The sequence below is a fragment of the Streptomyces sp. NPDC048337 genome (assembly GCF_043201175.1).
Taxonomy (GTDB): domain Bacteria; phylum Actinomycetota; class Actinomycetes; order Streptomycetales; family Streptomycetaceae; genus Streptomyces.
On the sequence record NZ_JBICYR010000020.1, the window covers coordinates 1 to 54,426 of the forward strand.

Below are 54,426 nucleotides of genomic sequence, written 5' to 3' on the forward strand. Positions count from 1 at the left end.
TGTACGACGGCGACGCAGACGACACGAACCCCCACCCCTCCCGGACACCGACAACCCGAAGATCATCCCAGACGCCCGGACAACGTGACAGTGCCTCGCGGACGGTCCGCCGCTCTCCCACCTGCGGAGCCAGATCGCTACGGCCGCGTCCCGGTTCGCGGAACTGGCGCTGGCCGCCGACCCCGTGGTGTGGCGGGGGAAGCGTTTCGGCAAGGCCGTGCTGGTGGCCGCCGACCGGGAGCTCCCGGTCGCGGAGTTCACCCGCCGGGTGGCGAGCGACCCGCACCCCGGCCGGGTCGAACACGGCCGCGCCCTCATCGACTTCGCGGGCGGAGCAGTCCCGGTCTCGGACGCCTCGGCGGTGGCCTCGCCGGCGCCCCCGCCGTCGGTCTTCCGCTGATCCGGGGCTACTCCTGCGAAGCCGCCGCCAGCTCCCGCAGGCGCCGCTTGTCCGGCTTGCCGCGGTCCGTCAGCGGGAGCGCCGGCAGCCAGAACACCGCCGCCGGCCGCTGCCCCGGCGCCAGCTCCGCTGCGACCAGTGCGCACGCCTCGGCCGCCGCCTCCTCCGTCGGGGCGTGCCCGGGCGCGGCGACGAGGAAGGCGCACACGGCCTCCCCGGTGAGCGGGTCCGTCCGCCCGACGACGGCCGCCCGGGCCACGGCGGGGTGCCGGGTCAGGGCCGTCTCGATCGGGCCGCAGTAGATGTTCGCCCCGTGCACCATGACCACGTCCTTGACCCGGTCGTCGAGGTACAGGTACCCGTCGGCGTCGAAATGCCCGACGTCACCCGTGCGCAGCCAGCCGTCGTGTAGGACCTCGGCGGTCAGGGCGGGCTGGTTGCGGTAGCCGGCCATCACCATCGGGGAGCGCACCCACACCTCCCCGGTGGCCCCCGGTGCGGGGCCCCGCACCTCGACCTCCACCCCGGGCGCCGGGCGGCCTACGGAGCCGAGCAGGTGGGGGCGGTCGGTGGCCGCCGCGTCGTGGTCGGCCGGGGAGAGCCGGCTGAGCACCCCGGCCTCGTTCATCCCGTAGCCCTGGGTCCAGCGCACCCCCGGACCCCACCGGGTCAGGGCCCGCCGCAGCCGTTCCGGGTGGACGGGGGAGTCGCCGTAGGAGACCCGCACCAGGCCGGGTACGCCGTCGGCGGTCTCCGGGTCGTCGAGCAGCCGGTACAGCATCGAGGGCGTCAGGTACGTGGCCGCGGGCCCGAGCCGCCGGCAGGCCTCGGCGAACTCCCGGGTGCCGAAGGGGTGCAGGATCTCCGAGCGGCCGCCGATGCGCAGCTGCTCCAGGCACCGGCCGCCGGAGCGCTGGGAGAGCGAGTCGGTCGACACGAAGGTGAGCGGGGCGGAGCCCGGGGCGTCCGTGCGGGTGGCCGTACGGGCCGCCATCGCGGCGAAGGTGGAGGCCACCCCCTTCGGCCGGCCCGTCGTACCGCCCGTGTAGGTCACCCGGGCCACGTCCTCGTCGCGCGCCGCCACCTCGACGGGCAGGGGCTCGCGGGCGGAGGCCGACTCCAGCAGTGCGGGCAGGCCGATGCGGGCCCCTGGGCCCGGCGGGACCGGGGTGTCGTGGACCACCAGGGCGGGCGCACAGTCCCGTAGCAGGTGGTCGAGTCCGTGGGTCGTGGGGCCGACGCACACGTGGGTCAGCCGGGCCCCCAGCACGTGCGCGGCCAGCCGTACGAGCAGGCTCTCGGGCGGGTTGCCCGCCGTTACGCAGGCCAGCCCGGAGCCGCGCCGGATCCCCAGGCCGGCCAGGGCACCCGCCAGCCGGTACGTCCGGTCCAGCACCTCGGAGTAGGTCAGGACCCAGGACCCCGACCCGAAGGCGGGGCGGTCCGCGTACCGCTCGCAGGCGTCGATCAGGTCGGTGACGTAGCGCGCGCCGGTGCTCATGGCGCCACGGTATCCGGCGGTCCCGATCCGCAGGACGGGCCCTCGGGAGGCGGCTGACCCCGGAGGCGTCTGACCCGGGGGGCGGCCGTCTAGTCCCAATGCCGCTGTTTTAAGCCGTGGCCTTGGGTTTTCGCTTGGTCGGGGCGGTGCGTGAAGCCACTGCGTGCCCGCGCGCAGTTCCGCCGGACACCGAGTTCGGCTGCGATCGGCGGCGGATAGGCCTGTGCGTGTCCGACGACCGGGAGGGAACGCAGTGAGCGAGAACGAGCGGCTCAAGTCGCTGATCATCAGCGCAGCGCAGGAGCTGTGGGACGACAAGGCGGCACTCGGGAAGTTCCTCGGCGTGGTGCGGCGCGGCGAGGGGTGGACGCAGCCGGCCGACGAGCTGGAGAAGAACCGGCCGGCGAACGCCACGTTCCACGGCGTGAAGAGCGCCGAGTTCCAGGCGTAGCCCGGACCAGCCGGCACTCACATGGACACCAGGCGGACCCGGGCCGGGACGGCCGGCGCCCAAGGCCGGGCAGCGGGGTGAATCCCGGCTGTGGACGGGCTCACCCGATGGAGTGATCACCGGTGTGGACCAGCCGGCACGGGCGTGCTTCGTGGTCGACTGGCCGCACTGTCAGCACCGTTGCCGACGCAGGGAGAACCACTCATGGCCACCGCGTACTTCGCCTTCCACTGCCCGCCCAGGCAGGGGAAGGAGTTCGTCTTCGAGACCAGCGACGACGAGATCATCGCCCACGCCCGCCGGGTGCTCTCCGGCGAGGAGATGCTCCACCGCGGCGTGGTCCAGCTCGGCGGTCTCACGCGCCGACAGCCGTGCTGCCAGCGACTTCACCGCCTCCATCGAGCAGGCAAACGGGTCGGGGCCATCGCTGGTGCCGTAGCGTTCCATCCGGGCTCTTCTTCCTGATGTTCGTTTCGGTTCGCACCTACGAATGTAGGGAGAAGAGCCCCTTGAACACCGGGAGTTGGCCTACCTCACCGAGCCGGCCGCCGCCCGGTGGGCTGAGATGGTGAACTGTCCCGGCGTCTGTTCGGCCAGCCAGCCCCGCTCGACCAGCCGCTTCAGCTTCGACCGTGTCGCCTCGATCTTCGAGGTCTGGGCGGGCAGTCCGATCCTGGGCACGATCTGCTTCGCCTGCACCGCTCCCGGCGCGTCGTCGATCACGTCCACGATGTCGCGGTAGACCGGCGGGAGGTCCACGCTGGTCATCCCCTCCCGCCAGGCGGTCACGGTCTGCACCCCCATCACCCGGCCCCCGCCCACCGGCTCGGTCTCCGCCGGCGGCCGGGCCGCTTCGAGCGCCACTCCCTCGGCCGCGAGTTCCTCCAGCGTCTCCCGCGTCACCGTCAGCCGATCCAGCCGGCCCCGCTCAACCTCCAGCCGAACGGTCAACCCGGCGATCTCCCGCTCGAGTTCCTCCACCCGCAACTGCACCGCCGCCTGACGTTCCTCCAGCTCACCGAACAACGAGCCCATCCAGCACCACCTCCTCTACCGCCACGGGAGAGAAACCGCCACCCCGCCCACACCCGGATCAGCGAAACCCCAGCTCAACCGTCCCTGGAAAGGATCCGCACCCACCGGCGATGAACCTTCAACGAGCCGACCGGAAGGATCACGAAACCGCACTGGAGTAGTAGCGGCCACTCGGGACTCACCCAGTGGGAGCCAATTGCCGTGTCCAGGGGGAGGAATGCCGCAAAATCATCTAGGAAGTGAGGGAGCGGCGGACCAGCAAAGGAGAAACAGTATGTCAGTCGAAGGCTCCATTGAAATCGATGCACCCGTGGACAAGGTGTACGCGCTTTACATGGACCTTGAGGGGCTGCCGCGGTTGATCGAGCCTCTCAGGAAGGTGGAGCGAATCTCGGACACACTGACCGTGTGGACCTGGAATCGCGTTCCAGAGCCCGTGCGGGTGGAAGTCGTTCTGGTGTCCGCTCGGCGCAATCAGCGTGTGGAGTGGAAGATTGAACGGGACGCGTTCCCGTGCAAGGCCGTCACGGAGTTCCATGCCCTGGACGGCAACCGCACGCGCGTCGTACACCGCAGCGAGCACGACTTCGGGGTGTTCCTCTGTGTTAGCCAGCAGTTCATTCTGCTCGCGAAGAGGGTTACTGATGAGGCCCTGCGAGCCATGGCGAAGTGGGCGGAGGCGACCGCTGACGAGCCCCTCCAGAGGAGCAGGGAGCTGACGGGAGCTGCCGCGGGCTAGCCTCTCCACCACAGCCGTCGCGGTGTGGCTGCAACTCGTGAGCTGCAGCCACACCGTACGGATGCCCACTATGGCCGCCACCACCAACCTCGGCGAACGGAAAGGCTCAGCCCGCGGTGGACTCCGCCAACTCCTTGCCCTTCCGGAGAGTTTCTTGGGTCATGTGCTCGAACAGTTTCACCGCATCAAGCAGGTGCGCCTCAAGGGCGCTCCCTGCCCAGTTGGTGACCCCCACACCGAGACGTGAAGTCCCCAGACCCAAGTCCACGGTGTACTCGGTCCGATGATCGATGCGCGTGCGGTTGCCGTCCAGGGAATGGAAGACGGTGACCGCCCTGCACACGAGCGGCTTCTCAACGGCCCGCCACTCCGCACGCTTGTTGGGGCTCGTGGCCACGAGAGTCACTTCCACCTTCGCGGTGCCCCTCGGCAGGTTCGGATGCCGGAAGGTCCACATGCTCCGCTCGTCCGACAGTCGTTCCACCTCCTCGACGTCGTCGACGAGTTTCGGCACATTATCGAGATCCATGTAAATTGCGTACACGTGTTCCACAGGTGCATTGATCTCGACGGAGCCCTCGACGGTGGGCAGCTGCACCATGCTGTCTCTCCTTTACTGGTTCGGGTTCTTTCCGTTCACTTTCTAGACGATTTGTCGGCATTCTGCCCCCTGGACACGGCGGATGACCCCCACGGGGTGCGCCAGGGTGCCAGCCATGTCGAAGCCTGTCGTGAATGAATCGCGTTTAACGATAATCTGTAAGCCATGATCACCTCGAAGCTCTCCGTGTTCGGCGAGTAAAGGCGGAGCGGAAGCAGCTAAAAGCAATCCACGCGGAGGGTCGTGCTCGCCAGGACAGAGCCGCAGTGGTAACACAGATGCGCCCGCTTTTACGGACCGTCGTTCGCGTTCAACTCCCCTGAAAGCAAAGGGCGGCGAAATAATCCGACAAGCCGTTCAGGAGCTCTTTTGACCGCCCCTCCTCTCAGAGCTGTTGCCGGCCCGGCCGGGCTACCGGTGCTGAACTGCCTGCCCTCGTTTCGGCGCGATCCGCTGGGGTTCATGACCGGGCTGAGTGACAATGCGGGCGACTCGGTGACCGTCTCCCTGGCGCAGAAGCGGTGCCTGTTCATCTTCCATCCCGCTCATATCGCTGAACTGCTCGCCGCCAAGGAACGCACCTTCGGCATCCAACAGCCGGGCTGGGCGTTCCGGCGAGCGGCCGGGCAGAGCGTGCTGCTCAGCACGGGTGCCGAATGGCGCCGCAAGCGTGCGCTGGTGCAACCCGTCGTACGTCCACGAAGGACACGTGCCAACGCTCCGGTCATGGTCGACTGCGCGCAGGCCCTGGCGGACACCTGGCGCGACGGCATGCGAATCGATGTGTACGCGCACATGGTCCTGCTGACGCGCCGTGTCCTCCTGCGCACGCTGTTCGGCGACGACATCCGCGGGGCCATGGGCGGACTCGACGAAGCCCTGGCGACGGCAGAGAGGATCGTGGGTGCGGAGATCCGCAGCCTCGGCCAGTTCCTGCCGGGATGGGTGCCCGCACCCGGCCGCATCGGCCTGCGTCGGGCCGTATCCGTCATCGACGCCGAGGTAGGGCGTCTGATCCGAAATCGGCAGGCAGCGGGCGGCACTCACCAACGGGAGGATCTGCTCTGCCGTTTGTTGGAGGCTCGCGACCATTGCGGCCGTCCGCTGTCTGCGCAGGAGGTCCGCGACGAGGCCGTCACGCTCCTGGTCACCGGGCAGGCGACGGTCGCTACCGCGCTGACATGGTGCTGGCACCTGCTGTCGGGCCATCCGCACGCCGTTGAGCTGCTGGAAGCCGAACTGGTCCAGGTGTTGGCCGGGCGCGCCCCGTCCGTCGACGACTACCAGGACCTGATCGTCACCCGGCAGATCCTCCGAGAGGCCCTCCGGCTCTATCCGCCGCTGTGGCTGAGTCTCGCAGTGGCCCAGGACGGCGCTGTCCTGGGAAACGCAGCGATCCCTGCCGGAACAACGGTGCTTCACAGTCCGTGGATCACACAGCGCGACCCGCGGTGGTTTTCCGACCCTGCCGAGTTCCGCCCCGAGCGCTGGCATCCCCACCGCCACGATCCCCTCGGCGACCGTGCCTGGCTCCCCTTCGGCAGCGGTGCACGAGCCTGTCTGGGGGCCCATTTCGCCCAGACCATGGCGGTCTTGCTGCTGGCTACGCTCGCCCAGCGGTTTCGGCTCGATGTCCTCGAAGCGCCTCGTGGCCTGTACACCGGGCTGCTCCTCCAGCCCGATCCCCCGCTGACCGCGACCGTACGGGACAGGCGTACTTCCGCACGGCGGAGTCCCGGAGACGGCAGCCTCTGCGGACCACCGGACGATCGTCGTGGCACAGCGCACTTCACTCACGCCACGCCCTGACACCGAAGCGGTGCTTCGGATCGATGAGCACGGAGCCGACAGAAGGCGAATCTCCCGCCCGCTTGTCTGCCCACACCACCCCTCAGGAGTCACAGCACATGCATCTCAGTTTGATGGACGCCAAGCTGCATGCCGACAGCAGCGCGCAGATCGGAGCCGTACTCCACCTCATCGGTGACCCACCGCACGTCGACGAGCTGCGTACGCATGTGGCTGCGCGCATCAAATCCGTCCCCGCCTGGGGCATGACGATCGCAGGCCGGGGCGACCAAGCCCGATGGGCCGCAGTTCCCCTTGACCTGGAGCACCACGTCCGCAGCCGTTGCCTGCCGCCCGGACGTACGCTGGAGGACGGTCTCGTACACGAGCTGCAGCACAAGCCGTTCTCTGCTGAAAGACCCCAGTGGGACCTCACCCTTCTGACCGGCCATGCCCCGGGCAGGTACGCGATCATGTACCGCGTCAATCACGGGCTCATGGACGGGGCAGCCGTCATTCGCGCAGCCGAAGTACTCTTCGGGCCCTCCCAAATTTCCCCGGCTCAGTCCGCCGCTCTCGCTCCCGGGCTGTCCAAGGCTCCGAAGCCTTCCCGGCTCCTTGTGGCTGCCACCCTCGCGCGCGAGGTCCGTGCATTCGCACAGTCCGGACCGTGGAGGCACGAGAGCCTCACCTACTCCGACGAGCGGGTCAGCAAACGCACCACGGTGCCGGCGGACTTGCTCCGCCTGACCGCGCGTCCCCACGGCGGCACGTCCAACGATGTGTTCCTGGCAGCACTCGCACTCACCCTGTCCCGCTGGATCAACGAGCATGTGCCAGGGCAGAGCGCCGGACACGTTCAGATCGCCGCGGCGGTGAACGTGCGCCGACCCGACGAGATCGATCACCCTGGCAACCGCATCGGACTGGCGAACATCCAGCTGCCCTGCTCCGACACCGCCACGCCGGAACATCTCCGCCTGGTCTCCGAGGCCACTGGGGTGCTGAGGAGTCCCACCCATCGCGCTGCGATGTACCAGATCACCCGACACGCCCCCCGTTTCGCCGTGAAACCCGCCACCCGCTGGTTCACCAGCGCGAAGCGCCCCAACGTCATGACCTCGTACATGGCCCTCCGCCACCCGATGAGCTTTCGCGGTGCCCCGGTACATGCGGTGGACCCGGTGACGGTCCTGCCTGCGGGCTGCCCCCTTTCCGTCGTGCTGCTGCGCTATCAGGACCAGGCAACCGCGCACTTCGTCTCGGACAAGGCCCTGCCCGACCTGGACACCCTGAACGACGCATGGGGAAAGGCCGTGCACGCACTCGCCGACGGCCTTGCACACACCGACGACACCGCGCTCGCCGACACGGTCGCCCGCGACCCGTCGCTGCGGTGCTGACCAATCCGTCACGTCGTCTCACCGACAGACGGCCCCAGGCACACGAGGGCGCATCCGCCAACTCGGCACAGCGCCACGGTCCATCCTTGGTACGCCATGGGGCGCGCCGGAGTATGCGCGGACCTGTGCCCATGGCCGGACAACCATGTGGCCACCACCGCACGACGGCCTGTCGGCGCCGGGACGGCCGGCTGCTCTGCCTCTTATCCGCCGAGAAAGGACAAGCGAGGTGTTGTTCACACCATGCGTGACCACCGACGCCGAAACCCGCGACAAAGCCCGGTCCGAGGGTGCCCGGAGCGACTACTTCGCCGTGGGCGCCGGTGCAGAGCCTGACCACTGCCTGCGCGGGTTCGCATCCCCGGTCACCCGCAAACTCCTGAGCAGCAAAGGCCTGACCGTCACCTTGCTGGAAACCCTCAATGGGACTCCTGTGCATCTCAGCGACGTCCGCATCCAACAGGTTCCGGCTTCCCAAGCCTCACCCGTCGCCGCCACCTTGCTGGGTGCCGACGACAGCTGCGTCCTGCTCGTACGCCACTCCAGGCTGACGGACCCGAAAGGACAGCTGTTGTCGGTCAACCATGTCGTGGCACGCACGGACCTGGATTGCGACGTCCAGCGTTGCCTGAACGACCTGGCCGCGCCCCTGGGGGCGGCCCTGCGGTCCGTCCGGGGGACGACCCTCCACCGGGCAGTGCGGTACGTCGGCCGCACCGGCTGGCCGCCCAACCCCACACAGTCAGCCGCTTTCAGAATCTACCTGCTGTCGGACAATGAAGGGCCACTCGCTGCCATCCGCGAGGTGTTCGACCCCACGCGCTTTCCCGCCACTGCCGCTCACCCGGCGCCGGCTCGTGGACGGAACCTGTGATGTCAGCCCGCCGACGGCTGCGCACCCAGGTCGCGGTCATCGGTGCCGGTCCCGCCGGGCTGGTTCTGAGCAACGTGCTGCGCCGGGCCGGCATCGACACTCATGTGGTGGAACGGTGCAGCCAGGATGCCGTCGAACGGCGTGCGCGCGCCGGACTGCTGGAGCACCGTACGGTGGCCTATCTCGACAGCCACGGCCTGGCCGACCGGCTCATCGCGGACGGCGCCCGGCACGGCAGCTGCGACTTCCTGTGCCAAGGACGCCGACTGCGCCTGGACTATTGCGCGCTCACCGGCGGCGCGCACCACTGGGTCTATCCGCAGCAGTTCTTGGCTCGCGATCTGATCGCATCGCTGGCACAGACGAGCCAACCCCCGTTCTTCGGCCAGCCGGTGACCGACATTTCGCTACGGGGAGCCACGGCGCGCGTGACGTGCCCAGCAGCCACGATCGACTGCGACTACGTCGTCGGGTGCGATGGGCATCAGGGCATCACACGTACCACCGTCCCCGCCCACAGCCGCAGGGAAATCACCCGTAGCTGCCCCTACGACTGGCTCACCCTGCTGGCCGAAGTCGACCGTCCCGTGGAGCGTGTGGTCTACGGGGTACACCCGCGCGGTTTCGCCGGCATGATGCCGCGCACCCAGAATCTCGCCCGCCTCTACCTCCAGGTCCCCGCCGGTGAGACTCCGGACAACTGGCCAACTGCCCGGGTACGCGCCGAGTTGTTCGCCCGACTGGACAGCCCGAAGGCTCACCTCCCCCGCGTCCTCCACGTCTCCGACGCCGGTGCACTGCGCATACGCAGCACGCTCAGCCAGCAGTTCCGGCACGGCCGCCTGTTCCTCGCCGGTGACGCGGCGCACGTCCTCACCCCCGCGGGCGCGAAGGGTATGAACCTCGCCATCGGTGACGCCGCCGACCTCGCGTTCTCCCTCATCCGCCGCTACCACGACGGTGATCCGGACGGTCTGGCCGCCTACTCCACGCGACGCCTCAAGCAGGCCCGGCACGCCCAGGAGTTCTCCGACCACCTGCTGTGCCTGCTACACCTGCCTGAGTCGCACTCCGCCGCCCCGGAACTGGCCTGGCGGTCTGCGTACCTGCGCGGACTGACGGAGCCGAATCCCAAGGCCACGGCCTTCGCCCATCAATACGTCGGCTCAGGCGACGCACTGGCAGGCCTCCTTCCCCGCCTCCCGCACTTCCCGACCCCCCGAGGAACTTCCGTATGTCCCTCGTAATCCCGCAGGTCAAGGCCCTGTATGCGCTCTCCCGTGGTACCCAGGCCACGCTGAGCGTCGCTCAGCCGCTCGTCGCAGTGCTGCTCGCCACAGACCGGCCCCCGCCACTTCGACTCGCCATGGTGACCGCGTTCGCCCTCACCGGCTTCTTCGCCGTGTTCGCCGCCAACGACCTGTTCGACGCACCCCTGGACCGCGCCCGCGAACCGGACCACCAAGACGGCGTACGGGACATCGACAGCATCGGCGGACTCCACCCACTGGCTCGGGGACGACTGCGTCACCGTCACGCCCTGGCCTGGGTACTCGGGCTCAGCACCTTCGCTCTCGTCCTGGGGATGCTGCTGAGCCTCATCGCCGCAGCACTGTTCGTCACCGCGGCCCTGCTGCAGGTGCTCTACTGCAAGCTCGCCACCGTCACCGCAGCCAAGACGCTGGTCAGCGGCGTCATGGTCGCGGTGGGAACATCGGCTGGATGGTTCGTGTCCACCCCCGTCGTCGACCTTGTTCCGCTAGGGCTGTTCGCACTGTGGATGGCCGCGTGGGAGATCGGCGGGCGCAACATCCCCAACGACCTCGCGGACGTCGTCGAGGACGCCCGCATGGGCATCAGGACCGTCCCCGTTGCCTTCGGCCCACTGCGCAGCGCCCAGACCGCGTGTGTCTTCCTCACCATCACCGCTGTCGCCAGCATCTCCCTGGCTGTGACCAGCTGGACGTCCTTCGGCCCCATCGGCCTCGTCGGAACCGTGCTCACCGCAGGGCTGACACTCCTCATCCCCGCGCGGCGCCTCATCCAAAACCCCACGCCGCCGACCGCACTGGCCGTCTTCAACATCACCAGCTTGCACCCCGCATGCGTGCTCGCCGCCTTCGTGACTGGTCTCGTAACCCGATGAGTGCAGCCGCGTAGGGGAAGGAAGGCGTCGTCGACCGACCAGTCGACCCACTGGTCTTGTGTCCAGTCGGGGAGTCCGGGGCGGTCCGCGAAGGATGCGCGGTAGGCCTCGTAGAAGGCGCCCTGCGTGGCGTGAGTCCATTCTTCTGCATGAACGGCTGATGGAAGGGGGCATGACGGAAGCGGAGTCGTTAGGTCGCGGCGGTGGATGTCTTCGGCGAATGTCTGCCGGAAGCCTCGCGAACGGAAGAGCGCGGAGGCCTGCGGGGTCAACGACTCGGTCTCCAATTGCAGGCGCCCCAAGCCGCTGTCGGCCGCCAGGTCGAGGAGGTGGTCGAGGAGTCGGGCCCCGAGGCCGCGGCCGCGGTGGGCGGGATCGACGAGCCCCGTCACCACGCAGGCATCCGGCGAGGTACCCACCGCTCCGCAGGCGAGAAGACGGCCGTCGGCGAAGGCGCCGACGGCCCTCACGCCGGTACCAGTGTATCGGCGCGCCAGGAAGGACGGGCTTGTGGTCGCCTGGAGGCCGCCATCGGATCCGAGGCACCTCTTGGCGAGATCGACGATCGCGGACATGTCCTGCTGGGACAGCGGGGTCCAGTCGGTCCGTTCGACCATCACCATCGCCTCCTCCACGTTAGGGGATCGTACGTGCGCGCAGACTGCGCGGACACGCGTTCGTCGCCTCGGCGTCAATCCCACGCTCCGTCGCGACCGAGCTGACGGCCTGTCCACTGGACCGTGTCCTACCTGGACTCCTCCGATGACCGTCACCACCCCTGAACGCGTCAGGCAATGGGCCGGCCACCGGCGCTCCTGCCGTATCTGCCGCCCGGCGCCGGATCAGGCCACAGGGGCGTGCGGGCCGTTGGGGAGGCCGATGTCCGGCAGATAGTGGCGGAAGAACACGTGGCCCATGAGCTCTCTGCGGGAGCGCACGCCTGTCTTGTCGAAAATTGCCTTCAGGTGGTCCTGGACGGTGTACTCGGAGAGCCTCAACCGGTGGGAGATCTCCTTGGTGGAGGCACCGCGCAGGACCTGGGTGAGCACCGCGCATTCCCGAGGCGTCAGGGCGTATGCCTTGATCAGTGCCTCGACCTGGTCCGACGGGGCCGCGGGCCCGATGGACAGGGCCACGCGGGGCTCTTCGTGCGCTTCGAGCCGCCAGCCTTCGAGGGCGGCCCACCCGCCCGTACGGGTGCGCACGCAGGCGCGGCTGCCGCCCGATTCGCTGCGCCGCGCGGCGGCGGCCACGCTGTAGGCGGAGGCTGGCAAACCCCCGCCGCGAGCGGGTTCCTCGGCCAACTCGGCGAACCACGCTGCGGCCGTGGAGGATGTCGAGATGACCGAGTAGTCGGCGGCCAGGAGGGCGATGCCTGAGGTTCCGGAACGCATCGCCCGTGTCGGCGCCACCAGGGAGCGCCGCAGGGCCCGACCGAGTGGCGCGGACAGGCCCGCCGCGAACGCCAGCTCCGCATCCGAGAATGGCGGACGGTCCGCGGCTCGTGCCAGCACCAGCGCACCCCAGACCCGGCCGGCGTCCCGCAGTACGACCCTCATCTCGTCGCCCAGACCGAGCGGCCGGTAAATGTCGCGATAGCGGACGCTGCGCTCGAGGCGGCCGTCCAGGCTGGACGCCAGGCTGCCCACCGGCATGGACTGTTTGGCGAGCGCGGGCATCTGATTGGCGTCCCCCTCGCGGTACTCGATGTCGAGCATCCGGGGCATCCACTGGGCACTGACGCCGTGCCTGAAGCAGCCACCTGTGTTGAGAAGTGTGACCGGGTCGAGGAGTACCCCGGCCCAGAGGTCGAACGGCATGGCGACGGCCACCTCGGGCACCGCTTCTTCGAAAAGCGTCACAGGGGTGGCGGCCTGCTGCCCGGCCCGTACTGCTCGCTTCTGCGCCGCTTGTAAGGCGGGGCCCGACGGGCTCCGCAACGCCCGGCCGACATCGCGCATGAAGTCGCCTCCTCTGCGTCCCCTGCTGTCAGGGGAAGGTGCAGATCGTCGCCCGGGGCGCTGGACGATCGATAAACGGCCAGGCGGGGCCATGTCCGTTGCGGGCTGGCAGCGGCTGCCGCTCCCCGGGAAGGCGGTCGTGGCGACGCCCGTGGCATGCGGCAGAGGGGAACCGCCGCGGGCTGCAGGGAGCTGTGAGCCGCACGGATCCCAGATTTCTGGGATGTTCCGGGCCGCCGGAGTGGGATGACGATGGTGTCTCTAGACGATCGGCAACGATGACAGGGAGAAACCATGTCCGCACGGAGCAATCGGACGGTCGCGCTGGCGGCGGTGCTCTTCGGAGGGCTGGCCATGGCGCTGCCACCAGTGGCCCAGGCAGCCCCGACGACGGGGGCGGTTGCCTCCGCGTTACCGGTGGTGCCGGACGGTGCCGATGCGAAGGGCACCCAGGGGAAGACCGGGCTGAAGTCTGCGGCCGGCCCGTTCCAGATCGTGGCCCTGCACAGCGGCAAGTGCGCGGACGTCAACGGCGATCCGTGGAACCCGGGGAGCGACGGGGACAACGTCGCGCAGTGGACTTGCGGCAATTACAAGGCCACCAACCAACTGTGGTACCTGGAGGACGCGGGGGGCGGTTCGTACTACCTCAAGGCAGGCCACAGCTTCAAGTGCATGGACGTCGCAGGATTCTCGACCGAGAACGGGGGCAACGTCGTTCAGTGGAACTGCCACGGCGGCGCCAACCAGCGGTGGCGCATCAGCGGCCAGGCCTGGCAGGAGAACCACAACACGTTCAACCTCGTCTCGGAGTACAGCGGCAAGTGCCTTGACGTCGAGGGTGTTTCGACCCAGAACAAGGCCAACGTCCACCAGTGGGAGTGCCTCGGCTACCCGCAGAGGAACCAGCGCTGGTACCTCAACACCGTATGAGCGGACTCACCCCCGCGCAGTGTCCTCGGGCACTGCGCGGGCCGGACGTCGGTCATGCCGGCGCCGAGCTCGACCAGGAACTGATCACGGACGGTGCGGAAGAACCGTTCGATTTTCCCTCTGCCCTGAGGCCGTCCGGGCTTGGAGTGGGTGAGCCGGACGGCCAGGGACGCCCCGGCCCTCAGCGGCCGGCTGTCCACGAACGCCGACCCTTTGTCGACATAGATCGACTCCGGGACTCCGCGGGCAGACAGGGCCGGCCCCAGGGCGGCGGCCAGGAGGACGGTGTCCTCGGCGAACCCGAACCGTTGCCCGACGATCGCTCGGCTGTGATCGTCGATGAACGCGAACAAGTACGTCTTGCGGCCGCCGATCTTCGGTCCGTGGAGGGCGTCCCCGGTCCACGGCTCGTTGCCGCGGGCGGCCTCGAACCGGCCGAACACGCTCTTGTCGCCGCCATCGCCCGTCAGGCCGGCATCGGCGAAGTGCCGCTGCAGCGTCTGGTCGGTCGGCGACCACCCCTGCGTGGTCCGCAGGATCCGCTGGATCTGCGCGGCCGTCCGGCCGAGTTCTCCTTCTTCAGCGCCGCCGCCCGGTCCAAGACCTCCGCCGGGGTCCGGGGCACTGCTTTGCGCGGCTCGGGGACCAGCGCGGCGAACCCACTGCTGCTGTGGTGCCTGGCCCACCGGTCGATCGCGCTCCGGGACACCTTCACCTGCTGTCCGAAAGAGCAGGTGTGCTCCTTGGCCGCCAACTCTGGCTGGACGAGGACACGCCGGGCATGCTCACCCCGGCCCGTCGCAGGGGTGACTTTTCGCCCAACTCCCGTTGACAGCAGGGCTCTTTCCGCGCCTGTATTCGAAGGTGAGCGACCCCATCGATGCTGGACGGGAAGAGCCCTGGAGATGAAACGTACGACACGCATGCCACCACTGATTCCTTTGCCCGCTCCCTGAGCAACTTCGAGACGCTGATCCGCACCCTGTCGGGCAGCGATGCCAGCACGTGGACCCACGCCGAACCGGAGGAGCTCCTCGACGCGGCGGGGCGGGACCTGCTCCGACGGCTGCCGCAGGACCACCTGGACCTTCGCGGTCAGCGCAAGGAGAAGCAGGTCCGTGCAGGTGCAGGCCCGATCGTGGTGCCGGGCCGGAGGGTCAGGTACTGCCCTGGCAGGGCCAGGCCACCAGCGGTGGCTGGCCACCGTGTTCGGGCTGGTCCAGGTCACCCGCGTCGCCCACCGAGGCCCCGGCGCCTGCCATGCCCACCCCACCGACCCAGTCCTTTCCCTGCCGACGGGCGGACACTCGAACGGCCTACGGCGGCTCGCGGTGCCGGTCCCCAGAACCGTGACTACTCCCGGTCCGTGCGGCGGAAGGCGGCCCGGTACGCGCTCGGGCGGTGGCCGGTGTGGCGGGCGAAGAGAGCGGAGAAGGTGCCCGGGTCCTGGTAGCCGACGACCGCGGCGACTGCGGCGACGGTGCGGTCGGTCGTCTCCAGGAGATGGCGGGCGCGGCGGACCCGGGAGGCCTGCAGATGGGCGAGCGGGCTGTGTCCGGTCTCTTCGGCGAAGCGGCGCAGCAGCGTGCGGGTGCTGACGTGGAATGCGTCCGCGAGTGCGGGGAGGTCGTAGCGCTCGGCGAGGTTCTGGTCGAGCCGCCGCATGACCCGCTGGGAGAACTCCCGGCCGGGCCGCGGGAGGAGACGTGGGTCGACGTACGGGGTCTGGGAGGCCCGTGCGTCGTCGACGAGCGCCAGCCGCGCGGTGGTCCGGGCCACCCGGGCGCCGTTGTGCCGGCGGATCAGGTCCAGCGCGAAGTCGTACATGGCGCTGAAGGCGGCGGTGGTCGTCACCCCCGTGTCGGTGACGACCAGGTGCTCGGGGCGCACGTCGGCGTCGGGACAGCGCCTGGCCAGTTCGCCGGCGTACAGCCAGGAGGTGGTGGCCCGGCGCCGGTCGAGCAGTCCCGACTCGGCGAGCAGGAACGCGCCGACGCAGAGGGAGACTACGGCGGTGCCGGCGGTGGCCTGCGCGCGGATCACCGCGATCTCGGGGGCGAGCCCGGCGAGCCGCGCGTCGAGATCGGTGTCCGGGCGCAACTCGAAGCCCGGGACCACGAGGACGTCGGCCTCGCGCGGGGGACGTACGTCCAGGCCTGCGCCGCCCGAGGCGGTGACCCGGCGACGGGGTGAGACGACCGACACCCGGTAGCCGGGCGCGTCCGGTCCTGCGACGTGCGCGGCCATCGTCAGCAGGTCGGGGACGCCAAACACTTCGGACGCGAAGCAGCCCGGGTACGCCAGGACCCCGACCCGCAGCTCACCGGGCCCGGCGCCCGGACCCGTACCGTCCTCCCTCTGCCGCGCCGCGCGCACCATCGCTCCCGCACCCCCTGGTTTCCCCGGCCCGCCGTCGCCGACCGCGTCCCGATCGTCCACCTCGCGGGTGGCGAGACTACCCCGCACATTGGCGATCCCGCCCCTCACCCGGCGGCCGATCCGGACACCAGGCTGGCCCCATGAGCGACGACGATCCGATCACCGACTTCACCCGCCGGACCGTGGCCGTGGAGGGGGTGGAGAAGACGGTGTACGTGGCCGGGGCCGGGCCCGCCGTCGTGGTGCTGCCCGAGATGCCGGGCATCAGCCCCGACGTCCTGCGGCTCGCGCGCTGGGTGCGGGACGCGGGCTTCACCGTCCATGTGCCCTCACTGTTCGGGAGGGACGGAGCCTTCCCCACGGTCGACGGCGGCCGGGAGGAAGTCCGCCGCGCCTGCGTCAGCGCGGAGTTCCGCGCCTTCGCCGGGGGCGGCACCAGCCCGGTGACGGTCTGGCTGCGCGGACTGGCGCGCCAGGCCCACACCGCATGCGGGGGGCCTGGTGTGGGGGCGATCGGCCTGTGCTTCACCGGCAACTTCGCCCTCACCATGGCCCTGGAGCCGGCCGTGATCGCCCCCGTGGTCAACCACCCCTCGCTGCCGCTCGACGATCCCGCCGGACTCGAACTCGGCGCGGCGGACGCACGCGCGGTGCGCGACCGGCTCGAGCGCGACGGACTCTCCGTCCTCGCCTACCGATTCGAGGGCGACCGCTGGTGCACCGGGCAGCGCTTCGCCGCATACCGGGCGCTGCTCGGCGACGCCTTCGACGGGCGCGTCCTGCCGGACACCGCGGCCAACCCAGCTCCGCCGCCCTTCTTCGCCGACCTGGTCGGCACCCCGCACAGTGTCGTCACCGCCCATCTCGTCGACGAGGCCGGCCACCCCACGGTCCGGGCCCGCGACGAGATCCTCGCCTTCCTGGCGGACCGTCTGCACCCGCACGGGAAGGACGCCCCGTGTGACCGTCGTCCCGGACTGTCTGCCCTGACCCCCGAGGGGCCCGGCGGTGCTGGGCGATGAACGCGCGGCCCGCGGTGGCGATCCGCAGGACGTTGTCGCCCAGGCGGTGAGGACCTTGACCTGGACTCAGGGCAAGCCGGGATGGACGGAGTTGACGTTCCCGTCGAACTGGACCAGAGTCAAGCTGATGGCTGACCGTCCGCTCGACTTCCAGCCCGGCCGGGAACGGCCGCACCGGCCCCCGCAAAAGCCAGTGCGACCAGGAGGGTTGTTCAAAAGCCCTTGGGCCTTGACCCCGAATCCTGAACACGGTTTATGCGGCTGGTGCCAGCGTAGTTGGTGGAGCTTCGAGTGCGGCTTCGTAGGTGATGGGGCTGCGGTGTCCGAGGCGGGAGTGCCGGCGTCGGGTGTTGTAGCGGGTCAGCCATCGGAAGGCGTCGAGTCGGGCCTGGCGCTCGTTGGGCCAGCTCTTTCGGCCCTGGAGCGTTTCGCGTTTGAAGGTCGCGTTGAAGGACTCTGCGAGAGCGTTGTCCGCGCTGGACCCGACCGCACTCATGCTCTGTCGGACCCCTGCTGACCTGCAGGCTTCGGCGAATGCCCTGCTTGTGTACTGGGCTCCGTGATCGCTGTGGAAGACGGCGCCGGCCAGGCTGCCGCGGACCCGGGCGGCTGTACGGAGTGCGTCGGTGACCAGCGAGGTGCGCATGTGGTCGGCGATCGACCAGCCCACCAGACGGCGCGAGAAGCAGTCGATCACGGTCGCCAGATACAGAAAGTCGCCGTCGCCCACCGGCAGGTAGGTGATGTCGCCGACGTACTTGGTGTTCGGGGCGCTCGCGGTGAAGTCGCGCCCCACCAGGTCGGGCATCGGTGTGGCGGACGGTTCGGGCACGGTGGTGACCTGACGCTTGCGCAGCCGCAGCCCGGCGATGCCGTACTTACGCATGACCCGTCCGACGCGCTTGTGGTTCACGCGCTCGCCGTCCTCGCGCAGATCGGCGGTGATCCGGGGCCGGCCGTAGGTGCCGTCCCACTCGGTGTGCACGGCCCGGATCCGCTCGGCGAGAGCGGCGTCGGCCTGCTCACGAGCGGCACGGGCCGCGCGGCCGGCCCGCCACTTGTAGAAGCTGGAGCGGGCGATCTCCAGCACGGCGCACAACCGCTTCACGCCCCAGGCGCGGTGGTGGTCCTCGATGAACTGGAAGCGGTTGGTCACCAGGTCATCTCTTGTGCGAAAAACTTCGTCGCCTTGCGTAGAATGTCACGCTCGGTGGCGAGTTTCTGCGTCTCTTTGCGCGCTGCCGCCAGCTCGCGGCGCAGGGCCTCGTTCTCGGCCTGAAGCTCCTCGGCCGTCGGCGGGGAATCCACCGTGTTCTTCTCCGTACTCGTCGTGCTGTTCCCGCCACGGCGGGCCCGTTCGGCCCGCACCCAGTTACGCAGCGTCTCGCGGCTGATCCCCAGATCCTTGCCGATGCCCTCGAAGGTGTGGCCCGGGTCCGACAGGTACAGCGCGACAGCGTCCGCCTTGAACTCAGGCGAGTAGACCTTCATCACCATAAAAGATGCCTCCTACCCTGCCCCTGCCGGGGCCGGGCTCAGAGGTGTCCACCACTCGGGGACAGGTCCCGTCTTCGGACACCGCGGCTCGGTGGACTTCACCGCCGTCCACCAGCCCTGGCTGAGGGAGGCCGCGAAGCGCTGGGCCCGCGACTACCTGACCCGGGTGCGTTCTCGCAGCACGTCCTCCCACGCCCGCCAACACCTGACCGGGCTGTCCTTCCTGTCGCGGAGCTTGGACGCCCGCCAGGACCACGGCATGGACACCGCGGCGCTGGGGTGGGCGGACATCGAGAACTACCTGAACCGGATGACGTTCCTGGAGGCCAACGGCCGCATCGCCGCCGGCACCCGCACCACCTACGTGCGGGCGGCCCGCAACGTGCTGCGGCAAGGCCGCGTGATGGGTCTGACCAGGGCAGATGGGCCAATGGCTGGGTTGCCCGACGACTTTGTGATCACCCGGCACGACGTCCCAAAGCCGCCGGAGCCCTCGGAGGAGGGCCAGGATCTGCCGCCCGAGGTGATGCGGCAGCTCTGCGCGCACCTGGACGTGTTCGAGGAGATGACCTGCCGCGAAATCCGCGTCGCGGTGGAACTGCTGATGGACACCGGCCGGCGTCCCGAGGAGATCTGCAAGCTGGAGTTCCACTGCCTGAACTGACGGTGTGAGGTCCCATGAGATCTTGGACAGATCGGCTCCACGACATGCTTGATGTCACCGGAAGATGCTGGACAGCCGTTACGACTCGGTGCGGTTGGGCGCCCTGAACCCGGTGATCGGCTTGTCGCTGGTGCGGGGGTGGGTGGACAGCTCGACGTCGCCGTCGAGGACCCGGAAGCAGGTGTCCTCAAGGAGGATCGTCACGGTCTTCCCAGCGTGCGCGCGACCGATCCGCAGTCGCTGACCGCCGAGCATCACGCGGCCGTCCGGGGGCACCTTCCGCCGGGCCCGCAGAGCCTGGACGGAGGGCGGGATGACCATGGTGCGCGGGCTTCGGGCGCCGCTGATCTGCCGCCGCTTCTCCGGCGGGACAGGCGCGGGCATGGTCTTGATGACGCGGCCGTCGACGATGACGTGCATCAGCTGGCCGTCGAAGCGAAGAGTGACGGGCTGTCCGGCCAGATGGTGTGCGATCTTCACCTTCTGGCCCCCGAGCCCGATGTCGCCGTCCCGGTCGATGACACGGTCGACCTCGACCACGAGAGCGGGCTTCGCCTCATCGATCAGGGCCGGAGCGGCCGGCTCAGGCCCGGCGATGCGGCCGCCCCGCTGCACCAAAGCCTTCAGGTCGGCCGGGGTGAGCTTGGAGACGCGGGTGCGGGCGAAATCGCCGTCGATGAAGACGTGGATGCTGCGTTCGTCGGCCCAGATGGTGGTCCTGCGTCCGCCCAGGGCGGCGGGGAACTTCATCTGCTGGTTGTTGGGCAGGCAGAGCCTGCCGATCGGCGAGATGACTGCCTCGAACTCGACGGCCCGGATGTGGGACTCGTCGACCGGCAGCCGCGGCGAGGGCAGCAGAGAGGGAAGCTGTGGCGCCAGCAGCTCGGCCACGGCGGACGCTCGCTCGTCCTCCGGCTCGGGCAGGTGGACCTCGCGCTGCTGATCCTTGGTCTCGGTGGGACGGAACGCGGAGGCCGGGGTGGCCATCTGCAGGGCCTGGTGCGGGCGCTTGTGGTTGTAGCCGTGGACCCAGGCATCGATAGCTGCCTGTGCCGTCCCCTGGTCGGCGAACGGTCCCACGTGGTCGAGGAGCTCACGGCGCAGCGACTTGTGGAACCTCTCGATCTTCCCGGTCGTGGTGGGCGAGCGGGGCTTGGTCAGCCGGGCGGTGATGCCGTTCTCCCGGCAGATCCGCTCGAAGAGGACCTCGGCCGGGAACGGCTTGGTGTAGCGGCCGGTGAACTGCTTGCCGTTGTCGGTCAGAACCTCCGACGGCACTCCGTACGTGGTCATGGCCTCGGCGAACGCGGTGCACACTGCGCGGCCGGACGGCTGGGCGACCACCTTGGCGATGACGATGAACCGGGAGTGGTCGTCGATGCCGGTGACGAGCTTGCACTCGCGGCCGCCGGCCAGGAACACCCCGCTCATGAGATCGAGCTGCCACAGCTGCATCGGAGCGTCGCGCTGCCAACGCTTGTAGACGCGGCGGTGGTTCTGTTCCTGGTGGTTGATCAGTCCGTTGCGGGCCAGGATGCGGTGCACCGTGGACCGGCCGGGCACCGGCTTCATGCCCCGCTGGCCGAGCTCGTAGACGATGCGGCGGGCACCCCAGCGTGGATAGGTCCGGCGCAGTTCGCAGACCAGGGCCTCGACCTCGGGGGCCACCTGCTGGGGTGAGGTGTGCGGCCGGCGGGACTGGTCCACCAGCCCGCCCAGTCCTCCGGCGTGGTACCGCTCGACCCAGGTGTACACCGTCTGCCGCGACACCCCGAACCGGCGGGCCACCTCAGCGACAGGTGAACCGTCCAACATCTGCAACACCGCACGGTACCGGTGCTCGGCCATCCACCGCCGGTCGTCCACAGGTTCCGCCTCGCGCGCATCCGCCACGTCAGAGTCAACGAGACACGGCCGTCCAGGATGTGCCGAGACCTTCAGAAATCTCGCGGGACCGTCAAGCATCAGTCCGGTACAGACTGTCCAACTTCTCGTGGGACTTCACACCGCGGGGAGCACTACGAGGCCGTTGACACTGAACCGGGACCGGCAGGGCAAGCCCGTCCTGGTCTACAACAACTGGAAAGAGCAACGGATCCGCCGGGAACTACCGATCCACGAACCCACCGCGCAGCTGATCTGCGATCAGCAAGATCGCGTCCGCCTGCTCTACCCGGACCGTCCGCTGTCCAAGCTGGCCCTGCTGCCGTCGTCGGTGATGAACCAGCTCGGAGCCAAGGGCATCGACGCCACGCACTTCAGCGGGATGCACCGCGACTGGGTCACCGCCCTGCCGGAGTTCCGCCTGGACGACGACACCGTCTTCGACAAGGAGAAGATCTTCCCCTACGCCTACCGGCACTCTTTCGCCCAGCGCCACGCGGACGCCGGCGTCCCCATCGAGGTCCTCTCACCCCTGATGGATCACGACTCCTACCAGTCGACCCGCTGCTACTACCGGGTCAAGGAAGTACGCCTGCGCGAGGCCGTCGACAAGGTCACCGCCATGCAGTTCGACCGCCACGGGCAGCGGGTCTGGGGAGCGGTCACCACCTTGCTGGACGCCGAACGCGTCCGTCTGGCGATCGGCTCGGTCCAGGTCCCCTTCGGCACCTGCTCCGAGCCGTCCAACGTCGCAGCCGGAGGCGGCGCCTGCCCGTTGCGGTTCCGCTGCATGGGCTGCGACCACTACTCCACCGACATCTCCTACCTCCCCGAGCTGGCCGCCTACCTCGACGGCCTGCTGCGGCAGCGGGAGCGACTGCGGTCGATGACCGAGGCCGACGACTGGGCTCGCGCCGAGGCCACCCCGTCGGATGAGGAGATCTCCCGCGTCCGGCGGCTGATCCGCCGCGTCACCGAGGAGGCCGACAAGCTGACCGACGCCGAACGCGCCGAGATCCAGCAGGCTGCGGCCATGGTCCGCAAGACCCGCCAGGGCTTCCTCGGCATGCCCCGCATTCCCCAGCCGCTGCCCGACCTACGACCGGAGCGACCCGCATGACCCCGACCGACCCCGCCGTCCAGGCCATGCTGGAAGGCCGCCGGGCCGACACCGGCCGGCGCCGCCAGCGGGTCCTCGCCGCCCTGGCCGATGCCGTTAAGGACGGCTCTGAGGCCAGCGTCGCGGCGATCGCCCGCCGCGCGGGCGTCGACCGCACCTTCCTCTACCGCCACCGCGACTTGCTCGGACAGATCCACGCGCAGGCCGCAGAGCCGCCCACGGTCCCGGGCGGCCGGGGCCCCGCGGTCAGCCGGGCCTCGTTGCAGGCCGACCTGGCGGCAGCCGACGCCCGCACCGCCCGCCTCGCCGGACACATCCGACGCCTCGAAGCCCGCCTCAGCGAGGTCCTGGGCGAACAGGTCTGGCGCGAGTCCGGCATCGGCGGCCCAGACGACGCCGAACAGCTCCAGGCCCGGATCACCACCCTCGAACAGCAGGTCGTCGACCTGGAGCTCACGCTCCAGGACCGCGACGACGACCTCGCCGCAGCCCGCGCGGCCAACCGCGAGCTCATGGCCCAGCTCAACCGCGGCCGCGAACCCCAGCCTTCGGAGTGAAAGACCAGGTCAGCGGCACCTGCCAGCGAAGGCGGCCTGAGCTGCTTCGGCGGCTTCCGGGTACGGCTGGCGCTTCCCGTGTTCGGCGAGCGCCCGGTAGATGCTGGCCATGCCGGAATTCTGACCCATGTGCTTGCCGGTAGGGATGATCAGGTCAGGGCGGATCTGCTGGGACCAACCCGCCGCCCGTCGCCGTCACATCTCGGAGGCGCGTACCACCTTCGGCGTCCGGCACTTGCCGCCGCTCCGCCGCCGGTGCGAAGCAGCGACGTTCCCGACATGCTGCCGATCGGAGCCGACATAGCTGTCTCGACACGTGTCGCAGCGCCAGCGGTAGACCTCCGAGCGGGGCAGGGCGTCGGGCTCGCGGTCGGACGTGATCGCCTTGAACAGCAGCTTCAACAGATTCATCGTCGTCGTTCTCCTCGCCTGGTTGGCCCCGACCCTTGCCATCACATCGTTCCGTAGGTGTCCAGCCAAGGTGAGGCCAAAGCCGCCACGGGATGATCTTAAAGTCCTGACGGAGGCGAGGCCGCCACCCACCCGGGTGGCGGGTGGCGGCCCTCGACGTGTCAGCTGTCAACTGGCAGCGGCTTCATCGGTTGCTTCGCTCTCCAGCGGAGCGGTGTTCTTGTCGGTCGCGGGGAACGTGTGGCTCTGCGGCTCCATCTCCAGCCAGCGGTAAGCCCATTCCCGGTGGACGACGAGGTCCTTCGCCCAAGGGAAGACCTGCGGGGTCATGCCCTTGATGGCGCCGATCATCTCGTCGGTCGCACTGTCGATGCGGGCGCTGCGGATGTTGGCGTTCAACCCTTCCGGGACGTGGAACTCGAAGGTGAGCTTGAGAACGCGCCTGCTGGCCATGGTCCCCTCCTTGATGATGACTTGTCGTCAGCATCTCACGGTCTCAGCGAGATTTAATTATGTCGCGGAGATTGATCCATGCCTCCTCGATCGGGTGAGGTCCCCGCGCGGTCTCGTGCACCACACCTGTTGCGTTCGCTATGGTCGTCGTGACCGCTTCTGAGCTGTGTGAACTCGAACCGCACGCTCGCGGCGCCCCGGAGAAACGCCGGTGACTTCGACGCATCGGGCGCTGACATCGAACGGGACTGGGTGGCCCGCACAGCCTGCTGGAGCCACGCGGAGCGCGTCCTGCTCACCCACGACCAGGTCCGCGAGTACGACCTGCCAGCGGCCGCAGGGAAGGCCGGAGACCCGCGTTGGGCCGGATTCGCCGACCGCTACGGGCTCGACGTCGGCCGCCCGGTGCAGTGGGAGGTCGAGGCGCTCGACCCCGCCGAGCTCCAGCGCCTGGTCCTCGCCGCCGTCGCCCCCCACGTCGATCAGGCCGTGCTCGACGCCTGCATCGCGGAAGAGGAGCGGCAGCGAGACCGGCTCAGGGCGTTCACCGAGGGCTGGACCGGCGACGGCCGACCCGGGGGCTGACGGCTGAACCAGGGAGACGGTCGCAGCGGCCTCAACTCGGCCTCCGTGGCTGCGGTTCGAGAACTGACCGGGAGCAGTGGATCTTGCTCTCTTGCTGAAGGATGGTGGTCATGAGGAACACCAAAGCCTTCAAGGAAGCGGTCGCGGAGACGCTGGCCCAGCTGGCCCACCGCGGGGTGACTGTCCGCCCGGGTACGGTCGCCGACACCATCGAGCAGAACATTCGCGCCGTCGCCACCCAGCTCGGGATCCAGGAGCGCTCCGCCTGGCGGTACTTCGACCCGGCCGGCCTCGCGGCCAGCATCGCTCAGCAACGGCAGGCGGCCGAGACCAGCAGCACGCCCGGCCAGGTGGGGCGCGCGCCGATGCCGCCAGTCGACAACCCGGAGCTGGCACTCATCCTCGGGGGTGTCCCCGACGCCCTGGAGGAGAGCGGCGGCGACCTCTACAGCGTCATCGTCAACGTCGCCGTCAACGCCTGGATGGCCGGCCACATCCACGGCGAGGTCGGCTGCACCGGCTGTCAGGACAAGCGGCCCACCGGCACCGACTGGCAGGCCCGGATGGACACCATCACCGCCATGCAGCCCGACATCACGAAGTGGTTCAACCGGGAGGTCTGGACGTCCGCCCTCAACGACACCGGCTACGGCGTCACCCGCCGCTGACCCAGGCCGTGCTCATCCAGCGGCGAGCGGGCAACTCTGCGAGGGCTCGGCGGTGGCGCCGCTCCGGTCTCAGCCCCGCGACCGGTGCGGACGGTGGGGCCGGCGCCGGCCCGGTGAGGGGTCGGGAGCGGCCTCCGGTGAGGAGAACCCGCCCGGTACCGCGGTGCGCTGCGCCGGCTGCTCCGCGGAAGGGGCCGCCGGGGTGGGGACGGACGGCTTGGCTGTGGCCAGGATGGTGATGTGCGGAATGTTCCGGGCGCAGGTCTGGCAGACCTCTGCCAGGGTCCAGACCTGGCCGACGGCCGGGTTGTGGACGAGGACCAACAGGCTGCTGCCAGCGCACTGGACGGGAGAGTCGTGGAGGGCGCAGTGGGCGCTGCCGCAGCTGCAGGCGGCGTTGGGGCGGGCGCCGGCGAGGCGTCCGTGGGCACTGATGTGCTCGGCGGCGAAGCGGCGCATGCTCGCGGCGTCCTTCGAGCGGGGCGGCATCCGGCATGCGGCGGTGCTGCAGGTGACGGACACGGTGTGATCGGGGTGGCCGGTGAGGCGGACCGTCCAGGTCCGTCCCGGCACGCGTGCTCCTGGCATCAGGGTCAAGTCGGGGTCCCGTCGTTGGGCTGGTACGTGCCGGCGTTCTGCCGGGCTCGTGCAGGGGGCCGCGTGCGTACGCCGCGGCCGAGGGGGACGTCCCATGGGCGGCGCGGGGCGCTCTTGCTCAGAGCGCGCGCAGGACGGCGACTACCTTGCCGAGGATAACGGCGTCGTCGCCAGAGATCGGCTCGTACGCCGCGTTGTGCGGCATGAGCCAGACCTGGCCGTTCTCGCGGCGCAGACGCTTGACGGTGGCCTCCCCGTCCAGCATGGCGGCGACGATGTCGCCGTGGTCCGCGCTGTCGGCCTTCCTCACGGCGACGATGTCGCCGTCGCAGATGGCGGCCTCGATCATGCTGTCGCCGACCACCGGAAACCGACGGGTTCCCAGATTCCTGGAGCACCCTAGTGACGAACCCGCGGGTCATTGTGCCGGAACACCCCGTCCGTACGTCGCGTTCCCCATCCTCGGTACTCGGCTCGCGGTCTCTCCCAGACCCTCGCTCAGGTGAAGTTGCTTCCTGGGACCACCGCGACGGGGCAGTGCGCGTGGTTGAGCATGGCCGGGCTGGCCGATCCGAGCAGCAGGCCGGTGAAGCCGCCGCGTCCGCGGGCGCCGACGACGAGCAGCTGGGCGGCTGGCCTCGATCAGTGCCTCGCGGGTCCCTTGCCGTACCGTCCGGCGCTCAACCCGTACGTCCGGGTGCCGTTCCTGGTGGCCGGCGAGCGCTGCGGAGAGCAGGCTGGCCTGGCTTTCGGCCAGCGCGCCGGGTGTTCCCGCGTACGGCATGGCCGGGTCGATCGGTGGGGGCATGGCCGTGTTCCAGGGGGTGAAGGCGTGCAGGGCGATCAGCTCAGCCCCGCGGAGTGCGGCTTCGGTGAAGGCGGACTCGATCGCTTTCGTGCCGGCGGGGGATCCGTCGACGCCGAGGAGGATGGGTCCGGTGGGGTTGCCGGGTGCGCGTGTGACCAGGGTGGGGCAGTGTCCGTGGGCGGCCAGGCGTACGGCTGTCGATCCGACGATCAGGCCGATGAGGCCGCCCATATTGCGGGAGCCGATCACGATGAGCTGCGCGGTGCGTCACTGGGCCTGGAGGACGGTCAGCGGTTCCCCGGTCACCACGGCGGAGGTCACCTTCATGTCAGGTGCGGCCGTTCTGGCGTGGATCTCGGCCTCGGCAACCAGGTGTTCGGCCATGTTGCGCAGGCCGCCGTCGGGCGGGCCCAGCGGTGAGGGGGAGTTCGCGCGGACGCTGCGCGAGCGGGTGGAGCGCCACAGCGCCACCGTCTCGTAAGAGGGCTGCCTGCCTCACTCCTTCCCGGTCCTCTCGGGCCGGCCGCCGGTCAGAGCGCGGCGAAGGTCTGCGACGGCCGGGGCGCCGTCGGTGGTGCCGTCGGCGTGGCGGTAGAGCCGGCAGGACAGGCTCGGTACATCGCCGTCGTGGGCGAACGGGTCGATGCCGTCCAGGAGGACGGTGGGCGAACCGGCCATCCGATGCCGGGTGGCCGCGTCCGCGTCGTTCGCCTCGATCCCTTCCACCGGCGTCGTACGGCCTTCGAGGGCCTCGGTGATCCGTTCGCGTACGAGCGGGGCGTTCGGGCAGTCGGGCGCGGTCAGCACCGTGATGCGTGTCGTCGTCTCCGGCTGGTTCATGACGGACCCCTTCCCGATGGTTCTTCGCCTGTGTTCTGGACGGTAGACCTTCCAGTGCACTGGAAGGTCAAGGTCTAGCCTGGACGCATGCGCATCGGTGGCCTCGCCGCCGTCAGCGGCGTGACGGCGAAGACCCTCCGCTTCTACGAGCAGGCCGGGCTGCTGCCCGCCCCGCCGCGTACCGCGGGCGGCTACCGCGACTTCCCGGAGCAGGCTGTGCAGCGGCTGGCGTTCATCCGCGACGCCCAGGGCGCGGGGCTGAGCCTGGCCGAGATCCGTTCCGTGCTCGCTCTGCGCGACGCCGGCGCGTCCCCCTGCGCCCATGTCACCGCGCTCGTCGACCGGCACCTTGAAGACATCGACCGGCGCCTGGCCGAGCTCCAGGCCACGAAAGCGGTCCTGCGGACTCTGGCGGAGCGGGCCGCCGTAACCGATCCGTCCGACTGCACCGACGCCGACGTATGCCGCATCCTCACAGGCGCGCACAGCTCTCGCAGACGGTGAGCACCGTCACTGAAGGGGCCGGCCGGGCCCGCCTAGCGTGAAGGTCACGGGGCGCACGGGTGCCCGTTCACGGTAAGGAGCAAGGCCATGCTGCGAGCGGTGTGGAACGGCACGGTGATCGCGGAGACCCCGCGCACGGTGATCGTCGAGGGCAACCACTACTTCCCGCCCGAGTCGCTCAACCGGCACTACTTCACGCCGAGCAGGACCCGGTCACTGTGCTTCTGGAAGGGCGTGGCCCGCTACTACAACCTCGAGGTCGGCGGGCTGACGAACCCGGATGCCGCCTGGTACTACCCCAGGCCCAGCCCGCTGGCCCGGAAGGTCAAGGACCACGTGGCGTTCTGGCAGGGCGTGCGCGTGGAGGGCACACCAGAGCCGGACCAGCCCGAGGAAAGCGGGAAGTAAGCAGGACGGTCAGCGGCGGGTGAGGTGGCGGAGCGCGACGACCGCCTGAAGGGTGGCGGCAGGCCGCAGCAGGACGGGGCGTGGCCGCTCGGGCATGGTGCCGCGGTGCAGCGCGAGGCCGGTAACGGCGACGATGGGGAGCGTCCAGGCGGCGACCGCAGCCGCCCGGACGGTGCGGCTGGGTTCGTGACGCAGGGTGAACCACGTCCAGTACGCGGCGTCGGCGAAGGTGTCGGCGTACTCCCCGAAGGGGGAGACCGCGCCTTGGTTGCGGGCGAGGTGTCCGTCGGCGAGATCGAGGCCGATCGCCAGCAATCCGGAGGCTCGTCCGGCGCCGCCGGGCAGGGCGGGGAGGTTGCCGCGCAGCAGCGTCAACGCGTCCGCGGTGGTCAGGCGGTTGCGGTGCTCCAGCATCCCGAGGTGGAGTGCGGCGAGCGTCCAGCTGGTGGTCACCCAGCGCCGCCCGGGCCGGCGGCCATCGGCCAGCGCGTACAGCACGCCGTGCAGGGCGGTCAGCTCGACCAGCGCCCTTGGCCGTCGGGCGGCCTGGCGCAGGGACCGGCGGGCAGCGCGCCCCAGGAAGCGGACGACAGCCGCCGGTGTGAGATGCGCTGCACGCAGATCGCCCAGCAGCACGTCCGTAACGGCGCGGCTGTCGGCGAGATCGGCTACGGACTCCACGCGCCTCCCTCCTCCACAGGGTGATGACCTTGACTGTACGGGCCGACGCACCCGGAGGAAGGTGAGCGTGCTCACTGATCGCCCGGGAGACCCGTCCTAGCGTCGGTGAGGAGAACGGGACGGACGCGTGGAGAGGTCTGGGCGATGGTGTGGATCGGTGCTCTTACAGGGGCGGTAGTGGCGGGCACGGGCGCGGCGGCGGGGTATCTGGGGTTGGTGACCGGGGCGCTTCCGCTGGACGTGGGCGTCGGGCGGCGCACCCGCCCGCTCGGGCCGCAGACCGTCGACGTCGCGGCCCCGCGCGAGGTGGTGTTCGACGTCATCGCCCAGCCGTATCTGGGGCGTTCCACGCGGGCGATGCGGGAGAAGGTGCTCGTGTTGGAGCGGGGCTCGGACATGGTGCTCGCCGCCCATCACACCCCAGTCATGGGCGGTCGGCTGACGGCGACGACGGTGGAAACGGTGCGGTTCACCCGTCCGGAGCGGGTCGACTTCCGCCTGGTGCGCGGGCCGGTGCCCGCCGTCACGGAGTCGTTCACCCTCACCGAGCACGAATCCGCTACGCGGCTGGTGTACGAGGGTGAGCTCGCCACGGATCTGTGGCGGGCCGGGCAGTGGTGGGGCGGCCTGGTCGCCCCACGGTGGGAGGCGGCGGTTGCCGCGTCCCTGGCCTCGGTCCGGCAGGAGGCCGAGCGGCGCGCGGCCCTGCTGTGAGCGGCTCGCCGTATCGAGGCGGCCGGGCCGTTGGAGGTGGGGTGCGGGTGGCGCATCCGGGTGCATCGCGCCGGAAGGAGGCAGTTGGTCATGGCCAAAAAGCGAAACCGTCCGTCTGAACGGCAGCAGTCCATGGAGCACCGGCATGCCGATAGCCACTCGGGCGAGCGCGGGGTCGAGGACAGGGTCCGGCGGGCCGGGACGCAGGAAGAGCCGGGGGCAGTGCCGGTCGGCTCGCCGACGCCGATGGATGCGGCCCCGTCCCGGGGTTTCCCGGGACGGGTTTGGGTGCGTGATCGTGTGGGCGACTGGCTGGTCAGGGCGCTCAGGCGCGCGGTGTTCTGCTGGCTGCCTCCTCCTCACAGCTGATTGCCGGGAAATGGCGGCCGACCGTTGACCGGTCGACGTGCGGACCGTCCGCTGAGCCGCAGTGGTACGCCGGGTGCATGCGTCAGTCGTTCCCCAGGTCGGTGAGGGCGTCCTCCACGGCGCGGTGGAAGGTGGGGTAGGCGAACATCATGTGGCGTAGCCGCTCGACGGGAATCTCGCTCTGCACGGCGAGGGCCAGTCCGTAGAGAACTTCACCACCCGCCGGGCCGGCGGAGGTGGCCCCGGCCAGGACGCCGCGGTCGGTGTCCTCGACGAGTTTGATCAGGCCGTCGTTGCCGGCCTTGTGGATCCAGCCTCGTGCCGAGGACGGCACCCGCGCGATGCCTGTCCGTACGCGCAGGCCCTGCTCGCGAGCGGCGCGTTCGGTCAGGCCCACGGAGCCGACCTCGGGGTCGGTGAAGGTGACGCGGGGCAGGGCCTGGTAGTCGGCATCCGGTCCTGGCCGGCCGAGGATGTCGCGGACGGCGATCTCGGCTTGGTACATCGCCACATGGGTGAACAGTCCCCGGCCGGTGACGTCGCCGACGCCCCACACGCCGTGTGCGGCCCGCATCTGCCCGTCCACGGTCAGAGCGGGCGCGTCAGGATCGAGGCCGATGGTCTCCAGGCCGAGTCCGGCCAGCTGGGGTCGGCGTCCGGTGGCCACCAGCAGGTGCTGCCCGACGGCCTCCTCCCCGCTTTCCAGGGTGAGCCGGAAGGCGTGATCTACGTGCCGTACTCCGGTGGCGCGTACTCCGGTGCGTACGGTGACGCCTTCCTCCGTCAGCACCTCGGCCAGCAGTGCGCCGACTTCGGGTTCTTCCGCGGGCAGCAGCCGCTCCATCGCCTCCACGACGGTCACCGCGGTCCCGAAGCGGGCGAACGCCTGTGCCAGCTCCACGCCGACGGCGCCCCCGCCGAGCACGAGCAGCGAGGCCGGCGGCTCCTTGGCCGAGACCGCCTGCCGGTTCGTCCAGTACGGCACGTCCGCCAGCCCGGGGACGGGCGGGATCTGCGGGCGGCTGCCGGTGGCCAGCACCACCGCGCGCCGGACGGCGAACATCTCGCCTTCGGCCTCCACCCGGCCGGGTCCGGCCAGGCGGGCACGGCCGCGGACGAAGCGCCCGCCCTTGCGGGTGAACCGGTCGACGGCCACCTGGTCGTTCCAGTCGTCGGTGGCCTCGTCCCGTATCCGGGCGGCGACCGGCGCGAAGTCGGGGGTTACTTGAGAGTCTCCGGCCATGCCGGGCACCCGCCGCGCCTCGGCGAGAAGATTGCCGGCGCGGATCATCATCTTGCTCGGGATACACGCCCAGTACGGGCACTCCCCACCGACCAGTTCGGCCTCCACCCCCACCACGTCCAGCCCTTCCTCGGCCAGCCGCTCGGCGACATGCTCACCCCCGACGCCCATGCCGATCACCACCACATCAACTTCCTGCACCTGCGCCATGAGGAGCCTCCCTGGTCAACCGCGTTCGAGGTCTCGGTCATTGCGTATCCGGCGTATCCGGGGCTGCGGCAGGCGCCTGCGCCGCCGCGTTGCCGGTGTCACCCGCGTGACGGGTACGCCGCCCGGATCGGCCCGTCCGCGAGGTGCCCCACACCAGCGTGCCGGTCAGCATCAGCAGGGTGAGCGGGTAGAAGACCGGGCGCAGCGGGATCAGGACCGGCAGCAGTGCAGCGGCGGTACTTGCGCCCAGGACGAGCAGGAAGGTGGGCACGCAACAGGCGAATCCGAGCAGGAACGCCGGGAGCACGCCCAGCAGCCGGGCGTAGCGGGTGCGTCGGCAGGAGGCGGCCTGCCGGGCGGCGTGGGCGGCCACGGCGATGTTGCAGCCGACAAGCGCCGCCACGACGGCGCCGAGCAGCAGGTTGACCGGGCTGAGGAAGATGGCGAGGTGGCTGGTGGGGTGCCAGGCGAGGACCGGCTCGAACAGATACGGTGCGCGGACCTCCAGCAGCTGTCCAGGAGTGGTCCGGAACACAGGTGCGCCGGTGAACCGGCCGGAGGCCGAAACGGCGAGGTCCCCGATGGAGAGCAGGTACACCAGCAGGGTGAGGCTCGCGGCGATGAGCGCCGTCCTTCGGTGTCGGCGTACAGCGAGGGCGGCACGCACCCGCCCGGGCGTGGTCTTGATCGCGACGGCGGTGGCGTCCCAGGCGTCACCCGTTCTGGCGAGTGCCGTCAGCAGCCTGCTCATGTCCGCACCTGTCCGTTGGGGTAGAACGCGTACCAGGCGAACCACATCGAGTCGAGGAAGTCCGCCGGCTCCCACCGCTCCCCTACCTGCTGCACGACGCGGGCGGTGCCGAGCTGGTCGTCCCAGCGGGCCTCCACCGGCGTGCCGCCCACCTCGGCGCGCACGGTCCGGTGCGTGCGGACGAGGTCCTTGTCGATGGCAAGGCGCTCCTTGCCGACGCGGACGCCAATGACGACGTCCTTGTCGGGGAGCCGGTCGCTGGTGCCCAGGACGGGGAAGATCGGCCGGCCCTTGGCGTAGTAGCCTCCGCGGTCCGGGAAGGAGTCGTACGAGCCGTACGGGTCGCTGCCGTACGAGCGCAGCGCGCCGGTGTCGGTGGACAACACGTCGGTGTCGGGGTGCGCGGTGCGCCATTGCTTCCACGTGGTCCACACCAGAGGCACGGTGTCCAGCTTCGTGCCCTTCAGCGGGCCGCTGACCGCCTGCCCGAGCAGCTGCGGCCACTCCGATCCCGTCTGCCGGTCGTACATCAGCAGGTTGGAGTTGACGAGCTTGCCGGTGGTGCCGAACGTCAGGTCCCGGACGCCGGGCGGGGCGGAGAAGGCGATGACCGTGCCGGTCAGCGGGCAGTACGTGACCGCGAGCGGCTCACCTCCGACGGTGTCGTTGACGATCTCGTGCCACACCAGCACCAGCTGCGGATAGGCCCTCACCTCACCTTGGTACTCCAGACCGAAGACCGGATCGTCCTCGTCGAGGAAGCCAGCCTTGCTCACAGGGACGAAGCGGGGCTTGTCGATGGAGGGGATGCCGTCCTTGCCGGGCCCGCCGGACACGGCGGAGCCGGCGAGCGCCTCCAGTGACGGGTCCTGGCCCGGCTGTACGGCCGTCACCGGGTCGGAGGGCCCGTCGGAGGCCAGTTTCCCGCCGAGGATCGCCCCGCCTGCAAGCACGAGGCTGATGGCGCAGACCACGGCCCCGCCCTTGAGGACCTGCCGCCGCGACGGGCGAGAAGGCTTCCGATCGTTCTGGCCGTCCACCTGGCTCACCTCCCGAAACCCCTCGGATTCGTACTGCCGATCGTGCCCCCGTATCGGGCGGCGCTTCGGTGAGCGCGCTTACAGTTCTCGCCCTCCTTGGCGGCCTACGGTCGGATCATGGTGCTGCGGATCGTGCTCGTCACGGTGTACACGGCGATGGCGATCGGCCAGCTCGCCTCCTTCGGGCACATGCCCGAGATTCTGGCCGCGTACGGGCTGGTGGACGGTGCCCCCGCGACCGCGCTGGCCGTGGCACTGATCGCGGGCGAGCTGGTGGCCGGCGTCTGGTTCCTGGCCCGCCCGCGGTCGAAGGCCCTGGCACCGGTGTGGGTGTACACGGGCGTGTCGGTGGTGTGGACGGTGCTGGCCGCGCAGGCGTATGCGCGGGGGCTGTCGGTGGACAACTGCGGCTGCTTCGGCATCTACCTCACGCAGCGGCTGAGTTGGTTCGTGCTGCTGCAGGACGCCCTGACCCTGTTCTACGCGGGCATCCTGATCCGCTCCGCCCGCCGGTCGCCCGCCCCGCTGCCCTCCGACGACGGGGAGGAGGCGAGAGGTGATGTCCGCATCCCGTGAGCGGTCCGGTGTCGGCGGCCTCGCGGCGGTCGTAGGTGCCGGGCTGCTGATGGTGGTGTGCTGCGCGGGTCCGCTGCTTGTGGCCGGTGGAGCACTCGGCGCCGTCGGAGGTGCCCTGGCCAACTGGTGGCTGATCACTGTCGGTGCGGTCGTGCTGCTCGTCGGCGCCGGCTACGCCCTGCGCTGCCGAGCGCGTCGCCGCCGGGGCGCTGGGCCGGAGGAGTGCTGCTCGACCGTCCCCGCCGGCCCCCAGCCACACGAAGAAGTCGATGCGGGCGGCGACGTCCGCTGAACCAATCCCCCATGGAAGAGGAGTTCTGCGATGACCCAGGCACCAGCGCCGAGGCGCAAGGCGGACCGGGACGAGGTGTTCGTGGAGTTCACCAAGTCGATCTGTCCGCTGTGCAAGACACCGGTCGACGCGCAGGTCAACATCCGCGCGGACAAGGTGTATCTGCGTAAACGCTGCCGTGAGCACGGCGAGTTCGAGGCGCTGGTGTACGGGGACGCGGAGGAGTATCTGTCCTCGGCGCGGTTCAACAAGCCCGGCACGATCCCCCTGACGTTCCAGACGGAGGTGAAGGATGGCTGCCCGTCGGACTGCGGGCTGTGTCCGGAGCACAAGCAGCACGCCTGCCTGGGCATCATCGAGGTCAACACCGGCTGCAACCTGGACTGCCCGATCTGCTTCGCCGACTCCGGCCACCAGAGCGACGGCTACTCCATCACCCATGAGCAGTGCGAGCGGATGCTCGACACCTTCGTGGAGAGCGAGGGTGAGGCGGAGGTGGTGATGTTCTCCGGCGGCGAGCCCACCATCCACAAGCACATCCTCGACTTCGTCGACCTCGCCCAGGCCCGCCCGATCCGCAACGTCAACCTCAACACCAACGGCATCCGCCTGGCCACCGACAAGAACTTCGTTGCCGAACTCGGCAAACGCAACCAGGTGGCAGGGAAGTCGGTGAACGTCTACCTCCAGTTCGACGGCTTCGACGAGCGCACCCATCTGGAGATCCGGGGCCGGGACCTGCGCACGTTCAAGCAGCGGGCGCTGGACAACTGCGCCGAGGCCGGGCTGACCGTCACCCTCGTCGCGGCCGTGGAGCGCGGCCTAAACGAGCACGAACTCGGGGCGATCATCGAGTTCGGCATCGACCATCCCGCCGTCCGCTCGGTGGCCTTCCAGCCCGTCACCCACTCCGGCCGGCACGTGGAGTTCGACCCGTTGGAGAGGCTCACCAACCCGGACGTTATCCGACTGATCAACGCACAACGGCCCGACTGGTTCCAGAAGGGCGACTTCTTCCCCGTACCGTGCTGCTTCCCCACCTGCCGCTCCATCACCTACCTCCTGGTGGACGGAGAACCGCGTAACCGCACCGTCGTGCCCATCCCGCGGCTGCTGAACGTGGAGGACTACCTCGACTACGTCACCAACCGCGTCATGCCCGACGCCGGCATCCGCGAGGCCCTGGAGAAACTGTGGTCGGCCTCCGCCTTCATGGGGACCGAGACGACCGAGGACAAGCTCCGCGCGACCGCCGAGGCCCTGGACTGCGCGGACGCCTGCGGCATCGACCTGCCCGAGACCGTCAAGCAGCTGAACGACAAGGCGTTCATGATCGTCGTACAGGACTTCCAGGACCCCTACACCCTCAACGTCAAGCAGCTGATGAAGTGCTGCGTCGAGGAGATCACCCCCGACGGACGCCTCATCCCCTTCTGCGCGTACAACTCCGTCGGCTACCGAGAACAGGTCCGCGAGCAGATGTCCGGTGTCCCCGTCGCCCCGGTCGCCCCGAACGCGCTACCCCTCGCGGGCCGGCTGACGACGACCCCGTACGGCTCGAAGACCACCCGCACCGGACGCGAGGAGCGTCGGCCGTGAGCCACGAGGAGCTCAAGTCCTGCTGCGCGGACGCCTATTCCAAGGACATCGTCGCGTTACTGCTCGGGGACTCCTACCACCCCGGCGGCACCGCCCTGACCCGCCGCCTCGCCGACCGGCTCGCGCTCACTCCCGGCGGGCGGGTCCTCGACGTCGCCTCGGGCCGCGGCACCACCGCGCTCCTGCTCGCCGACGCTTACGGGGTGCGTGCGGAAGGCGTCGACTACGCGCCCGCCAACACCGCCCTCGCCCAGGGAGCCGCCGAAGCCGCAGGGCTGGCCGACCGGGCCGTCTTCACCACCGGCGACGCCGAGCACCTGCCCTACGACAACGAGGTCTTCGACGCCGTGGTGTCCGAGTGCGCGCTGTGCACCTTTCCCGACAAGCCCAGGGCCGCAGCCGAAGTCGCCCGCGTCCTGAAACCCGGCGGACGCCTCGGCATCACCGACGTCACCGCCGACACCGACCGCCTCCCGCCCGAGCTGCGCGGGCTGACCGCCCGCATCGCCTGCATCGCCGACGCCCGTCCGCTCGACGACTACGCCGAGCTCCTCGCCGCTGCCGGGCTGCGCACCCTCACCACGGAACGCCACGACGAGGCGATGATCCGCATGATCGACCAGATCCAGGCCCGCCTGGATCTGCTGCGCATCACCGCCCCAGCCCGGCTCGCCGACGCCGGCGTCGACCTGACCGCGGCCCCGGCCGTCCTGGACGCTGCCCGCGCCGCCGTCACCGACGGCGTACTCGGCTACGCCCTGCTGGCCGCCGTGAAGTCATCACCCTGACGGCCCCGGCGATCTACCGCTGGGTACGTAAGCGCCCTCACATACCTGCATGTGCCCTGCGTCCTAGCGTCAGCGACAGGAACGGAAGTCACCGCAAGAGGAAGGACGATCACCATGGCCACCACCGTGCAGGCATCCCCGAAGACAGCCGCGATCCCGATGTACGCAGTCTGGGGTGCCGCGGCCGGGCTCGTCGGCGGCATCGGCATGGGCATCTGGATGTCGGTGTCCCGACCGATGATGGACACCGCCATGATCACCATGGTCGCCGGGCTCCTCGGCTCCACCAACGCCTTCGCCGGATGGCTGATCCACCTCGGGATCGCCACCTTCGCCGGCATCACCTTCGGCGTGGTACTGGGACAGTTCGCCCAGCGCCTCGCCCCCGCCATCGTCCTCGGCCTCGCCTACGGCGCGGTGTGGTGGACCGTCGGCGCCCTGTGGATCATGCCCGCCAACATGGGCATGCCCGTCTTCGAGTGGAACGACGTCACCGCCTCCAGCCTCGGCGCCCACCTCGTCTTCGGCCTCCTCGCCGGAGCTACGTTCGCGTCCATCGCCCTGGTCATGGGCAAGCACACCGGCCCGACCCGCTGATGAACCGCGAGGCTCCCGCGTCAACACCCGATCCCACCGCAACGCCGCCGGGCGCGGCGCCTGGCCGCATAGGCATCGACGGCGGAGCCGTGCCCTACTGTCTGGCCAGCAGCGCCGAGGCGCTGGCCAGCCCGGCGTGGGGCGCCGCACCCCCACCGTGGGCCCCGGGACGACGCGAGGAGACGCACCACATGAATCACACCGCATCGGACGACGACGCCGAGCGGACCTGGTGCCTGGCCGAGGTCGACATCTTCTGCGACCTGAACGAAGCAGAGATGGAAGCCATCGCCGCCGCGGCACCGATGAAGACCTACCACGCCGGAGAGATCCTCTACTCGCCCACCCAGCCCTCCGAGGTGCTGTTCATCCTCAAAAAGGGCCGGATCCGCGTCTTCAGGGTCTCCGCCGACGGCCGCGCGCTCACCACCGCGATCATCTCCCCGGGCACCATCTTCGGCGAGATGGTCCTGCTCGGACAGCACATGTACGACAACTACGCCGAAGCCCTCGACGACACCGTCGTCTGCGTCATGAGCCGCGCGGACGTCCACAAATTCCTACTCTCGGACGCCCGCATCGCCGCCCGCATCACCGCGATCCTCGGCCGCCGCCTCACCGACCTCGAACAGCGCCTCTCCGACAGCGTCTTCAAGACCGTCGCCCAGCGCATCGCCACCACGCTCACCACCCTCACCAGCGCCCAGCCCCCGGCCGGACCGCTGCGGCCCGTCGGACGCCACCCGCAGATCGCCCTCACCCACGAACAGCTCGCCGCCCTCGCCGGCACCTCCCGCGAGACCTGCACCAAGGTGCTGCGCGACTACGCCGACCACGGCCTGCTCCGACTGGCCCGCGGACGCATCACCGTCCTCGACCCCGAACGGCTCAAGGACGCCGCAGGCTGACGTCACCAAACCGTAAGAAGCGAGCCCCTGCCCGCCCGAGCTCCCAGCAACTACGTTCGCCACCAAGACCAACCCACAGGAGTCCTCCTTGCACGCCCGCACCCTCCTCCCGGCCACCCTGGCGGCCGCCCTCTTCACCCTCACCGCATGCGGATCCGGCGAAGGCTCCACGTCCGACAGCGGCGCGGGAGCTGCCGCCACCTCAGAGGCGTCATCCCCCGCTCAGCCGCCCGCCGCCTCGAACGACAGCGGCAGCGGGGCGGAGGCGGCGCAGGTGCCGAAGGCGCTGAACTTCGCCGCGACCACCGTGGACGGCAAGCCGTTCGACGCGAAGACCCTCGCGGGCAAGCCGACGGTGCTGTGGTTCTGGGCACCGTGGTGCCCCACGTGCAAGGGCCAGGCCGCCGAGACCGCCAAGGTCGCCGCCGCCAACGCTGGCAAGGTGAACGTCGTCGGCGTCGCCGGCCTCGACAAGAACGCCGCCATGCGCGACTTCGTCTCCGACACCGGCACCGGCTCCTTCCCCCACCTGTCCGACGAGAAGGGCGAGGTGTGGAAGCGGTTCGAGGTCACCCAGCAGAGCCACTACGTGATCCTCGACAAGACCGGCAAGACCGTCTACGAAGGCGTCCTGCCCGGCGGCAAGGGCCTCGCCGACAAGGTCGCCGGACTCACCGGCTGAGCAGGACCCGCCATGGCCGACCTCCCCCTCGCACTCGCGCTCGGCGCCGGCATGCTCGCCGCCGTCAACCCGTGCGGCTTCGCCCTGCTCCCCGCCTACCTGTCCCTGCTCGTCCTCGGCGAGGACACCTCCAGCCGCACCGTCGCCATCGGCCGGGCCCTGACCGCCACGACCGCCATGACCGCCGGGTTCGCCGCCCTCTTCGCCGTCTTCGGCCTCGCCATCCAGCCCGTCGCCGGACAGGTCCAGCAGCACCTGCCCTGGTTCACCATCGCCTTCGGCCTGCTCATCGCCGCCGTCGGCGCCTGGCTGCTCGCGGGCCGACAACTGCCCAGCATGGTGCCGAAACTCCGGCGGGCACCGAAGGTGACCCGCTCCCTGCCCTCGATGGCGCTGTTCGGCGCGGCGTACGCCACCGCCTCCCTCGGCTGCACCATCGCCCCCTTCCTCGCCATCGTCGTCTCCGCCTTCCGCAGCGGCTCCACCGCGGAAGGCATCACCCTGTTCACCGCCTACGCCGCCGGCATGGGACTGATCGTCGGCGCCGCCTCCCTGACTGTCGCCCTCACCCGCACCACCGCCGTCACCCGCCTGCGCCGCCTCGGCGCCATCGCCCCCCGCCTCGGCGGCGCCCTGCTCCTCCTCGTCGGCGCCTACGTCGCCTACTACGGCTGGTACGAAATCCGCGCACAGCACGATCCCGCGACAACCGACCCGATCATCGACACGGCAGGCATCGTCCAGCGCGCTCTTGCCGACACCCTGGACACCGCCGGACCGGCCGTGATCGCCGCCCTCCTCGCCCTTCTCCTCCTCGCGGCACTGCTGATCCGCCACCGCAGGTGCACTCGCCGGCATGCTCCTACGGACACCCTGGCCGTCCCCGAGCGCCCGGCCTGAGCCGAGACCGGTGCGGGCAGGCTCAGCGACGCCGCTCCTTGACGTGTCCGAGGCGGCGCGGCCAGAAGTCCGGTCGCGCCGCCTCGCGCAGGATAGGGATCCGATATCGGATTCGTCACCGTCCGCGGGCGCGGAGGTGCATCAGGGTGCGGGAGTTCCAGCGGGGCGCGGTGCGGCTGCACATCCTGCACCACGCAGCCGAGGAGGAGATGCACGGTGCGTGGATGACCGAGGAACTGGCCTCCCCCGGCTACCAGATCAGCCCCGGCACCCTCAACCCGGTGCTCCTACGCATGTCGGCACGCCTGGTCAGGAGCAGGTGAAGCCATCCCGAAGGCGCCTGTCAGCAAGCGGGGTGACGCGCCGCGTTCGCCGATCCGGATTGCGCAGAGGGGCATCACGGGGCGATGGGGTCGTTCCTCTTGTCCGGGTGTGCCGACAGGACGTAGCGGGTGGCGGAGAGGTTGGACAGGCCGAAGAGCTGCATCAGCCGGACGGGGTCGGCGCTGTGGCGTGCCTCATCGACGATTCGGTCCACGCGTAGCCGGCCGGCTGGCAGGCCGACTCGTTGGAAGAGCTGCTGGACCGTGCCGGCGCTGATGGGCGGGCCGGAGTCGTCGACGGCGGTGTTGCGGGTGACGAAGAGGTGGGGGTTGGAGTTGTCGGGCCAGCGCCGGAGGCGCTGGAGTTCCCATGCTGTGGCCAGGCGCAGGGTGAAGCTGTCAAGGTAGATGACGTGGTCCATGCGTCCCGTCCGGCGCAGGTGCAGGCGACCCTTGCTGTGGTCGAGGTCGGTTCGCCTGAGGTGGACGAGCTGCCCGGGGAGGAGGGCGTGGATGGCTACGAGGGCGACCATGAGGCGGTCGCGGGGGTCGTCGAGGCGGTCGAGGAGGCCGGCGATACGGTCAGAGGGCAGCGCGGTCGGCACGGATCTGTTGCTGGTGAGGGAGATGGTGCGGGCGGGATCGCGGAAGATGAGGCGTTCGCGCTTGAGGGCCCTGAAGAAGGAGCGCAGCGCGGTGTGCAGGCGTCGGGCCTGGTCGCCGCGCAGCGGGTCCAGGGCGTCCTCGATGTGCTTCTTGGTGATCTGGCGTGGGTCGGTGAGCCTGTCGGCGATCCATGCTTCGAGCGTGTCCACGATGGTGGCCACGTAGTTCTCGACGGTCTTGGGACTGCGGGCCCGGTTGGAGGTGCGGCCCTGGCCGAGGAGCACGTCGATGAAGGTGTGCACGGCGGCGGAGAAGGATGGGTGCGTGACGGCGGTGGCGTGATGCCGGGCGCGTGCGATGCACGGATCGCTGGGCGGTTGGGCGTCGAGCAGGCCGCGTAGGCGGAGGTAGTTGATGACTCGGGCGCCGTGGAGGTTCGGGTAGGCGGAGGCCAGGGCCCGGATGTCGCGCTCCTGGATGGGAACGTCGGCACCGAGATGGCCGGTCACGACGCGCAGGGTTCGGGTGCTGCCGTTGAAGGAGTCGGTGCTCCATCCGCGGCCGCGCATGTACGCGATGAAGTCGGCGACGAGGGCGGCCGCCGCAGGGGTGAGGGCGGGCGGCCTGGTGGTATCCAGACGGGTCCAGTCCCGTGGCGGGGCCGGGAAGAATTCCAGTTGGGCGGGGTCGAGGAGATGCTCGGACAGCCGCCGTGCGGACACGGCCCGGACGCGGGCGCGTCGGCGTTTGAGAGCGAGACGGCCTTGAAGCACCGCGGTGCCGGGCAGCAGTCGTCCGACGGCCAGCCCGGCAGCGTGGGGGCGGGCGAACCACAGCTGCTCGCCGTTCTTCATCGCGATCTCGGCGGTGTCGACCTCGGTTTCAGCGACGACGATCCGGCACATCCGGCACATCCCGCCACTGAGCATCAGCGTGCGGTGGCAGCGGTCGCACTCGGCCTCGCTGCCGCCGCGTTTGCGGATCTCGTGACACCAGCTGGTGCACGCCACGCACATGACCCGGCGGTCGTTGCCCCAGGCCAGACAGTGTGTGCACTGTCCTCGCAGCTCCGGGTCCTGCTGCCCGCCCTGGCGGATGGGCCCGGTTCCACGCGGCGGAACCACCCGGCATGGTGGGGGCGGTGCGAGGAGGCCGGCACGGTCCAGGGCCTGTCCGAGGATCGGGCCGTTGTAGAGGAGGTCCTTCAGGGCCTCGGTGGCGACCTGGTGCTGGTCGGGGTCGCGGGCAGCCAGTGCCAGGCGGGCGAAGCCTTCGAGCCGCCAGATCCACACGGTCCGGGCGCGTACCCGCCGCTCGTCCGCCAGCTGCCGCAGTTGCTCGGCGACAGCGTCGAACCCGGGGATGTTCCGGTCGCGGATGCGGGCCGCGTGGGTGCGGGCGAACTGGCGAGCCGGGGTCGGGAAGAGCCCCAACTGTCCGGGAACTTGAACAGCGCAGATCCGGGGATCGTCCTGGACCGGCTCGGGAATCCGGGCCCGTAGCCACGCGGGGATGGCCGCTCGCCGCCCGGATTTCGCCTGGGGCATCCGCACGGGCCTCGCCTCGGGCAGGGCGATCCCCTCGATGTCCAAGGTGAGCTGACGCGGCCGGCCTGGCGCGAGGGCTTCGTCGTGGAGCTCGCCCCAAGCCCAGGCGTCGTCTTCGCCGAGGCGGACAGCCAGCAGGCAGGGCGCGCATACGCCCGCACGCGTCACCGGAACGGTCCACGCGCAGCGCCGGCACGGAGCCTCGCTCCAGCCGTCCCTGCCCGACGACACGCGGATCATGGCCCACGCGCACCGAGGGCACATGGCCTTCCCGTTCACCGCTCCCCAGCTCGCGCACATCTCGCACGACCCGAGCTGCCCAAATCCCCTGGTCACCGGTCGGCCGGGTCAGTTCGGCGGCAGCGCACGCCGGGCTCCGCCGGTGCCCGGCCGGGGAATCGGGCGGGCGGGCCCGCTCTCGCCGACGGCGCGCTGCTCGGTCTCCGGGCGTCCCTCGGTCGCCGCGACCGGCTCGGCTTCCATCAGGTCCGCCACCGTGCACTGGAGGGCGGCGCAGATCTTGTCCAGGTCCTCCAGCCGGACGGTAACCGGCTTGTTCGACCAGAGCGCTGCCACCTTGCTCAGGGACGGGGTGAACCCCACCTCCCGGAAGGCCGCCTGCAGCTGGGTCGGGCGCCAGATGTCGCGCTTGGCCGCGGCCCAGCGCAGGTTCCACTTCAAGGGATCACGCCTCCGTGCTCAGCCGGCGAACCGCTCGCCGGGAAGACTCCAGGCTCGCCCGCTCCGGGTCGCCCTTCGCGGTCGCTAGATAGCCGACCGTGGTGGATGCCCAGACATGGCCGAGCAAGACCTGCACGTCCCACAACGGCATCCCCGCCTCATAGTTGTGGGTCGCGCAGGCGTGCCGCAGGAGATGCGGAAAGAGCTCGCGCACCGGCCCCCGCAGATGCTCCCGCGAGGCCATCTTCAGCGCGCGCCGGAACGTGTCGGGCACCACCGGCGGCGCCAGCAGTCCCTCCATGCCGGCCAGCGACTTCGCCAGACGCTCGGAGGGGAACAGCGGCGCCCGAGGATCGGAGGGGTCATCGGGAAACTCGCCCCGCACCTCCTCGACGTACCACCACAACAGCGCACGGCCCTCTTCGAAGAGGAAGGCTTCGCGGTCCCGGGGGCCTGAACCACCGGCGCCCTTGCCGTGGACCAGGAACCGGCCCCACTGCCCGTTCTCCCAGTGCACATCCCCGAGCTGCACCGCGCAGAGCTCCGCCGCCCGGACCCCGGAGATGTACGTCAGCTTCGACATCACGTAGTTCCGGACCGCAACCGGGTACTTCCGGGCCCGCGGCAGCGCCTCCCGCCACGCAGCGAAGAACTCCTTCGTCGCCCGGGCCGACGGCGGGATCCGCAGCCCGAAGTCCCCGCGGTGGACCGGTCGGTTGAACGCGTCAACGGGTGACTCGACCACCGCGCCGAACCGGCGGTGGATCTCGCCGGCGTACCGCTGCTCCAAGAAAGCGTAGTAGAGATCGATCCGGTTGATCTTCGACCGGACCGTCGTGTGCCGCGGCCGCTTGCCCGGGCCCGCGAAGTACTTGTCCAGCTGCCGCGAGCTCAGGTGCCACGGCATGACGTCGTAGTACGAGCAGATTTCCAGCACGGGCTGGACCAGCGCCTCCAGCGTCCGGGGTGACAACCCCGCAACGTCCCGGGCCCACACGTACTCAGCGAGCGAGTCCTGGAAGAGCGCCCGCTCGGCCTCCGCGGACGCGGTTGCCGCAGTCTGCCGCTGAAGCGTCAGCACGTCAGCCAGGCCCGGCTCCGGCTCCCCCTGCCCGCCAGGCCGGTCCTTCACAGCTACGTCGCCACCCGTGATGAGGGAGAAGCGGCGAGTCCCGGAATCCGTCACAAGCGAGCAAATTACAGTGAGAACTCCTGGAATCCGCGAGGAATCGTCAGATCCCCACACGATCGAGTGAAGCGCCTACCCGCGGCTCCGACCTGCATGAACAGCCACAACTCCCGCACGGAGCGCCGAAACGAACCCGTCGGCGCTCCAGCTTCAACGCGAACAGCTGGCCTTCGCCGACCAGGTGCCGCGGCATCGGCAGGACGTCTTCGACGACCTCCTCGGCGAGGATCGGCGAGCCGGCGGCGATGCGGCCGACGAGCGGGACCTGGACGGCCTCCGGCGCCATGCCGGCCGGGCTGTCGGGGAGGTCGGCGGGCTGGCCGCTGCGGACGCGGTAGGCGCGGGGACGGTGCGGGTCCCGGTAGAGGAAGCCCTTGCGCTCCAGGGCCATCAGCTGGTGCGCGACGGAGGAGGTACTGCGCAGGTGGACGCCTTCGCCGATCTCCCGCATCGAGGGCGGGTAGCCCTTGCGGGCGACGGTTTGCTCGATGAAGGCGACGATGGCGGCCTGGCGGGTGGTGAGCCCGTCCGGGCCCGGGCGGGTGACACCGGGCGGGCGCCCAGGGCGGGCTTCGGATTCGATGACGTGCATGTGGTGCTCCCCCCTGAAGGGATCTTGCGTGCAGGGACAGTAACCCGCATACCACCCGGGACGGAACATATTTTCGATAACAGGGCGTGCCGGTGTTGCAGCGGGTGGTGAGGGGGGTCAGACGACGGCGGCCGTCATCGGCCCCGCGCGGCTTGCAGCGGGGAGGCGCACCGCTCATGATCCGCATGTGCCGTTTCACGTCAGGCTTCGCTTCGGGCCGCCGTCCTCCCCCGCCGTCACCGGCACCTGGGACAGCAAGGCGACCGCCGAGCGGAAGTTCCGGGGATTCATCGGCCGCTACGGCAGCCGGGCCGACGTGCGTATCGAGCTGGTCGAGGACGGGCCTCAGGGCGAGCACGCCGTGCGGTCCTGGACACGGGAACGCGGCGAGGTGGAAGGGCCCTGACGGCGGCCCCGGTGAGGGCTTTACTGTCCCGCCGGAGGGGTCGGCAGCTCGGGGGCCGGGCCGGCGTTGCCGGTGGGGGTGATGGGTTGCAGGGTGGGAAGACGCTCCGGTGGACCTGCGGTGAAGGGTGGTGCGGGCGATGGCCAGACCGGTGTGGACGGGGGTTTTGGGGTTCGGGCTTGTCAGCCTGCCGGTGGGCCTCTACACGGCAACGGACAGCCACACGATCCGCTTCCACCAGCTCCAGCGCGGGACGGCGGACCGGATCAGGAACCGGCGTGTGAACGAGCGCACCGGCGACGAGGTGGACCTGGCCGACATCGTGAAGGGGTTCGACACCGGAGGCGAGTATGTGATCGTCGAGCCTCAGGAGCTCGACGAGATCGCTCCCGGCCGGTCCCGGTCGATCGACGTCGCCGGCTTCGTCGACCTGGACACCGTCGACCCGGTCTTCTTCGACAAGACGTACTTCCTCGGGCCCCGGGGAGCCCTGTACGGGAAGGTCTACGCCCTGCTGGAGCGCGCCCTGGCCGAGTCGAACAAGGCCGGCATCGCCACCTTCGTGATGCACGGGCGGGAGTACCTGGTCGCCCTGAAGGCGGAGGAGGCGGAGGGCCTGTTGACCCTCCACACGTTGCACTGGGCGGACGAGCTGCGCGATCCGCACGCCGAGGTGCCCGACCTGCCGGGGAAGGTGGAGGCGACGGCGGCGGAGGTGAAGATGGCCATGCAGCTGATCGACGCCCTGGCTATGGAGTGGGAGCCGGAGGCCTTCCACGACTCCTTCCGCGAGAAGGTCGAGGCCCTGGTGAAGGCGAAGGCGGCCGGGGAGACGGTGGAGAAGGCCGAACCGGCGGCGGAGCCGACCGGTGCCGTCGACCTCATGGAGGCCCTGCGCGCCAGCGTCGAGCGGGCCAGAAGCCCCAAGGACACCGGCGACAAGGCCACCTCGCCCGGCTCCCGGGCGGCGGGCGGGAAGAAGGCGCCGGCCGCGAAGAAGCGGGCAAGCTCCGGATCGGCGGCCAAGGGCCGGGAGCTGATGGCGCTGACGAAGGCGGAGCTGTACGAGAAGGCGGCCGCGGCCGGCATCCCGGGCCGCTCGTCCATGAACCACGACCAGCTCGCGCACGCACTCTCCCACCCAGGCCGCAGGAAATGACCGACGGGATTCGATTCGAGGCTCCTGCCTGAGGTAGCCGGTGACGGCGATCGGCGCCGTCACCGGCTCTACACGCGCGTCACCCGCGTCAGCACGCTTCTTTCCCGGCATCGCCTCGTTGTCCTGGGCATTCGACCCTCGGAGGCGCACCCATGCTCAGGACACTCCCCGCCGTGCGTCTTTCGGCGGTGCTGGTGGCGGCCACCATCACGGCGGCCACTGCCGGGGGCGGCCCCGCGTACGCGGTGGAGCGCTGCAAGGTGTCGTCCAAGACCATCGACAACCCCGCCTACAGCGGCCCCTGGCCCGACAACTGGGACTTCACCGTGAAGGCGTGCGTAACCACATCCGGGGCGAACATCCGGCACTGGGCGACGATCTCCTGGGACCTGCCCGAATCCTCCAGCCGCGCGGGTTCCATCTTCAACGCCACCGGTACGAACGCCGAGGTGACCGCGATGATCGAGGGGGGCGGTGTGGCCGTGACGAGGCGCACCGATCTGGCCCAGCGCCTGAACAAGGCGAAGGACGGGTCCATCACTCCCGCGTCCTACTCCTCGCACTGGCCAAGCCGCGAGCGCCTCTTCACCGACGTGATCGTGTTCCTTGACTGGAAGGGCGACGGGAAGGGACCCCAGAAGCTGCACTTCGCGCCCTCCCCCTCCCTCCCCGGCTCGGCCAGTTGAGGCCTGCCGGCCGGGCGGTCCATGCCTCACGCCCGGCAGACGGCCGTCCCGGCTGACCTCATGATCCCAGCGGGCCGGCCGAGTGGGGTCAGGCCACCTTCACGCGCAGGACGTCCGGCTCCCCCGTGCTGATGGCCTGGGCCTGCTCGCGCAGATCGGCGTCCGTGAAGCCGAGCAGCGCGTCGTCGGCGGCGCGGCGCAGCAGCGGAAGGATCTCGGCGACGGGCCGGCCGCGGCGCGTTTCGGCGAGTTCGGCGAAGGCCCGCTGGTAGGGCGCTCCGTACGTGCTCGCGCTGTCGGCCAGCAGCCGGTCAAGGTGCTGCCGCTCGATGCTGATCTCGCCCATGGCCCGCTCCTTCGGTCCTCCGGGGCCCGTCCGGTCCGGGCCCTCGCCATCGACGCTACGAGGCTGGTCTGACATCGACCCCCGCCCCGGCACCGGGCACGTTCCGGCTGATGAGGTCCTGGAGAAGCTCGCGGGTGGGCGGCGGCATCAGCCCCTCGGTGGCGAGAAGGTGCCACTGGCAGCCGGGCAGGAGGCGGTCGAGCCGCCGGTACTCCCCGAGCTGGTAGACCAGCATCAAGGTGTCGAGGGCGTGCTGGTTGGGTGGCCACTCGCGCTCCTTCAGCGTGCTGAGCACGGCCAGTCCGGCCATCGCGTAGCGGCCGTTCATCCACTCGCCGGCCGCTTCGCCCAGCTGCCCGGCGGCGAGTTCCTCCTCGACCCGGCCGCAGAGGTCCAGGGCCCACTGCCGTACGCCCTCGGCGGTCTTCCAGGCCCGCGCGAGGTCCTGAAGGGGAGCTGTGGCGGCCAGGTCGCGCAGATGATCGCGGGCATCCCGCACGGGAGCGAGGGCCAGCTGGTTGTCGTCGGTGAGGACCGCGTCGGCGAACTCGGGAACGTCCTTGCGGGTGGTCTCGACGAGGGACGCGATCGGGTTGGCCACCGCGGTGGGGTTCATCGCCCGGAGCAGGTCCCCGATGTCCTCCAGGGACATCGTCCCGTTGATGGCGGCGGCGGCCGCGGCCAGCGCGGCGTCCTTGGGTGTGGCGGTGGGCGTGCCGGGGTTCGCGTCGAGGGCAGTGAGCTCGGCCGGGGGCCAGGTGTGTCCGGCGGCGCGGACGAGGCGGGCGATGCCTTCGTCGATCCGCCGGGCCCGGGCCGGGACCAGGGTGACGGTCGAGCCAGCGTCCGCGATGTGGTCGGCGAGGGCGTCGAGCCGCTGCTCCGGGTCGGTGTCCGGTTCGTCGTCGCCGGGGACGGTGAGGGTGTCCACGGCCGCAGTGAAGGCGGCCCGTACCGTCTGCTCCGGTACCGGGAGCCCCTCGCCGAACAGGAGCAGTGCCACGTCGTGGGGACGCTTACCCCGGCCGCCGTGGCGGGCGAGGCCGAGGACCAGGGCGAAGCTCTCCGGCGCCGGCCTGGAGGTGCTGCCCTTGCCGCGACCCAGGCCTCCGCCGGAGATGTTGCCCGGCAGCAGCCGACGGCTCCTCCAGACCTCCAGCCTCTTCGCGGTCACGGTGAACCCGTGCCGGAACGCGTGGTCGATCAGCAGCTGATCCGCCGGGCTCGGGGTGTCAGTGGACATGCACGGGAAGGTACCGGCGCCACTCGCGGCCCTGGCCGGGCTGTCACCTCATCCGGTGACTGCCCGTGAAACGGCAGCCGGATGCCAACGCCATGACGTAGTGGTGGCGCCCTTCCTTTAGAGCCCCCTACCTCCGCCGGGTCACCGCGCGGTCCTCCCGCTCAAATGGCGTCAAGGAGACCACACGGCACCCCGCAGTTGATCCCACGCCTGCCGACGGCTGCTCAACAAGGGCCGCTTCGAGGGGGGGTTGCGGAGCTAACTACCCACTCCCGCACTGTGCCGCCCTGGACGCGACGTCAGCGGCGCGGCCTCTTCATGCTCCGCCTGTCATCACCAAGAGAAGGACACCAACATGCTCACCGACGTGCTCACCGGCTGGACCGCGGAGACCCTGGGCGGCCTCACGCTGCTGGCGGGGGCCGCAGCCTGGGGCTGGCTCCGTCGGCGCCGGACCCCGGCCGCCCCTGAAGAGACCCCGGCCACCGGGACCGCGCGGCAGGTCCGCACCTACACGCTGCTCGGGGCCCGGGCCGCCGACGGCCAGCCGGTCCACTGGCCCAGCAGCCGCCCCGCCGGCGTCCGGGTCACCTGGACCGGCCCGGCGGGGATGCGGGAGCAGTTCGAACTGACCGACGCGGTGCTGCCGGACGGCACCTACGCGGCGGAGCGCGTATCGGTGTACCCGGAGCGCGGGGACCTGTGACCGCAGTGCACGCGATCGGCAGCCGGACCGACCACACCCCTGCCAGGTGATGGTCGTGGAGTTGACCGCCGCACCCCCTTATGTAGGAATTCCTACGGGTGTAGGATTTCCTACATCGAAGCATCTTACGGAGGATTCATGACCATGCGGATCACATTCGACCTTCCCGCGGCTTCCGGCGGGTCCCAGACCGTCGACCTTCCCGACGACGTCGTCCTCGCCGTGTACGACGGCCTCACGAACAGCCCGGACGTCACCGACCCCAAGGCCAAGGACTTCGACGAGCTCCTCGCCTCCACTAGCCTGCTGAGTCGGCTCATCACCCACCTGACGCTGTCCCGCGAGTGTCACATCGCGGCGGCCGACGCCACCAGCCCGCACGCCAACCGCCGGGCCATCGGCATCGCCGCCGCGATGCAGCCCTCGCAGCTCGGTGTCGTGCTGGAGCGCAACGGCCGACCCCGCAACCGCAAGGCCTGACCGCAGACTCCAGCCCCGCCCCCTCGAAGTCCTCACAGCCCGGAAGGAAGTCCCGTGGAACTCCACGTCATCGAGCGGCCCGCCAACGCCTTTCAGCAGGGCCTCACCGGCCGCCAGATCCAGGCGGTCGCCGAGCGCGCCTTCGGGCCCGGCGCCGAGGTCCGTTCCGCGACGGAGCTGGGCGGCGGCATGTACAACACCACCTACCGCATCGACCTGGCCGGCCGCGCGGAGCCGGTCGTCCTGCGGGTAGCGCCCGAACCGGCCCGCCAGTTCCACTCCGAGCGGGAGCTGATGCGCGCGGAGTACGCGTCGGTGCCGTGGCTCGCGCCGATCGCCGACCTGATGCCGCACGTCCTGGCGTCCGACTTCACCCAGACCGTCATCGGCCGGGACTGGATGATCCAGTCCTTCCTGCCCGGTACCCCGGCGCCGGAACTCCTCGGCGCGTACCCGAAGGAGACCCACACGGCGTTCTTCCGGCAGATGGGGGAGATCACCGCATCGGTGCACGCGGTCGCCGGGCCCTGGTTCGGCCCGGTGGGCGGCCCCGGCCACGCGCGGTGGAGCGAGGCCATCGTCGCGTCACTGCATCTGATCGCCAAGGACGTCGAGAGCTCCGGCCTGGACGCGGCCGACTTGCACAAGGCCGCCGACGCCGCCCAGGCCGGCGCGCACATCCTCGACGAGGTGACGGTGCCGCGGCTGCTGACCGGGGACCTGTGGACGGTGAACACGATGCTCGCACCCGCCCCCGTACCGACGATCTGCGGTGTCCTGGACATGGACCGCACCTGGTGGGGGGACCCGGAGGCGGACTGGACGATGCGGATGGCCCGCGCGAAGCAGGACGCCCGCACCGCGTTCTTCGACTCCTACGGCCGCGCGGAGGAGACCGAGAACAGCGGGTGGCGGCGGCATGTGTACGAGGTGCGCCACCTCGGCGCGCTGCGCCTGGAGCGTCACCGCCTCGGCAACGAGACCGGAGTCGAGGACTCATACCGCTCGGTGGCCGAGGAACTCGCCGCGCTGATCTGACCTCGGGCACACCGAAGGGGCGCCACCCATGGACCTGGGTGGCGCCCCTTCGGTGTGCTCAGGCGGGATGAGGTTCGACCTCGATGCGGATGTCGTCGAGGAGTTGGGCGGCGCGGGCCGCCGTGGTGCGGGCGTCGGGGCTGACGATGATGAGGCTGCCGAGCCGTCCGGCGTTGGTGTGGGCGGGGCCGACCGGGTCGCCGGGGCGGGCGCGGAGCCGGACGAGGGGGGTGTCCGGGCTGGGTCGGGGCAGGCCGGTGACGGAGGTGAGGCGGCCGGCGGTCGGGCTGGTGAGGAAGCGGACGGTGGCGTGGTGGCGGCGGCCGGGGGTGAGGCGGGCGGGGCGGCCGAGGGCGATGTCCAGGAGGGCGGTCCAGGGGTTGATGCCGAGGGCGTGGTGGAGGAGTTCGCCGATGTGGCCGGCGCCGATGCGGGCCGCGGTCTCGATGACGTACGGGCGGCCGGTGGGGGTGACGATGACCTCGGTGTGGGACGCGCCGTTGCGGATGCCGACTGCGCGCACAGCCTTCGCCGTCTCCTGGTGGATGGCCTGTTCCACCGCGGGCGGGAGCTGGGCCGGCAGGGTGTGGGCGAGTTCGGCCCGGTGGGCGCCGCGGGTGGTGGTCTTGGCGGTGATGGCCAGATGAGCGGTCCGTCCGTGCTGCGTGAACGACTCGACGCTGTACTCGCGCCCTGGGATGTACTGCTGGAGCAGCACCGTCCGGCCCGCCCGCCCTGCGTACATGCCCGGCGCGGTGTGGGCGTGCTGCCAGGCGGTGTCCGCGTCCAAGAGGCGGGCCAGGACGGTAACGCCCTGGGAGCCGGCGGCGTCGGCCGGCTTGACGACGACGGGGAGCCGCATGCCGGGCCGCAGGAAGCGGGTCCGCAGGGCGGCCGGGGTGGCGAGGGTGTGGGTGCGGGGCGCGGTGACGCCGGCGGCGGTGAAGACGGTGGCCATGGCGGCCTTGTCGCGGGCCGCGTGCGCGGCGGTGGGGTCGTTGCCGGGCAGGTCCAGCAGGGCGCAGGTGTGGGCGGCCAGCGGGGTGAGGTACTCGTTCGTGGTCAGGACGGCGGCGGCGTTGATGCGGCGGGCGTAGGCGACGGTGTCGGCGAGGGCATGCTGAGGGTTGGCCAGGTCGGTGGTGAGGGTGCCGGCCAGCAGGCCGCGCAGGGCCGGGCTGTAGCCGGTGAGGTCCTCGGTGGTGGTGACGGCGTGGACGGGGTGGCCGGAGGCGGCCGCGGTGCGGGCCAGGTGCCCGGACTCGGGGCCGGCCGCCTCCAGGAGCAGGACGGGACGCATCACTTGAGGTAGTCCTCGCAGGCACCGTCTCGGCGGGTGTCGAGGGTGAAGCAGTGGAATCCGCCGCCGAACAGCCTCCTGTGGCGGTGTCGTACGGGGACGACGGTGAAGTGCTCGGCTTCGAGGGTCTTGATCAGACCGGTGCAGTCCTGGTTGACCAGGATGGTGTCCTCGTCGACGGACAGGACGTTGAGGTCGATGTAGGGGCTGGTCAGGACGAGGTCGGCGTCGCCGTACGCGGGGAAGGCGCCGGTGTCCGGCTGGGGCGGGACGATGAACTTCCAGCTCTGCAGCGGTTCGGGGAGCATCTCCCGGATGGCGTCGTGCCGGGCGAGGAACACCCCGGGGCGCAGGGCCAGGAGCATGGAGTCGATGTGGTTGTCGGCCATGCGGTACACGCGGTGGATGCGGTAACGACCGGCCAGGTGGCGCTCCAGCCAGTCGACGCCGCGGGCGTGGTTCGCCTGGGCGATGTTGACGACCAGGTCGCGGCCGAGGCGCAGGACCTGGGCGCCGTCGAGCATCATCTCGTAGCCGATGTCGTACGGGCTGGGCTGCGGGTCGTTGATGGGTTCGGTGGGGCCGCCGAGGGTGGTGGTGGCGTCGCGGGCGTAGGAGAGGTCGAAGCTGGCGTCGGTGAGGGTGGGCCGCGGCATCGTGGTCCAGCGCGCGCCGGCCTGCCAGTAGCCGGTGAACACGCCCGCGAGGAGACGGGTCTCCAGGTAGCGGGCGCGGATCGCGGGCGGGGTCTCGATGATCTCGTCGCCGAGGATCAGGGTGTTGTCGCGGATGTTCAGGGCGGGGACCGGCGGGGCGCTCCAGCCCAGGCCGGCGATCGGGGCCGGGTCGGCCGGCAGGGGGATCGGCCGGTGGACGGTGATGCCGAGGTCGGCCAGGACCTGGGCGAGGTCGTCGACGTCCTCGGCGAGCTCGGCGGCGTAGCGGCGGTTGATGGCCCACTGCTCCGGCCGGACGTCGGCATCGGCGGTGGAGACGAGGCGGGGGTAGGCCCAGTCGGAACGGAAGCCGGTGAGGTTCTCGTGGTGGAACAGCTCGAAGCTGACGTCGCGGTCGTGGCCGGTGTAGTTGACGGCGGAGCCGACGATGATCTCGCGCAGGCGGGTGAAGTCGTCGTGGCTGTGCAGGGGCATGGGTGAGGTTCCTTCGTCTCGCAGGTCAGGCGGCGGTGAGCGTGCGGCACGTGTGGGCGCGGCCGTGGCGGGCGTGCAGGATGGTCCCGCCGTCCGGGGTGGGTGCGAGGGTGCGGGCCTCGCTCCAGGCGTTGAACCGCCACTCCCCCGGCCCGGCGGGCAGCAGCGCGAAGGTCCGCTCAGGGGTGGTGAGCCTGAGGAGGCCGTCTGCGTGGCCGAGCTCGGCGGGCACCAGGTCGCCGTCTAGGGGGCGGTCGAGGCTGAAGTCGGTGAACCCGGCCGGCAGGTGAAGGTTGCGGGGCAGACCGGCGGGGGCGGTCCGGTCCAGCGGGGTGGGGTGGTTGATCAGGGCGTCGGCGTCGGCCAGCTGCTCCTGCCAGGCCGGCGGGAACAGCGCGGCGAGCTCGCTGGTGAACAGGACGTCGATGACGGCGTGGACGCGGGTGGTGGTTCCGAGGTTGCGGACGGCGTGCTCGCGGGAGAAGTCCCCGTACCAGAACTCTCCGGGCTGCCAGGTGTGCTCGGTGCCGTCGAGGTAGAGGAACGCGTCGGGGTTCGTGGTCAGGGGGATGTGGAGGCGGGCGCAGCCGCGGGCCAGGCTGTACTTGGGGTCGCAGTGCCGCTCGCCGACCGCGTTCGGGCCGAGGGCCATGAGGCGGGCCGCGTTCAGCGGGGCCGGGATGCCGGCGAGGACCTGGGCGAGGTAGGGCATGCGGTCCAGCCACCCGGTGGGGGCGTAGGTGTCGGGGCCCGGGCCGCCGGGGTCGGTGCGGGCGGGGTCGCCGTTCGGGGCGATCAGCGGCAGGACCCGCCAGTCGATGTCCGTGACGGCGCCGAGGAGTCCGCCCGGGGCGCGGCCCTGCTGGAGGTCCCAGGTGTGGTTGGTGACCTGGGTGAGGTCGGCGGCCAGCCGTTCGGCGTCCAGGGTCTGGTTCAGGCGGGCGGCGGCAGGCGGCAGGGGTGTGGTGGTCATCGGGGCGGGCTCCGTTCAGGAGGAGAAGGCGGTGACGAGGCCGACGTGCTGGGCGGGGTCGAAGGCGTCCTGCGGACGGGTGGCGAAGCGGGCGCCGAGGCGGGCGAACAGTTCCTCGTGGCCGGTGGCGGGGTCGTAGGCGAGGCAGAAGACGAACTGCGCGCCGTCCGGGCTCGGGGCGATGGGCATCGAGACGATCACCCCGGTGCGGGTGGCGGGGTTCCAGGCCAGGTCGAGGTCGGCCAGGGTCTGGTGGAAGGCGGTGCCGTCGGGGACGTGCCAGGTCGGGGGGACGTGGTACTCGACGACCGCGCGGGCCGGGCGGGCGGAGGTGTCGACGATCCGGTGCGCGATGACCTGGTAGATGTGCAGGCTCCCGGATACCTGGGCGTTGACCTCGGTGAAGTAGATGCGGCCGTCG

General features: G+C 70.4%; 57 protein-coding genes and 6 pseudogenes (1 of these 63 only partly in view). 33 read left to right on the forward strand and 30 right to left on the reverse strand.

The annotated features are described in order from the left end of the window. Positions 1-94 precede the first annotated feature (94 nt). Positions 95-400 (forward strand): annotated as a pseudogene (locus ACGFYU_RS27535) (spermine synthase); the annotation flags it as partial. A gap of 7 nt (positions 401-407) precedes the next feature. Here the strand turns inward: ACGFYU_RS27535 and ACGFYU_RS27540 are convergent. Continuing rightward, positions 408-1,901 carry an AMP-binding protein gene (locus ACGFYU_RS27540; RefSeq protein ID WP_365928774.1) on the reverse strand — a complete coding sequence of 498 codons (1,494 nt, stop codon included), beginning with the start codon at positions 1,899-1,901 and terminating at the stop codon, positions 408-410. Between the two features lie 253 nt (positions 1,902-2,154). Between ACGFYU_RS27540 and ACGFYU_RS27545 the strand changes: the two genes are divergently transcribed. Next, positions 2,155-2,352, forward strand: coding sequence for a hypothetical protein (locus tag ACGFYU_RS27545; protein ID WP_393829990.1), 198 nt, complete (start codon positions 2,155-2,157; stop codon positions 2,350-2,352). 171 nt (positions 2,353-2,523) lie between these two features. Here the strand turns inward: ACGFYU_RS27545 and ACGFYU_RS27550 are convergent, their stop codons facing one another. Both ACGFYU_RS27550 and ACGFYU_RS27555 read right to left on the reverse strand, forming a co-directional pair. Continuing rightward, a complete protein-coding gene (locus ACGFYU_RS27550) occupies positions 2,524-2,799 on the reverse strand; it encodes a hypothetical protein (protein WP_393829991.1) in 276 nt (91 codons plus the stop codon). 81 nt (positions 2,800-2,880) lie between these two features. Further along, positions 2,881-3,387, reverse strand: a complete 507-nt coding sequence (locus ACGFYU_RS27555) for a hypothetical protein (protein ID WP_393829992.1) — start codon at positions 3,385-3,387, stop codon at positions 2,881-2,883. Positions 3,388-3,661: 274 nt separating this feature from the next. Here ACGFYU_RS27555 and ACGFYU_RS27560 point away from each other — a divergent pair, with 274 nt between their 5' ends. Further along, entirely contained in the window at positions 3,662-4,126 is a 465-nt protein-coding gene (locus ACGFYU_RS27560) for an SRPBCC family protein (protein ID WP_393829993.1), read from the forward strand. 106 nt (positions 4,127-4,232) lie between these two features. Here ACGFYU_RS27560 and ACGFYU_RS27565 read toward each other — a convergent pair whose 3' ends face one another. Continuing rightward, entirely contained in the window at positions 4,233-4,727 is a 495-nt protein-coding gene (locus ACGFYU_RS27565; RefSeq protein ID WP_393829994.1) for an SRPBCC family protein, read from the reverse strand. Positions 4,728-5,096: 369 nt separating this feature from the next. Between ACGFYU_RS27565 and ACGFYU_RS27570 the strand changes: the two genes are divergently transcribed. The 5 genes from ACGFYU_RS27570 (at position 5,097) to ACGFYU_RS27590 (ending at position 10,938) form a co-directional block, all read left to right on the forward strand. Then, on the forward strand, positions 5,097-6,536 hold the full coding sequence (locus tag ACGFYU_RS27570) for a cytochrome P450 (protein WP_393829995.1): 1,440 nt from the start codon (positions 5,097-5,099) through the stop codon (positions 6,534-6,536). A 98-nt stretch (positions 6,537-6,634) separates the two neighbouring features. Continuing rightward, on the forward strand, positions 6,635-7,918 hold the full coding sequence (locus ACGFYU_RS27575; protein WP_393829996.1) for a wax ester/triacylglycerol synthase domain-containing protein: 1,284 nt from the start codon (positions 6,635-6,637) through the stop codon (positions 7,916-7,918). 247 nt (positions 7,919-8,165) lie between these two features. Continuing rightward, complete coding sequence (locus ACGFYU_RS27580) at positions 8,166-8,792, forward strand: hypothetical protein (RefSeq protein WP_393829997.1); 627 nt, start codon at positions 8,166-8,168, stop codon at positions 8,790-8,792. After that, positions 8,792-10,039, forward strand: coding sequence for a 4-hydroxybenzoate 3-monooxygenase (locus ACGFYU_RS27585; protein WP_393829998.1), 1,248 nt, complete (start codon positions 8,792-8,794; stop codon positions 10,037-10,039). Before ACGFYU_RS27580 ends, ACGFYU_RS27585 begins: the two co-directional genes overlap by 1 nt. Continuing rightward, positions 10,027-10,938 carry a UbiA prenyltransferase family protein gene (locus tag ACGFYU_RS27590; RefSeq protein ID WP_393829999.1) on the forward strand — a complete coding sequence of 304 codons (912 nt, stop codon included), beginning with the start codon at positions 10,027-10,029 and terminating at the stop codon, positions 10,936-10,938. The genes ACGFYU_RS27585 and ACGFYU_RS27590 overlap by 13 nt, the downstream gene beginning before the upstream one ends. A gap of 224 nt (positions 10,939-11,162) precedes the next feature. On the opposite strand, the pseudogene ACGFYU_RS27595 reads toward ACGFYU_RS27590, so the two are convergent. Together ACGFYU_RS27595 and ACGFYU_RS27600 are read right to left on the reverse strand one after the other, a co-directional pair. Continuing rightward, positions 11,163-11,561 (reverse strand): annotated as a pseudogene (locus tag ACGFYU_RS27595) (GNAT family N-acetyltransferase); the annotation flags it as partial. A 219-nt stretch (positions 11,562-11,780) separates the two neighbouring features. Beyond that, positions 11,781-12,899, reverse strand: a complete 1,119-nt coding sequence (locus tag ACGFYU_RS27600) for a LuxR C-terminal-related transcriptional regulator (protein ID WP_393830000.1) — start codon at positions 12,897-12,899, stop codon at positions 11,781-11,783. 294 nt (positions 12,900-13,193) lie between these two features. Between ACGFYU_RS27600 and ACGFYU_RS27605 the strand changes: the two genes are divergently transcribed. After that, complete coding sequence (locus ACGFYU_RS27605) at positions 13,194-13,832, forward strand: RICIN domain-containing protein (protein ID WP_393830001.1); 639 nt, start codon at positions 13,194-13,196, stop codon at positions 13,830-13,832. Here ACGFYU_RS27605 and ACGFYU_RS27610 read toward each other — a convergent pair. Both ACGFYU_RS27610 and ACGFYU_RS27615 read right to left on the reverse strand, forming a co-directional pair. After that, on the reverse strand, positions 13,790-14,518 hold the full coding sequence (locus ACGFYU_RS27610) for a DDE-type integrase/transposase/recombinase (protein WP_393830002.1): 729 nt from the start codon (positions 14,516-14,518) through the stop codon (positions 13,790-13,792). The genes ACGFYU_RS27605 and ACGFYU_RS27610 overlap by 43 nt on opposite strands. A gap of 667 nt (positions 14,519-15,185) precedes the next feature. Beyond that, the gene (locus ACGFYU_RS27615; RefSeq protein ID WP_393830003.1) at positions 15,186-16,298 is read right to left on the reverse strand and encodes a GlxA family transcriptional regulator; all 1,113 of its coding nucleotides are present in this window, start codon (positions 16,296-16,298) and stop codon (positions 15,186-15,188) included. Positions 16,299-16,351: 53 nt separating this feature from the next. On the opposite strand from ACGFYU_RS27615, the gene ACGFYU_RS27620 reads away from it, so the two are divergent. Further along, positions 16,352-17,233 carry a dienelactone hydrolase family protein gene (locus ACGFYU_RS27620; RefSeq protein WP_393830004.1) on the forward strand — a complete coding sequence of 294 codons (882 nt, stop codon included), beginning with the start codon at positions 16,352-16,354 and terminating at the stop codon, positions 17,231-17,233. Between the two features lie 253 nt (positions 17,234-17,486). Here the strand turns inward: ACGFYU_RS27620 and ACGFYU_RS27625 are convergent. Continuing rightward, positions 17,487-18,730, reverse strand: a protein-coding gene (locus tag ACGFYU_RS27625; RefSeq protein WP_393830005.1) for an IS3 family transposase whose coding sequence is annotated in 2 segments (ribosomal slippage) — positions 17,487-18,412 and positions 18,412-18,730 — 1,245 coding nt in all. Because the reading frame shifts where the segments join, the coding sequence is not laid out codon by codon here. Positions 18,731-18,821: 91 nt separating this feature from the next. Here ACGFYU_RS27625 and ACGFYU_RS27630 point away from each other — a divergent pair. After that, positions 18,822-19,394, forward strand: a complete 573-nt coding sequence (locus ACGFYU_RS27630; RefSeq protein ID WP_393830006.1) for a hypothetical protein — start codon at positions 18,822-18,824, stop codon at positions 19,392-19,394. Between the two features lie 78 nt (positions 19,395-19,472). On the opposite strand, the gene ACGFYU_RS27635 is transcribed toward ACGFYU_RS27630, so the two are convergent. After that, positions 19,473-21,242: an IS481 family transposase gene (locus ACGFYU_RS27635; RefSeq protein WP_393830151.1), complete on the reverse strand. Its 1,770-nt coding sequence runs from the start codon at positions 21,240-21,242 to the stop codon at positions 19,473-19,475. 181 nt (positions 21,243-21,423) lie between these two features. On the opposite strand from ACGFYU_RS27635, the gene ACGFYU_RS27640 reads away from it, so the two are divergent. Together ACGFYU_RS27640 and ACGFYU_RS27645 are read left to right on the forward strand one after the other, a co-directional pair. Beyond that, positions 21,424-22,398, forward strand: a complete 975-nt coding sequence (locus ACGFYU_RS27640; RefSeq protein ID WP_393830007.1) for a hypothetical protein — start codon at positions 21,424-21,426, stop codon at positions 22,396-22,398. Further along, positions 22,395-22,955, forward strand: a complete 561-nt coding sequence (locus tag ACGFYU_RS27645; RefSeq protein ID WP_393830008.1) for a hypothetical protein — start codon at positions 22,395-22,397, stop codon at positions 22,953-22,955. Before ACGFYU_RS27640 ends, ACGFYU_RS27645 begins: the two co-directional genes overlap by 4 nt. Before the next feature lie 195 nt (positions 22,956-23,150). On the opposite strand, the gene ACGFYU_RS27650 is transcribed toward ACGFYU_RS27645, so the two are convergent. Further along, positions 23,151-23,366 (reverse strand): hypothetical protein, encoded by a 216-nt coding sequence (locus tag ACGFYU_RS27650; RefSeq protein WP_393830009.1) that lies wholly within the window; start codon positions 23,364-23,366, stop codon positions 23,151-23,153. 168 nt (positions 23,367-23,534) lie between these two features. Beyond that, on the reverse strand, positions 23,535-23,819 hold the full coding sequence (locus tag ACGFYU_RS27655) for a hypothetical protein (RefSeq protein ID WP_393830010.1): 285 nt from the start codon (positions 23,817-23,819) through the stop codon (positions 23,535-23,537). Between the two features lie 168 nt (positions 23,820-23,987). Between ACGFYU_RS27655 and ACGFYU_RS27660 the strand changes: the two genes are divergently transcribed. After that, entirely contained in the window at positions 23,988-24,404 is a 417-nt protein-coding gene (locus ACGFYU_RS27660; RefSeq protein ID WP_393830011.1) for a hypothetical protein, read from the forward strand. A gap of 110 nt (positions 24,405-24,514) precedes the next feature. Beyond that, positions 24,515-25,072 (forward strand): hypothetical protein, encoded by a 558-nt coding sequence (locus ACGFYU_RS27665; protein WP_393830012.1) that lies wholly within the window; start codon positions 24,515-24,517, stop codon positions 25,070-25,072. Between the two features lie 69 nt (positions 25,073-25,141). On the opposite strand, the gene ACGFYU_RS27670 is transcribed toward ACGFYU_RS27665, so the two are convergent. The 4 genes and pseudogenes from ACGFYU_RS27670 to ACGFYU_RS27685 all read right to left on the reverse strand — a co-directional run bounded on the left by ACGFYU_RS27670 (position 25,142) and on the right by ACGFYU_RS27685 (position 27,317). Further along, entirely contained in the window at positions 25,142-25,645 is a 504-nt protein-coding gene (locus ACGFYU_RS27670; protein ID WP_393830013.1) for a hypothetical protein, read from the reverse strand. Between the two features lie 142 nt (positions 25,646-25,787). Next, positions 25,788-26,033 (reverse strand): annotated as a pseudogene (locus ACGFYU_RS27675) (LexA family protein); the annotation flags it as partial. Between the two features lie 134 nt (positions 26,034-26,167). Further along, positions 26,168-26,948 (reverse strand): annotated as a pseudogene (locus tag ACGFYU_RS27680) (universal stress protein). Positions 26,949-26,972: 24 nt separating this feature from the next. After that, positions 26,973-27,317, reverse strand: a complete 345-nt coding sequence (locus ACGFYU_RS27685) for a hypothetical protein (RefSeq protein WP_393830014.1) — start codon at positions 27,315-27,317, stop codon at positions 26,973-26,975. A gap of 87 nt (positions 27,318-27,404) precedes the next feature. Here ACGFYU_RS27685 and ACGFYU_RS27690 point away from each other — a divergent pair, with 87 nt between their 5' ends. Both ACGFYU_RS27690 and ACGFYU_RS27695 read left to right on the forward strand, forming a co-directional pair. Then, positions 27,405-27,821, forward strand: a complete 417-nt coding sequence (locus ACGFYU_RS27690) for a heavy metal-responsive transcriptional regulator (RefSeq protein ID WP_393830015.1) — start codon at positions 27,405-27,407, stop codon at positions 27,819-27,821. Positions 27,822-27,908: 87 nt separating this feature from the next. Continuing rightward, a complete protein-coding gene (locus tag ACGFYU_RS27695; RefSeq protein ID WP_393830016.1) occupies positions 27,909-28,229 on the forward strand; it encodes a DUF427 domain-containing protein in 321 nt (106 codons plus the stop codon). Between the two features lie 9 nt (positions 28,230-28,238). On the opposite strand, the gene ACGFYU_RS27700 is transcribed toward ACGFYU_RS27695, so the two are convergent. After that, positions 28,239-28,910, reverse strand: coding sequence for a CDP-alcohol phosphatidyltransferase family protein (locus tag ACGFYU_RS27700; RefSeq protein WP_393830017.1), 672 nt, complete (start codon positions 28,908-28,910; stop codon positions 28,239-28,241). A gap of 216 nt (positions 28,911-29,126) precedes the next feature. Here ACGFYU_RS27700 and ACGFYU_RS27705 point away from each other — a divergent pair, with 216 nt between their 5' ends. Beyond that, a complete protein-coding gene (locus ACGFYU_RS27705; RefSeq protein WP_393830018.1) occupies positions 29,127-29,624 on the forward strand; it encodes an SRPBCC family protein in 498 nt (165 codons plus the stop codon). 451 nt (positions 29,625-30,075) lie between these two features. Here ACGFYU_RS27705 and ACGFYU_RS27710 read toward each other — a convergent pair whose 3' ends face one another. The 3 genes from ACGFYU_RS27710 to ACGFYU_RS27720 are packed head-to-tail and all read right to left on the reverse strand — an operon-like array spanning position 30,076 to position 33,237. Then, complete coding sequence (locus ACGFYU_RS27710) at positions 30,076-31,446, reverse strand: dihydrolipoyl dehydrogenase family protein (RefSeq protein WP_393830019.1); 1,371 nt, start codon at positions 31,444-31,446, stop codon at positions 30,076-30,078. Positions 31,447-31,483: 37 nt separating this feature from the next. Beyond that, the gene (locus ACGFYU_RS27715; RefSeq protein WP_393830020.1) at positions 31,484-32,197 is read right to left on the reverse strand and encodes a hypothetical protein; all 714 of its coding nucleotides are present in this window, start codon (positions 32,195-32,197) and stop codon (positions 31,484-31,486) included. Beyond that, complete coding sequence (locus ACGFYU_RS27720; RefSeq protein ID WP_393830021.1) at positions 32,194-33,237, reverse strand: DUF3179 domain-containing protein; 1,044 nt, start codon at positions 33,235-33,237, stop codon at positions 32,194-32,196. Before ACGFYU_RS27720 ends, ACGFYU_RS27715 begins: the two co-directional genes overlap by 4 nt. A 117-nt stretch (positions 33,238-33,354) precedes the next feature. Between ACGFYU_RS27720 and ACGFYU_RS27725 the strand changes: the two genes are divergently transcribed. The 9 genes and pseudogenes from ACGFYU_RS27725 to ACGFYU_RS27765 all read left to right on the forward strand — a co-directional run. Beyond that, positions 33,355-33,813, forward strand: coding sequence for a MauE/DoxX family redox-associated membrane protein (locus ACGFYU_RS27725; RefSeq protein ID WP_393830022.1), 459 nt, complete (start codon positions 33,355-33,357; stop codon positions 33,811-33,813). After that, complete coding sequence (locus tag ACGFYU_RS27730; RefSeq protein WP_393830023.1) at positions 33,797-34,105, forward strand: hypothetical protein; 309 nt, start codon at positions 33,797-33,799, stop codon at positions 34,103-34,105. Before ACGFYU_RS27725 ends, ACGFYU_RS27730 begins: the two co-directional genes overlap by 17 nt. A gap of 30 nt (positions 34,106-34,135) precedes the next feature. Next, the gene (locus ACGFYU_RS27735) at positions 34,136-35,704 is read left to right on the forward strand and encodes a radical SAM protein (protein ID WP_393830024.1); all 1,569 of its coding nucleotides are present in this window, start codon (positions 34,136-34,138) and stop codon (positions 35,702-35,704) included. Beyond that, complete coding sequence (locus ACGFYU_RS27740) at positions 35,701-36,492, forward strand: class I SAM-dependent methyltransferase (protein ID WP_393830025.1); 792 nt, start codon at positions 35,701-35,703, stop codon at positions 36,490-36,492. The genes ACGFYU_RS27735 and ACGFYU_RS27740 overlap by 4 nt, the downstream gene beginning before the upstream one ends. Before the next feature lie 114 nt (positions 36,493-36,606). Further along, on the forward strand, positions 36,607-37,089 hold the full coding sequence (locus tag ACGFYU_RS27745) for a hypothetical protein (RefSeq protein ID WP_393830026.1): 483 nt from the start codon (positions 36,607-36,609) through the stop codon (positions 37,087-37,089). Between the two features lie 191 nt (positions 37,090-37,280). Beyond that, the gene (locus tag ACGFYU_RS27750; protein ID WP_393830027.1) at positions 37,281-37,997 is read left to right on the forward strand and encodes a Crp/Fnr family transcriptional regulator; all 717 of its coding nucleotides are present in this window, start codon (positions 37,281-37,283) and stop codon (positions 37,995-37,997) included. Positions 37,998-38,085: 88 nt separating this feature from the next. Then, positions 38,086-38,679: a redoxin family protein gene (locus tag ACGFYU_RS27755; protein WP_393830028.1), complete on the forward strand. Its 594-nt coding sequence runs from the start codon at positions 38,086-38,088 to the stop codon at positions 38,677-38,679. A gap of 12 nt (positions 38,680-38,691) precedes the next feature. Then, on the forward strand, positions 38,692-39,579 hold the full coding sequence (locus tag ACGFYU_RS27760; protein ID WP_393830029.1) for a cytochrome c biogenesis CcdA family protein: 888 nt from the start codon (positions 38,692-38,694) through the stop codon (positions 39,577-39,579). A gap of 146 nt (positions 39,580-39,725) precedes the next feature. Continuing rightward, positions 39,726-39,875 (forward strand): annotated as a pseudogene (locus tag ACGFYU_RS27765) (PadR family transcriptional regulator); the annotation flags it as partial. Between the two features lie 101 nt (positions 39,876-39,976). Here the strand turns inward: ACGFYU_RS27765 and xerC are convergent. The 4 genes and pseudogenes from xerC to lexA all read right to left on the reverse strand — a co-directional run. Continuing rightward, the gene (gene xerC, locus ACGFYU_RS27770; RefSeq protein ID WP_393830030.1) at positions 39,977-42,223 is read right to left on the reverse strand and encodes a tyrosine recombinase XerC; all 2,247 of its coding nucleotides are present in this window, start codon (positions 42,221-42,223) and stop codon (positions 39,977-39,979) included. 180 nt (positions 42,224-42,403) lie between these two features. Continuing rightward, entirely contained in the window at positions 42,404-42,736 is a 333-nt protein-coding gene (locus ACGFYU_RS27775; RefSeq protein ID WP_393830031.1) for a helix-turn-helix domain-containing protein, read from the reverse strand. A 4-nt stretch (positions 42,737-42,740) separates the two neighbouring features. Then, complete coding sequence (locus ACGFYU_RS27780) at positions 42,741-43,733, reverse strand: tyrosine-type recombinase/integrase (protein WP_393830032.1); 993 nt, start codon at positions 43,731-43,733, stop codon at positions 42,741-42,743. Positions 43,734-44,004: 271 nt separating this feature from the next. Further along, positions 44,005-44,517, reverse strand: a pseudogene (gene lexA, locus ACGFYU_RS27785) (transcriptional repressor LexA); the annotation flags it as partial. Positions 44,518-44,704: 187 nt separating this feature from the next. Between lexA and ACGFYU_RS27790 the strand changes: the two are divergent. The 3 genes from ACGFYU_RS27790 (at position 44,705) to ACGFYU_RS27800 (ending at position 46,768) form a co-directional block, all read left to right on the forward strand. Beyond that, the gene (locus tag ACGFYU_RS27790; protein WP_393830033.1) at positions 44,705-44,923 is read left to right on the forward strand and encodes a hypothetical protein; all 219 of its coding nucleotides are present in this window, start codon (positions 44,705-44,707) and stop codon (positions 44,921-44,923) included. Between the two features lie 139 nt (positions 44,924-45,062). Then, entirely contained in the window at positions 45,063-46,082 is a 1,020-nt protein-coding gene (locus tag ACGFYU_RS27795) for a Ku protein (protein WP_393830034.1), read from the forward strand. 173 nt (positions 46,083-46,255) lie between these two features. Beyond that, entirely contained in the window at positions 46,256-46,768 is a 513-nt protein-coding gene (locus tag ACGFYU_RS27800) for a hypothetical protein (protein ID WP_393830035.1), read from the forward strand. A gap of 88 nt (positions 46,769-46,856) precedes the next feature. Here the strand turns inward: ACGFYU_RS27800 and ACGFYU_RS27805 are convergent, their stop codons facing one another. Together ACGFYU_RS27805 and ACGFYU_RS27810 are read right to left on the reverse strand one after the other, a co-directional pair. Further along, complete coding sequence (locus tag ACGFYU_RS27805; RefSeq protein WP_393830036.1) at positions 46,857-47,114, reverse strand: hypothetical protein; 258 nt, start codon at positions 47,112-47,114, stop codon at positions 46,857-46,859. A gap of 55 nt (positions 47,115-47,169) precedes the next feature. Further along, positions 47,170-48,357, reverse strand: coding sequence for a hypothetical protein (locus ACGFYU_RS27810; protein ID WP_393830037.1), 1,188 nt, complete (start codon positions 48,355-48,357; stop codon positions 47,170-47,172). A gap of 355 nt (positions 48,358-48,712) precedes the next feature. Between ACGFYU_RS27810 and ACGFYU_RS27815 the strand changes: the two genes are divergently transcribed. The 3 genes from ACGFYU_RS27815 (at position 48,713) to ACGFYU_RS27825 (ending at position 50,581) form a co-directional block, all read left to right on the forward strand. Further along, positions 48,713-49,063 (forward strand): hypothetical protein, encoded by a 351-nt coding sequence (locus tag ACGFYU_RS27815; protein WP_393830038.1) that lies wholly within the window; start codon positions 48,713-48,715, stop codon positions 49,061-49,063. A 144-nt stretch (positions 49,064-49,207) separates the two neighbouring features. After that, on the forward strand, positions 49,208-49,543 hold the full coding sequence (locus ACGFYU_RS27820) for a hypothetical protein (protein WP_393830039.1): 336 nt from the start codon (positions 49,208-49,210) through the stop codon (positions 49,541-49,543). 54 nt (positions 49,544-49,597) lie between these two features. Beyond that, positions 49,598-50,581: a phosphotransferase family protein gene (locus ACGFYU_RS27825; RefSeq protein ID WP_393830040.1), complete on the forward strand. Its 984-nt coding sequence runs from the start codon at positions 49,598-49,600 to the stop codon at positions 50,579-50,581. Positions 50,582-50,639: 58 nt separating this feature from the next. Here ACGFYU_RS27825 and ACGFYU_RS27830 read toward each other — a convergent pair whose 3' ends face one another. The 4 genes in view from ACGFYU_RS27830 to ACGFYU_RS27845 are tightly spaced (at most 25 nt apart) and all read right to left on the reverse strand, a layout consistent with a single transcriptional unit that may run on beyond the window. After that, a complete protein-coding gene (locus tag ACGFYU_RS27830) occupies positions 50,640-51,881 on the reverse strand; it encodes an ATP-grasp domain-containing protein (protein ID WP_393830152.1) in 1,242 nt (413 codons plus the stop codon). Beyond that, the gene (locus tag ACGFYU_RS27835; protein WP_393830041.1) at positions 51,881-53,032 is read right to left on the reverse strand and encodes a glycine amidinotransferase; all 1,152 of its coding nucleotides are present in this window, start codon (positions 53,030-53,032) and stop codon (positions 51,881-51,883) included. Before ACGFYU_RS27835 ends, ACGFYU_RS27830 begins: the two co-directional genes overlap by 1 nt. Positions 53,033-53,057: 25 nt before the next feature. Next, complete coding sequence (locus ACGFYU_RS27840) at positions 53,058-54,005, reverse strand: aspartyl/asparaginyl beta-hydroxylase domain-containing protein (RefSeq protein ID WP_393830042.1); 948 nt, start codon at positions 54,003-54,005, stop codon at positions 53,058-53,060. A 15-nt stretch (positions 54,006-54,020) separates the two neighbouring features. Next, positions 54,021-54,426, reverse strand: the 3' portion of a protein-coding gene (locus ACGFYU_RS27845; protein WP_393830043.1) for a hypothetical protein. The gene runs 992 nt beyond the window's last position; 406 of the gene's 1,398 nt are visible here — the last part of the coding sequence; its start codon lies off the right edge, out of view; its stop codon occupies positions 54,021-54,023.

What these genes read in the sequence shown, in the direction of transcription:
- ACGFYU_RS27540 (WP_365928774.1), bottom strand. Translation starts at nt 1,901, where the DNA reads ATGAGCACCGGCGCGCGCTACGTCACCGACCTGATCGACGCCTGCGAG.
- ACGFYU_RS27550 (WP_393829991.1), bottom strand. Translation starts at nt 2,799, where the DNA reads ATGGAACGCTACGGCACCAGCGATGGCCCCGACCCGTTTGCCTGCTCG.
- ACGFYU_RS27555 (WP_393829992.1), bottom strand. Translation starts at nt 3,387, where the DNA reads ATGGGCTCGTTGTTCGGTGAGCTGGAGGAACGTCAGGCGGCGGTGCAG.
- ACGFYU_RS27560 (WP_393829993.1), top strand. Translation starts at nt 3,662, where the DNA reads ATGTCAGTCGAAGGCTCCATTGAAATCGATGCACCCGTGGACAAGGTG.
- ACGFYU_RS27565 (WP_393829994.1), bottom strand. Translation starts at nt 4,727, where the DNA reads ATGGTGCAGCTGCCCACCGTCGAGGGCTCCGTCGAGATCAATGCACCT.
- ACGFYU_RS27575 (WP_393829996.1), top strand. Translation starts at nt 6,635, where the DNA reads ATGCATCTCAGTTTGATGGACGCCAAGCTGCATGCCGACAGCAGCGCG.
- ACGFYU_RS27585 (WP_393829998.1), top strand. Translation starts at nt 8,792, where the DNA reads ATGTCAGCCCGCCGACGGCTGCGCACCCAGGTCGCGGTCATCGGTGCC.
- ACGFYU_RS27590 (WP_393829999.1), top strand. Translation starts at nt 10,027, where the DNA reads ATGTCCCTCGTAATCCCGCAGGTCAAGGCCCTGTATGCGCTCTCCCGT.
- ACGFYU_RS27600 (WP_393830000.1), bottom strand. Translation starts at nt 12,899, where the DNA reads ATGCGCGATGTCGGCCGGGCGTTGCGGAGCCCGTCGGGCCCCGCCTTA.
- ACGFYU_RS27605 (WP_393830001.1), top strand. Translation starts at nt 13,194, where the DNA reads ATGTCCGCACGGAGCAATCGGACGGTCGCGCTGGCGGCGGTGCTCTTC.
- ACGFYU_RS27620 (WP_393830004.1), top strand. Translation starts at nt 16,352, where the DNA reads ATGAGCGACGACGATCCGATCACCGACTTCACCCGCCGGACCGTGGCC.
- ACGFYU_RS27635 (WP_393830151.1), bottom strand. Translation starts at nt 21,242, where the DNA reads ATGGCCGAGCACCGGTACCGTGCGGTGTTGCAGATGTTGGACGGTTCA.
- ACGFYU_RS27645 (WP_393830008.1), top strand. Translation starts at nt 22,395, where the DNA reads ATGACCCCGACCGACCCCGCCGTCCAGGCCATGCTGGAAGGCCGCCGG.
- ACGFYU_RS27650 (WP_393830009.1), bottom strand. Translation starts at nt 23,366, where the DNA reads ATGAATCTGTTGAAGCTGCTGTTCAAGGCGATCACGTCCGACCGCGAG.
- ACGFYU_RS27655 (WP_393830010.1), bottom strand. Translation starts at nt 23,819, where the DNA reads ATGGCCAGCAGGCGCGTTCTCAAGCTCACCTTCGAGTTCCACGTCCCG.
- ACGFYU_RS27665 (WP_393830012.1), top strand. Translation starts at nt 24,515, where the DNA reads ATGAGGAACACCAAAGCCTTCAAGGAAGCGGTCGCGGAGACGCTGGCC.
- ACGFYU_RS27685 (WP_393830014.1), bottom strand. Translation starts at nt 27,317, where the DNA reads ATGAACCAGCCGGAGACGACGACACGCATCACGGTGCTGACCGCGCCC.
- ACGFYU_RS27690 (WP_393830015.1), top strand. Translation starts at nt 27,405, where the DNA reads ATGCGCATCGGTGGCCTCGCCGCCGTCAGCGGCGTGACGGCGAAGACC.
- ACGFYU_RS27695 (WP_393830016.1), top strand. Translation starts at nt 27,909, where the DNA reads ATGCTGCGAGCGGTGTGGAACGGCACGGTGATCGCGGAGACCCCGCGC.
- ACGFYU_RS27710 (WP_393830019.1), bottom strand. Translation starts at nt 31,446, where the DNA reads ATGGCGCAGGTGCAGGAAGTTGATGTGGTGGTGATCGGCATGGGCGTC.
- ACGFYU_RS27715 (WP_393830020.1), bottom strand. Translation starts at nt 32,197, where the DNA reads ATGAGCAGGCTGCTGACGGCACTCGCCAGAACGGGTGACGCCTGGGAC.
- ACGFYU_RS27725 (WP_393830022.1), top strand. Translation starts at nt 33,355, where the DNA reads ATGGTGCTGCGGATCGTGCTCGTCACGGTGTACACGGCGATGGCGATC.
- ACGFYU_RS27730 (WP_393830023.1), top strand. Translation starts at nt 33,797, where the DNA reads ATGTCCGCATCCCGTGAGCGGTCCGGTGTCGGCGGCCTCGCGGCGGTC.
- ACGFYU_RS27735 (WP_393830024.1), top strand. Translation starts at nt 34,136, where the DNA reads ATGACCCAGGCACCAGCGCCGAGGCGCAAGGCGGACCGGGACGAGGTG.
- ACGFYU_RS27745 (WP_393830026.1), top strand. Translation starts at nt 36,607, where the DNA reads ATGGCCACCACCGTGCAGGCATCCCCGAAGACAGCCGCGATCCCGATG.
- ACGFYU_RS27750 (WP_393830027.1), top strand. Translation starts at nt 37,281, where the DNA reads ATGAATCACACCGCATCGGACGACGACGCCGAGCGGACCTGGTGCCTG.
- ACGFYU_RS27760 (WP_393830029.1), top strand. Translation starts at nt 38,692, where the DNA reads ATGGCCGACCTCCCCCTCGCACTCGCGCTCGGCGCCGGCATGCTCGCC.
- ACGFYU_RS27795 (WP_393830034.1), top strand. Translation starts at nt 45,063, where the DNA reads ATGGCCAGACCGGTGTGGACGGGGGTTTTGGGGTTCGGGCTTGTCAGC.
- ACGFYU_RS27805 (WP_393830036.1), bottom strand. Translation starts at nt 47,114, where the DNA reads ATGGGCGAGATCAGCATCGAGCGGCAGCACCTTGACCGGCTGCTGGCC.
- ACGFYU_RS27810 (WP_393830037.1), bottom strand. Translation starts at nt 48,357, where the DNA reads ATGTCCACTGACACCCCGAGCCCGGCGGATCAGCTGCTGATCGACCAC.
- ACGFYU_RS27815 (WP_393830038.1), top strand. Translation starts at nt 48,713, where the DNA reads ATGCTCACCGACGTGCTCACCGGCTGGACCGCGGAGACCCTGGGCGGC.
- ACGFYU_RS27820 (WP_393830039.1), top strand. Translation starts at nt 49,208, where the DNA reads ATGCGGATCACATTCGACCTTCCCGCGGCTTCCGGCGGGTCCCAGACC.
- ACGFYU_RS27830 (WP_393830152.1), bottom strand. Translation starts at nt 51,881, where the DNA reads ATGCGTCCCGTCCTGCTCCTGGAGGCGGCCGGCCCCGAGTCCGGGCAC.
- ACGFYU_RS27835 (WP_393830041.1), bottom strand. Translation starts at nt 53,032, where the DNA reads ATGCCCCTGCACAGCCACGACGACTTCACCCGCCTGCGCGAGATCATC.
- ACGFYU_RS27840 (WP_393830042.1), bottom strand. Translation starts at nt 54,005, where the DNA reads ATGACCACCACACCCCTGCCGCCTGCCGCCGCCCGCCTGAACCAGACC.